The organism is Aureispira sp. CCB-QB1 (genome assembly GCF_000724545.1).
Lineage (GTDB): Bacteria > Bacteroidota > Bacteroidia > Chitinophagales > Saprospiraceae > Aureispira.
Genome location: NZ_JHBV01000005.1, coordinates 1 through 57,671, shown reverse-complemented (window position 1 = coordinate 57,671; position 57,671 = coordinate 1). Strand labels below are relative to the sequence as shown.

Annotated in this window: 44 protein-coding genes (1 of these 44 running past the window's edge); 29 read left to right on the top strand and 15 right to left on the bottom strand. The window is 36.2% G+C overall.

Annotated elements, in window-relative coordinates:
* From CG11_RS01640 to CG11_RS01630, 3 genes are all read right to left on the bottom strand, one after another.
* Nucleotides 1-937: the 5' portion of a hypothetical protein gene (locus tag CG11_RS01640; protein ID WP_052592458.1), read on the bottom strand. 893 nt of this gene lie to the left of the window's left edge; 937 of the gene's 1,830 nt are visible here — the first part of the coding sequence; it begins with the start codon at nt 935-937; its stop codon lies beyond the left edge, outside the window.
* 186 nt (nt 938-1,123) lie between these two features.
* Complete coding sequence (locus tag CG11_RS01635; RefSeq protein WP_052592456.1) at nt 1,124-2,149, bottom strand: OmpA family protein; 1,026 nt, start codon at nt 2,147-2,149, stop codon at nt 1,124-1,126.
* Between the two features lie 78 nt (nt 2,150-2,227).
* Entirely contained in the window at nt 2,228-3,742 is a 1,515-nt protein-coding gene (locus tag CG11_RS01630; RefSeq protein ID WP_052592454.1) for a hypothetical protein, read from the bottom strand.
* A 433-nt stretch (nt 3,743-4,175) separates the two neighbouring features.
* On the opposite strand from CG11_RS01630, the gene CG11_RS01625 reads away from it, so the two are divergent.
* The 5 genes from CG11_RS01625 to CG11_RS01605 all read left to right on the top strand — a co-directional run bounded on the left by CG11_RS01625 (nt 4,176) and on the right by CG11_RS01605 (nt 6,213).
* Nucleotides 4,176-4,526 (top strand): T9SS type A sorting domain-containing protein, encoded by a 351-nt coding sequence (locus CG11_RS01625; protein WP_052592452.1) that lies wholly within the window; start codon nt 4,176-4,178, stop codon nt 4,524-4,526.
* A gap of 72 nt (nt 4,527-4,598) precedes the next feature.
* Entirely contained in the window at nt 4,599-4,949 is a 351-nt protein-coding gene (locus tag CG11_RS01620) for a hypothetical protein (RefSeq protein WP_052592447.1), read from the top strand.
* A gap of 69 nt (nt 4,950-5,018) precedes the next feature.
* Entirely contained in the window at nt 5,019-5,369 is a 351-nt protein-coding gene (locus CG11_RS01615; RefSeq protein ID WP_052592445.1) for a hypothetical protein, read from the top strand.
* A gap of 164 nt (nt 5,370-5,533) precedes the next feature.
* Nucleotides 5,534-5,779: a T9SS type A sorting domain-containing protein gene (locus tag CG11_RS01610; protein WP_197043761.1), complete on the top strand. Its 246-nt coding sequence runs from the start codon at nt 5,534-5,536 to the stop codon at nt 5,777-5,779.
* A gap of 77 nt (nt 5,780-5,856) precedes the next feature.
* The gene (locus tag CG11_RS01605) at nt 5,857-6,213 is read left to right on the top strand and encodes a T9SS type A sorting domain-containing protein (RefSeq protein WP_052592439.1); all 357 of its coding nucleotides are present in this window, start codon (nt 5,857-5,859) and stop codon (nt 6,211-6,213) included.
* 896 nt (nt 6,214-7,109) lie between these two features.
* Here CG11_RS01605 and CG11_RS01600 read toward each other — a convergent pair.
* From CG11_RS01600 to CG11_RS01580, 5 genes are all read right to left on the bottom strand, one after another.
* A complete protein-coding gene (locus tag CG11_RS01600; RefSeq protein ID WP_052592438.1) occupies nt 7,110-7,835 on the bottom strand; it encodes a tRNA1(Val) (adenine(37)-N6)-methyltransferase in 726 nt (241 codons plus the stop codon).
* A gap of 17 nt (nt 7,836-7,852) precedes the next feature.
* Nucleotides 7,853-8,788 (bottom strand): hypothetical protein, encoded by a 936-nt coding sequence (locus CG11_RS01595; protein ID WP_052592436.1) that lies wholly within the window; start codon nt 8,786-8,788, stop codon nt 7,853-7,855.
* 88 nt (nt 8,789-8,876) lie between these two features.
* Nucleotides 8,877-9,113, bottom strand: a complete 237-nt coding sequence (locus CG11_RS01590) for a DUF2158 domain-containing protein (RefSeq protein WP_052592434.1) — start codon at nt 9,111-9,113, stop codon at nt 8,877-8,879.
* 316 nt (nt 9,114-9,429) lie between these two features.
* Entirely contained in the window at nt 9,430-11,043 is a 1,614-nt protein-coding gene (gene pckA / locus CG11_RS01585) for a phosphoenolpyruvate carboxykinase (ATP) (RefSeq protein ID WP_052592432.1), read from the bottom strand.
* Between the two features lie 619 nt (nt 11,044-11,662).
* Nucleotides 11,663-12,889, bottom strand: coding sequence for a pyridoxal phosphate-dependent aminotransferase (locus CG11_RS01580; protein WP_052592429.1), 1,227 nt, complete (start codon nt 12,887-12,889; stop codon nt 11,663-11,665).
* A gap of 687 nt (nt 12,890-13,576) precedes the next feature.
* On the opposite strand from CG11_RS01580, the gene CG11_RS01575 reads away from it, so the two are divergent.
* The 14 genes from CG11_RS01575 to CG11_RS01510 all read left to right on the top strand — a co-directional run bounded on the left by CG11_RS01575 (nt 13,577) and on the right by CG11_RS01510 (nt 30,012).
* A complete protein-coding gene (locus tag CG11_RS01575; protein WP_197043759.1) occupies nt 13,577-15,334 on the top strand; it encodes a PAS domain S-box protein in 1,758 nt (585 codons plus the stop codon).
* A gap of 628 nt (nt 15,335-15,962) precedes the next feature.
* The gene (locus CG11_RS01570; RefSeq protein ID WP_052592425.1) at nt 15,963-18,326 is read left to right on the top strand and encodes a methyl-accepting chemotaxis protein; all 2,364 of its coding nucleotides are present in this window, start codon (nt 15,963-15,965) and stop codon (nt 18,324-18,326) included.
* A 32-nt stretch (nt 18,327-18,358) separates the two neighbouring features.
* Nucleotides 18,359-18,889, top strand: coding sequence for a chemotaxis protein CheW (locus tag CG11_RS01565; RefSeq protein ID WP_052592424.1), 531 nt, complete (start codon nt 18,359-18,361; stop codon nt 18,887-18,889).
* Between the two features lie 130 nt (nt 18,890-19,019).
* The gene (locus CG11_RS01560) at nt 19,020-19,457 is read left to right on the top strand and encodes a hypothetical protein (RefSeq protein WP_052592422.1); all 438 of its coding nucleotides are present in this window, start codon (nt 19,020-19,022) and stop codon (nt 19,455-19,457) included.
* Nucleotides 19,458-19,844: 387 nt separating this feature from the next.
* Entirely contained in the window at nt 19,845-20,213 is a 369-nt protein-coding gene (locus CG11_RS01555; RefSeq protein WP_052592420.1) for a response regulator, read from the top strand.
* 11 nt (nt 20,214-20,224) lie between these two features.
* Nucleotides 20,225-21,268, top strand: a complete 1,044-nt coding sequence (locus CG11_RS01550; protein ID WP_052592418.1) for a chemotaxis response regulator protein-glutamate methylesterase — start codon at nt 20,225-20,227, stop codon at nt 21,266-21,268.
* 91 nt (nt 21,269-21,359) lie between these two features.
* Nucleotides 21,360-23,159, top strand: a complete 1,800-nt coding sequence (locus tag CG11_RS01545) for a chemotaxis protein CheA (protein WP_052592416.1) — start codon at nt 21,360-21,362, stop codon at nt 23,157-23,159.
* Between the two features lie 22 nt (nt 23,160-23,181).
* Nucleotides 23,182-23,790 carry a chemotaxis protein CheC gene (locus tag CG11_RS01540; protein WP_052592414.1) on the top strand — a complete coding sequence of 203 codons (609 nt, stop codon included), beginning with the start codon at nt 23,182-23,184 and terminating at the stop codon, nt 23,788-23,790.
* A 411-nt stretch (nt 23,791-24,201) separates the two neighbouring features.
* Nucleotides 24,202-25,053 carry a protein-glutamate O-methyltransferase CheR gene (locus tag CG11_RS01535; RefSeq protein ID WP_052592412.1) on the top strand — a complete coding sequence of 284 codons (852 nt, stop codon included), beginning with the start codon at nt 24,202-24,204 and terminating at the stop codon, nt 25,051-25,053.
* Nucleotides 25,054-25,063: 10 nt separating this feature from the next.
* A complete protein-coding gene (locus CG11_RS01530; protein WP_052592410.1) occupies nt 25,064-25,396 on the top strand; it encodes an STAS domain-containing protein in 333 nt (110 codons plus the stop codon).
* 53 nt (nt 25,397-25,449) lie between these two features.
* The gene (locus tag CG11_RS01525) at nt 25,450-26,280 is read left to right on the top strand and encodes a PP2C family protein-serine/threonine phosphatase (RefSeq protein ID WP_081909433.1); all 831 of its coding nucleotides are present in this window, start codon (nt 25,450-25,452) and stop codon (nt 26,278-26,280) included.
* 3 nt (nt 26,281-26,283) lie between these two features.
* Nucleotides 26,284-26,709, top strand: coding sequence for an ATP-binding protein (locus tag CG11_RS01520; protein WP_052592406.1), 426 nt, complete (start codon nt 26,284-26,286; stop codon nt 26,707-26,709).
* A gap of 97 nt (nt 26,710-26,806) precedes the next feature.
* Complete coding sequence (locus tag CG11_RS01515) at nt 26,807-29,044, top strand: SulP family inorganic anion transporter (protein ID WP_052592404.1); 2,238 nt, start codon at nt 26,807-26,809, stop codon at nt 29,042-29,044.
* Between the two features lie 161 nt (nt 29,045-29,205).
* On the top strand, nt 29,206-30,012 hold the full coding sequence (locus CG11_RS01510; protein WP_052592402.1) for a chromophore lyase CpcT/CpeT: 807 nt from the start codon (nt 29,206-29,208) through the stop codon (nt 30,010-30,012).
* A 76-nt stretch (nt 30,013-30,088) separates the two neighbouring features.
* On the opposite strand, the gene CG11_RS01505 is transcribed toward CG11_RS01510, so the two are convergent.
* Complete coding sequence (locus tag CG11_RS01505; protein WP_052592399.1) at nt 30,089-30,700, bottom strand: hypothetical protein; 612 nt, start codon at nt 30,698-30,700, stop codon at nt 30,089-30,091.
* 256 nt (nt 30,701-30,956) lie between these two features.
* Nucleotides 30,957-31,439: a hypothetical protein gene (locus tag CG11_RS01500; protein WP_052592398.1), complete on the bottom strand. Its 483-nt coding sequence runs from the start codon at nt 31,437-31,439 to the stop codon at nt 30,957-30,959.
* Between the two features lie 477 nt (nt 31,440-31,916).
* Here CG11_RS01500 and CG11_RS01495 point away from each other — a divergent pair, with 477 nt between their 5' ends.
* Together CG11_RS01495 and CG11_RS01490 are read left to right on the top strand one after the other, a co-directional pair.
* Complete coding sequence (locus CG11_RS01495; protein WP_052592396.1) at nt 31,917-32,870, top strand: nucleoside hydrolase; 954 nt, start codon at nt 31,917-31,919, stop codon at nt 32,868-32,870.
* Between the two features lie 130 nt (nt 32,871-33,000).
* Complete coding sequence (locus tag CG11_RS01490; protein ID WP_052592394.1) at nt 33,001-33,414, top strand: hypothetical protein; 414 nt, start codon at nt 33,001-33,003, stop codon at nt 33,412-33,414.
* 69 nt (nt 33,415-33,483) lie between these two features.
* Here CG11_RS01490 and CG11_RS01485 read toward each other — a convergent pair whose 3' ends face one another.
* The 5 genes from CG11_RS01485 to CG11_RS01465 all read right to left on the bottom strand — a co-directional run bounded on the left by CG11_RS01485 (nt 33,484) and on the right by CG11_RS01465 (nt 38,234).
* Nucleotides 33,484-34,662, bottom strand: a complete 1,179-nt coding sequence (locus CG11_RS01485; RefSeq protein WP_052592392.1) for a VWA domain-containing protein — start codon at nt 34,660-34,662, stop codon at nt 33,484-33,486.
* Nucleotide 34,663: 1 nt separating this feature from the next.
* Nucleotides 34,664-35,488 (bottom strand): MoxR family ATPase, encoded by an 825-nt coding sequence (locus CG11_RS01480; protein ID WP_052592390.1) that lies wholly within the window; start codon nt 35,486-35,488, stop codon nt 34,664-34,666.
* 74 nt (nt 35,489-35,562) lie between these two features.
* Entirely contained in the window at nt 35,563-35,952 is a 390-nt protein-coding gene (locus CG11_RS01475; protein WP_052592388.1) for a DUF1573 domain-containing protein, read from the bottom strand.
* A 66-nt stretch (nt 35,953-36,018) separates the two neighbouring features.
* Nucleotides 36,019-37,056, bottom strand: a complete 1,038-nt coding sequence (locus CG11_RS01470; RefSeq protein ID WP_052592386.1) for a sterol desaturase family protein — start codon at nt 37,054-37,056, stop codon at nt 36,019-36,021.
* A gap of 209 nt (nt 37,057-37,265) precedes the next feature.
* The gene (locus tag CG11_RS01465; RefSeq protein ID WP_052592384.1) at nt 37,266-38,234 is read right to left on the bottom strand and encodes a sulfurtransferase; all 969 of its coding nucleotides are present in this window, start codon (nt 38,232-38,234) and stop codon (nt 37,266-37,268) included.
* A 951-nt stretch (nt 38,235-39,185) separates the two neighbouring features.
* Here CG11_RS01465 and CG11_RS01460 point away from each other — a divergent pair.
* The 8 genes from CG11_RS01460 to CG11_RS01425 all read left to right on the top strand — a co-directional run.
* Nucleotides 39,186-39,854 (top strand): VWA domain-containing protein, encoded by a 669-nt coding sequence (locus tag CG11_RS01460; RefSeq protein ID WP_052592381.1) that lies wholly within the window; start codon nt 39,186-39,188, stop codon nt 39,852-39,854.
* Between the two features lie 154 nt (nt 39,855-40,008).
* Entirely contained in the window at nt 40,009-40,908 is a 900-nt protein-coding gene (locus CG11_RS01455) for a PP2C family serine/threonine-protein phosphatase (RefSeq protein WP_052592379.1), read from the top strand.
* A gap of 43 nt (nt 40,909-40,951) precedes the next feature.
* Nucleotides 40,952-43,198, top strand: a complete 2,247-nt coding sequence (locus tag CG11_RS01450) for a hypothetical protein (RefSeq protein WP_052592377.1) — start codon at nt 40,952-40,954, stop codon at nt 43,196-43,198.
* 390 nt (nt 43,199-43,588) lie between these two features.
* Nucleotides 43,589-49,606 (top strand): PKD domain-containing protein, encoded by a 6,018-nt coding sequence (locus CG11_RS01445; protein ID WP_197043758.1) that lies wholly within the window; start codon nt 43,589-43,591, stop codon nt 49,604-49,606.
* 124 nt (nt 49,607-49,730) lie between these two features.
* On the top strand, nt 49,731-50,129 hold the full coding sequence (locus CG11_RS01440; protein ID WP_052592373.1) for a hypothetical protein: 399 nt from the start codon (nt 49,731-49,733) through the stop codon (nt 50,127-50,129).
* A 157-nt stretch (nt 50,130-50,286) separates the two neighbouring features.
* Nucleotides 50,287-51,303 carry a PorP/SprF family type IX secretion system membrane protein gene (locus tag CG11_RS01435; RefSeq protein ID WP_081909431.1) on the top strand — a complete coding sequence of 339 codons (1,017 nt, stop codon included), beginning with the start codon at nt 50,287-50,289 and terminating at the stop codon, nt 51,301-51,303.
* A 34-nt stretch (nt 51,304-51,337) separates the two neighbouring features.
* Nucleotides 51,338-53,458, top strand: coding sequence for a PD40 domain-containing protein (locus CG11_RS01430; RefSeq protein WP_052592369.1), 2,121 nt, complete (start codon nt 51,338-51,340; stop codon nt 53,456-53,458).
* Between the two features lie 370 nt (nt 53,459-53,828).
* The coding region (locus tag CG11_RS01425; protein ID WP_197043757.1) for a choice-of-anchor J domain-containing protein at nt 53,829-57,671 on the top strand (3,843 nt) is incomplete at its 3' end.

Genomic DNA, 57,671 nt, shown 5'->3' with positions numbered 1-57,671 from the left:
CTAAGTGTTCTTGAGGATACGGACAGTTTTGAAAGGTTTCTTGAAGTGCTTTAAACTGCTGAACGCCGTAAACAGTTGAGTCAGCAAAGAACCAATGTTTAAAAAGCATTAAATCCTCGTATTCCCAACCTACTTTATAGAAATAATCGTCTGCTGTAGAAGGACTCCATTCGTATTGAGGTTTGTGATAATCTAAAATATCGTGAGCAGATAAGGAGTGTTTGTATTCATTATAAGCCTCCCAAGCAGGATCTTGATTTTGAATCCAATAATGTCCCTGTTCGACTACCCAAGCTCCAACAAGCATTAATGTGCAAATAAGTAGGTTGGCGATGCGCTTTTCTTTTTGTTGAAAAATAGCATACAACAATAGGGGAAGGCTTAGAACTACAATCAGTTGAAATGAGTTCCAACGAATCATTTCTACCAATAAGAGCATCCCAAAACTCAAAGAAAACCACAGCTTTTGCCGTTTATCTTTGGGGTTTGAAATGGCTGTAAATAACAAAAATACAGCACCTGTCCCTAAGACTAGGGCAGAAGAGGTGAATTGGAGTTCTTGCAATAAGGCTGTTTCGCCCAGTAAAAAGCAAGCTACAAAAATAGCTACTCTATAATAACTTGGTTTTAGTATTAAGATACTATATAGTATAGCAGACATTCCTAGTAAATGGGCAACAGTTAGGTAGAGACCATACCACGGTAAGCTAGGAAAGTAAATATATAGGTTAGAAAGTAAGTGCCCCAAAAAAATATGAGACCAACGCAGATTAGCCGATGATTCTTGTATAATCCCAGTTCCTGCCAAAACCATTTGCATCTCGACATCATCGGTTGTTCCAAATCGAGTATAGAAAATACTTAGGAAAACGACAAAAAGCACCAAGTTGATGAATAAACTACTTAAGAAAGGCTGTTTTTTTATAAGTTGGCGCATAAAATAGAATGAGACTTGCTATTAATTCCTTGATGTATATTACTTTACTTCGTGGATTTTTTTACTTTTTGCAAAAAACGAAAAAAACTACGAAGTATAATATTAAAGTCAGTAAAGTTACTAGACTACAAATATAGAAATTTATTTGAATAGGACTAATGGCAAGTTCGAATCGTCTAATAGAAACTAATTTTTAGGAGATAGGTCGCACAAAATCTGCACCTCTACTCGTCTATTTTTTGCATTCCCCTTAGGAAATAAAGGTTGAGTGCCTCCTAATGCATGTGTTTTTATTCTGGAAGTAGAAATACTTCGTTGAATAAACCAATCTTTTAATTTATCAACACGCTGTTGAGATAGATCTAGATTTCGTTGAGGAGTACCAAAAATATCTGTATGACCATACAGTTCAATTTGGCTATTGGGATACGCTAGGAGATAGGTGCGCAAGATTGACAACGTTCTTTCAGCTTTGATAATATTTTGAAATTTGATAGAATTGTCTTGGAATACTATCTCACTAAGTTCTAACTTTTTGTTGCACTTTATATCGTTCATTGAAACTAAGGCAGAAGGTAAAACGGGTTGATCTTGAGGAGGATTATCAGAGGTCAACTTAAAGTCATTGCTAACATCAGAAGTTTCCTTTTTTTCCTGCATAGAAGGAGCGGTTTTTTCGGGAGCAACAGGGAAAAGTTGAATATCAAAAAAATTCCAGTGTCCTTTCGAATATTTGCTATTAGGACCTTCTAGTAGATCGACTATTTTTAATTCGTTTGGAAGTCTAGGAAAGTGTACTTGGCAAGTAAATACTTCTTTCGGTCTACCTTCTAAGGGCAACTCAATTTGCACTTTATCTTTAGGAGACTTAATGCGTTCCTTGATTTCTACGCCATTCCGTTTAACCGTACTAATTTCTAACAGGTCAAATATTTGACCACTTTCAGGGTCTTTGAGGCACCATGAATTAACCGTATTAGGAGGCATAAAAATAACAGACTTAGTCCATTCTTTGGTGCCTCTTTCGAAGACAAACTTCAAATCTAATACCGTACGTCTCTCAAAGAAGCTAATTTTTGAGATAAAGTAATTTTTTTGCCATTTGGTATAGGTTGGCTGAGATTCAACACGAATTGGATGATTGGATTTTTGGGGTTGAGCCCAAAGACTACAAGAAAGGCTTAAAAATGTTAGTGATAGAAAAAGCTTCATAAACTGTTTTTTAGTGATTAGTCAACTGTTTATTCACCACAAATAATACACCAATTCAATGAGATTTTTGAGGTATGTTTATGCTGCGCCAAGCCCCAATTCTTGCAAGAGTGTTTCACCAATCGATTTTAACCAAGGCTGATCAATAGTTTCTGTTCCCGCTTTTTCTACTTCTGCAATCCATGCAGTAATTTCTTTTTTTGCAATTTCCTTGTTGAAATTAAATGTGATACGCTTGGTAAGATAAGTATACAGCTTTCTTAAGAATTTGATAAAATTGAAGTTACGAAGTTTTTTCTCGTCCGAATACGTATTTCTTCTTTGTATAAAACGATAGTGTTTTTCTAAATAGCCTAAGATATCACGAATTTCAATTTTATCGTGAACAAATGCTTCAAATAAGGCTTTTATCTCAATATTGTTGCGTTGTACAATAAAGTGCAAACGATGTTCTTTGTTGGGAAGTTCTTGATTTGAAAATGATTTTAGAACCGCTTCCCATTGCTTATGTAAGAAGAAATTATAAGCTTTGGATAGCATAGAAATAAAAGAATCGTATCCTTCATGGATGTATTGGGTATAATCAGAACCAATAGATTCTAACAAACTAGAATCTTTGTAGTAAAAGGCTAAGTAGAGCATATTGATAAAATCTTCAAAATACATCAAGCCATCATCTTGAACCAACCACAAATTGGTAAAGCCCATTTTGTAAACCTTATAGACTTCGTAAACTGTCAGATTTGTTTTTGTTTCTTCGTGTACTCTGTAATAGTCTATAATACCCATCAAGAATGTGAAAATACGTTCTTTGTCTTCTTTTGGCAAATTAAAAGAATACTTATCAATGATCGTCAATACGTGTTCTAGGTCTTCTTTTTGGAAAGGAGCCAAGGCAAACTTGTACACTCGAGCATAGATACTCAATATGTGATTATCATTATTATGATTGTATTGAGTAAGATCGGGTAGTTCTTTTAATTCTTGAAGCAAGAATCGTTCGTGTGCCAATGCAATCCCCCTGTTGGCTTTTTCTATCAGCAATCTTAATTTACTAATCCAATAAGAGGTGTCTAAGTTGTTCTCGCTAAAACTCAAATAAATGGAAGCAGATTCTTTGCTTGTATTGGTGTGTGGATGAGAATATAGGTTTTTGTAGAATTGAGCATATTGATGATAAACTTCAGGAGGAAGAGGTTTGTCTGCATTTTCACTAATTCGTTCTCGAATTTCTTCGTGTAAAATTTTAATATATTCTACTTCTTCTCTGTTACATAACGCTTTTTGCAATAAGAGTTCTTGTACTAGTTCATCTTTTTTTAATTCTGAAGTAATTAAGTGGTTTTTGATGTCAGAAATCAGCTCGCCATACAAAGGAGTCAACTTTTTAGAGCTAGACAACTTCAGCATTTTTACAAGTTTGGTTGAATTGATTTCATCAGTAGATTGAAGGCTCTCCAAGTAGGCAAATAACTTCTCATGTCGCTCTGCACTTTTCGTCGTTTTTCCGCACTTTATTTTCTTAATAAAAGTCCCCCTATCATTGTCTGATAAAGCTTTTATTAAAAAAAAAGCAACTTTTTTCTTTTCCATTTTTGGGGACGTTTTAAAAGGTTAAAAATGGTTATAAAAAATTGATTTGTAATGAGTTGTGTCAATTAAGGGCGAGCCCCAGTTTTTTTAAAAAGGGGGAAATGAGCCATTTTTTGTCCTAGTTATTGGACAAAAGGCACTCTATATTTGTGTCAACAACCAAGCAAATAAGGGGACTTATTTAAAGTTGGTTAATAAGGACAAAAGGTTCTAAAGCATACATAACAAAAGGGACAATATGTTCTAATTCTTCAGGACCAAATCTTGTTAAACTAAGCAGTTTTGAGTCGTCTATTACTCATGCGCTAGCCTTTTATCAAGTGGAAATATATTTCTTATTGATATAATAGCCATAAATCTACGACTATAAATTGTAAAAAGCAAATTAACACTTCATTTTTTTAGATATAAAAATATAAAACTTACAGGGAACATGAATATTTCAAAATTTTTTATCGCCGTACTTACTTCTATTACTTTTTCATTCAACGCAGCTGCTACTTTGCCTACAATTATTGATAACGATATAACCGTAGAAGCCAAGAAAGTAGAAGGCGGTCCAAGAACCGTAATCCAAGCAATGACCGAGGTTGTAGTTTTGCAACCAACAACTAATAACTTATACATCACTATCCTTAACTCAGATGGACAACTTATGGCTAAAGCGACTACTAGTGCACAAGAAGTTACTTTTTCTACAGAAGAGTGGAATGCAGGAACTTACAAGATCGAAACTACTGACGACTCTCAAGAATATCAAGAGTTTTACATAAACGTTGAGTAATCAAATATATACACAACACCAATCAATCAATCAATCAATTTTTAATAAACACACAACTAAATACAGACAGACATGAACTTATTCAAAATATATATCGCGCTACTTTTTACTATTTCTTTCTCTTTTAATGCCAATTCAACGACAAATGTTTTCCCTGATTATACGATGGCAAAAGTAGAAGGTGGACCAAGAACCGTAATTCAAGCAATGACTGGAGCAGAAGAAAATGTTACAGTATTGCAGCCAACAGCAACCAATTTATACGTCACTATCAAAGACTCAAATGGAGATACAGCGATAGAAGCAGAAACGCAAGAAGAAAATACAATGATTTCGATACAAAGCTTAGAGCCAGGTGACTATGTAGTAGAGACAGTAGACGACTATGGTGACTATCAAGAGTTTTCGATTGCTGTAGAATAATCGCTTTGTACCAACTAGAACCACTGCACAAATCAATCATTTATTAACAACAACAAATACCTATATCATATGAAGACGCTAATGTTTCTTATCGCCATATTCGTTTGTACTACTTTTTCTTTGAATGCATCTAGTACAACAACAATAGAACCTGTAGTTAACCTTTTGGTTGTTACCCCCAAAGTAGATGGAGGTCCAAGAACTGTAATTCAAGCAATGACTGATATTACGGTAACACAACCAACAAGTACCAATCTATATATTACCATCAAAAACTCTAGTGGCGATGCCGTCATAGAAGCAGAGACTCAAAGTGAACAGACTGTGATTTCAATAGAGGAATTAGAATCTGGCAGCTATACTGTAGAGACAGTAGATGATTATAATGATTATCAAGAATTCTCTATAACAATTAATTAATAGCTAAACTCTGAAACCCACCCCATACCCCTATTTACTTCACAGACTGACAGATTATTATTATGAATATGCCAAAGTTTTTTATCACGATATTAATTTTTATTACATTTACATTAGGCGTCGTTGCTGAAGCTTCGAAGACAACAACAACTTTCTTAGTCGAAGTGGCTAAGGTAGAGGGTGGACCGAGAACTGTAATTCAAGCAATGACAGATATTGTCGTTCATCAGCCAACAGCTACTAACTTATATATAACTATAGTAGATTCAAACGGAAATGTTGTTATAAAAACTGCAACCCAAGAAAAAAAGACCGTAATCTCGGCAGCGGGACTTAGTAAAGGAACGTATATAGTAGAGACTGTGGATGACCATGGAGATTATCAAGAGTTCCCCATAACTATTGATTGATAAAACTTACCCTGTGACTTGTTTATTATATTAGAACCCCCCAATCTATTTTCTAAATAATAAAGAACAATTGAAACATGAATTTATCAAATTTTTTTGTTGCTACATCAGCAGCTGTTATGCTGCTGCTAAATATTACGGGAATTGTTGATGTGCGCCACGCATCTATTAAGGTTCCTAATACGGTTGTAATTCCAAAAGTAGATGGAGGACCAAGAACTGTAATTCAAGCAATGACCGAAATTGTGGTCAACCAACCAACAGCTACTAATTTGTCTATTAAAGTGATAGATTCGACGGGTGTTGTTGTAATAGAAGAGACAACACAAAGTTTACAAACTAGAATCTCAACGACTGGATTAAAACCAGGAACATATACTGTAGAGACAATTGATGACTATGACGACCTTCAAGTGTTTACCATAGTTATATAAAGATAAGTGCCTGATTTAAACAATAAATATCTTTAAGAGTTCAGGCATTGACTTAAGTAAGTTGTTCTCAGTAAGTAACAACAAACTCATGTATTAATTTTATACTAGTGTGTTACTTATTATTGCTTACTTATCTAAAAATGAAGTGTTAAGGCAAGGGAGATAGTAACTAGATGAAGCTATATTCTTTGCCTTTTTTGTTAATTATGAATACAATGAGGAGTGAGTAAGTGGAGCAAGAAAAATAGATTTTTTAGAGGAAGAGCTTTGGGGAAGATAAAGACTGTACAATCAAAATTAAATCGCTAAGAATCCAACTGAGTTTTTGGAATTTCTTCAAATTCGTTTTGCTTAAAAGTGCCAAAATGCTTTGGTTAGACTTTCAAATAAAGCGTAATCGAGACTTTTTATTGTAAAATGTTATTTTAAAATAGAGGCAAATTCTAAGATTCGCTATTATGAATGTCTCTTTTTTGTCTTTTGAGAAAAAAAAGTAAGTTTTTTTTGAGAAAAAAAATGGGTATTTTTTGGGGAAATTTTATTTCATGTAAAGTGTTGTTTTGTAATTGGTTATGGAGGTTTTTGTGTTTAAAAATGGCGAAAAAAACGGGAAAAGTTTACACTTCTGTTTTGGCATACTATAAAAATGTGGTCTATATTTGTATTAACAACTAAAGCAAATAAGGGGATTTGATAAAGTTGTATAATAAGATACAAACTATCCATACAGTTTAAGGGACGAAACTAGGATAGAAAAAATCTTGTTAAGCTAGCAGTTGGAAACTATCGTCTAGGTTTTTACTGCTAGCCTTTTTTCTTTTTATATATAATAATAGAATGTAACTATAAAGTTATAATATTATTATAAATAATAATAAAATAATGCAGCTTTTTTGTTAAAAAGCTAACAGAAAATCTTTGTGCAATTGTCTAAAGGCTGTTGTATAATGATGATTACCTTTCTCTGCTGTTCGGATAATTAAAGACTTCTTCTCTGTAAGAGTATCGTAAAGAACAAGTTCGAGCAAGAGACGATTACTCATTTTTCCTTCTCTAGGGATGACTTCAGTACATCTCTTTATGTAAAATTTTTTTTGCAGTGCTAACTGCATAAATTCCTTTCCTTCGTCAATAGGCAAAATAACAGAAAAATTTCCCTTAGGATGTAAAAGGGAAAAAACACTGTCTAACAAAGTATCGAATGTTAGAGTATCTGTACTTCTTGCTTGTCGTCTAGCGGCATCTTTGATCAAAGCACCCGATTCTATTTTAAAATAAGGTGGATTAGATATAATGCTCTCAAAAAGTGGTATCAAAGGTTTTTGACTATAATCCTGTATAGATTGATGTAAAATCCTAAGTCGATTTTTCCAAGGACTATTTTCAATATTAGAACTAGCTTGTTCAAATGCAGCTCGATCTATTTCTAAAGCATGAATAAGAGCTTTTGCATTTCTTTGTGCCGACATCAGCGCTAGTACACCCGTTCCTGTTCCTATGTCTAAAATAGAAGATGCTTGAAGCATATCCGCCCAAGCACCTAATAGTACGCCATCTGTGCCAATTTTCATAGCACACTTATCTTGTTGTACAGTAAATTGTTTAAATCGAAATGTTGACATCTATTATTCCTTACTCCTTAAAAACCCAAATCTAAATCATCATCATCATCCAAATCAAGATCTAAGCTGTCATCGTCGTCTAAATCCAAGTCATCGTCTAAGTCAAGATCTAAGCTGTCGTCATCGTCTAAATCTAAGTCATCGTCTAAGTCAAGATTTAGACTGTCATCTTCCTCTTCTGAATCACTTTCGTCTAAGTCTAAGTTATCGTTCTCATCCAAATCCAAATCTAAGTCGTCCCCTAGGTCAAAGTCTAAGTCGTCACTAGCAGGAGCTTCCGCTGCTTTCTCTTCCTCGGTATCGTCCTCTAAATCCAGATCTAAATCATCGTCTAAATCCAAATCATCTAAGTCTAAGTCATCTAAATCATCTCCAAAGTTGATATTCAAATCGTCAAAATCGTCTCCATCATCATCTAGATCCAAATCATCTAAATCCAGATCATCGTCTAGATCTAAGTCTAAGTCTAAATCATCGTCCTCATCCAAATCAAGGTCTAAATCATCCAAGTCCAAGTCATCCAAATCTAGATCGTCATCTAAGTCCAAGTCTAAATCCAAATCATCATCATCTAGATCAAGGTCTAAATCAAGATCCAGATCTAAGTCATCGTCTAAATCAAGATCATCTAAATCCAAATCCAAATCGTCTAAGTCAAGGTCTAAATCATCAATATCTAGATCTAAATCGCCTAAGTCCTCGTCATCAGCACCGATGCCAGCTGCACCAGCGGCTTTGTATACCAAGACATCCAATTCGTTTGCTTTAAAGACGCCATAATGCAGGATACTACCTTCAAACCACATACAAGTCGGGTCGCCCATTCCAAAACCTTTGGTTTGCATACGACGATCAATAGATTCAAAAGCTGCATTTTCCTCATCTCCAATTAACCGCATAACGGTCATTTCTACTTTAGACACCTTATGTCGGACTAAATCTCCAATTTCCATATTTTAATTGAGTTATTCTTTTGTTGATTAGAGTAGGTTATCCAATTATATTGAATGAACCATCATTAGGTAAGTAATTTAGATATTCTTAGCTCACTGGTCGACCATCTAAGTAAACGACCGTAGCAGCTTTAAAAGATTCTTTTTTTGTTCGAATATTTTCTTCATTAATTACTTGTTGCCATTCACAAGCAATATCACCAGGTCCAAAACCTTTCATGAGTGCAAGTTTTTCACGAGAGCCTTCATTTTCTTGGTAAACATAAGTGATAACCATGTCGGGACCACCTGATTTTAGACGAACTACTTCTCCTATTTCTGGCATAATATAAAACTGTATTAAAGTGAATATATTGTTGGGGTATCAACTCCCAACTTATTTTAGAACCAAATTTTTTGGAACCCTACAATATATAAAAATATGTTGTAGATGTATAGCTTCTCTAAGAGATTTTTAGTGAACTATTTTTGTGAGTAATGAGGTTTCTCTAGCTTTGTAATAATTCCTTGGTAGAGAAGTATAGATGATCAAAAGATGAAAGCCACCCCTAACGACTAGAGATGGCTTTCATGATATAGACATTACTTATAAAAAAGGCACCACACATCAAAAAAGGAGCACCTTATAATAATAAGCTTGTTTATTGAACGCTTGCTGTATTTTTAGGTGCAGCAGCCATGATTTCTTCATTAGCTTGTGCTTTGTATTGCTCAAAGTTTTGAACAAAACCAAGTGCTAATTCTTGAGCTTTAGCGTCATAAGCTTCTTTATCTTCCCATGTGTTTCTTGGATTAAGTACTTCATCAGGAACATTAGGACAAGTCATTGGCATGCTCAACCCAAATACAGGCAATGTAGAAAATTCAACATTATCTAAATCTCCATTTAGTGCTGCTGCGATCATAGCACGAGTATACTTTAGTTGCATACGGCTACCAACGCCATAAGAACCACCAGACCATCCCGTGTTAACTAGCCACACATTAACATTGTGTTCTTTCATTTTCTTACCTAACATTTCAGCGTATTGTGTAGGGTGTAACGGTAAGAATGGAGCTCCAAAACAAGCAGAGAATACGGTCACAGGTTCTGTAATTCCAGCTTCTGTTCCTGCAACTTTAGCTGTGTAACCAGAGATAAAGTGGTACATAGCTTGACCAGGAGTTAATTTAGAAAGCGGAGGCAATACACCGAAGGCATCGCAAGTCAAAAAGAAAATATTTTTAGGAATACCTCCACGAGATGGCTCTAAAGCATTATCGATGTGATAAATAGGGTAGGATACACGCGTATTTTGTGTAATCTCCGTATTTTCATAATCTGGTGTTCTTGTTCCTTCGTGGAATTTGATGTTTTCCAAGATTGCACCAAATTTGATAGCATTGAAAATTTCAGGCTCTTTTTCTGCTGAAAGATCTATTGTTTTGGCATAACAACCACCCTCGAAGTTGAAGACACCTGTATCCGACCAACCATGTTCATCATCGCCAATAAGATTGCGTTTAGGATCAGCAGATAGCGTTGTTTTCCCTGTACCAGACAACCCAAAGAAAACTGCTGTATCTCCATTTTCTCCTACATTAGAAGAACAGTGCATTGATAATACATTTCTGTTGTGAGGTAGAACATAATTCAAAACAGAGAAAATACCTTTCTTGATTTCTCCTGTATAACCAGTTCCCCCAATCAAAATTACCTTGCGTGAGAAATTAACAATTGCAAAGTTGTGTTGGCGAGTGCCATCTTCCTCAGCAACAGCCATAAATTCAGGAGCACACAAAATTGTCCATTCTGGAGCTGCATTTTTAATTTCCTCTTCTGTTGGACGCATAAACATGTTGCAAGCAAACATGGCAGACCATGGTTTTTGAGCAACCAAACGAAGCGTCAAGCGATAGTTTTCATCTGCACAAACGTAAGCATCACGTACATAAACCTCTTTGTTTTCTAAGTAAGCGGTTACTTTATTATATAAAGCATCGAATTTATCAGAATCGAAAGGCATGTTGATATCATTCCAATCAACTGTATTTTCGGTGACAGCGTCTTTTACAATGAAGCGATCTTTGGGTGAACGCCCAGTAAACTCTCCTGTTTTGATCACAAGTGCACCAGAATCGGCCAAGACACCTTCCCCCATAGCGATGGTGCGTTCTACTAGATTAGGAACAGGTAAGTTCCAGTAAGCGGTTACATTCTTCAGACCAAGCGTAGTTAAATCTGCGTTGGGATTTTTAAGACCTACGTTCTTCATTAGTCGTGTTTTTTTTTGTGATAGACCTTGTAGTTATTATGATTAAGATAATAAAAACCTCTTTTGAAATCGGTAGTTTATTTTCTTAAGCATAATTTCGTAAAGCTACAAAGTAATCTAAATTTAAAAATAAAGTTTTTCTTTTTTCTGAAGCTTTTAAGAGCATGGTCTGTTGTTTCTAAATAGCATCCTCTTAAAAAAAACTTCTCTGTATATTAATTATGCTCAATGATTAATACACAAAATTTTAGTTAGGTGTTCTTTATAAAATAATACGCTGATTTTAAGTGCTATTTGTATTTTTAAAGCGGCTTAAAAGCAGCATTATCTGTAAATTTACAAAAGTTTAAAGACTAGAAGTGAATTAATACCTAAAAAACTTCACTATCTTAACGAATGAATCTCTTAAATGAAGTATATGAGTAGCCAAACATTTTAATTTTTATTAAAAAAGCCAAGCATAAAATCAAGGCATTCCCAAAAGTTGCTTGTTGTTGCTACTGCACCAATAAACGATAGTACTGCATGTTGTTTGACGTTATACGAATACGTTATTATCGTTTTAGAAACAAAAAAGCAGCACACGTGGCTACGTATCCTGCTCTTGTAAAAATCATTTTTAGTTGACGTCCAATTCGATTTTATTGGTCTCCAAACGTCCTGGATATACCTTCAAAGCTGCTTCCAAACAATCCATTGCCGTGTTCAAATCGTCAGAATTTAATACATAAGCGATGCGAGCTTCTTGTACACCCAATCCATCTGTATTGTAAAACCCTGCTCCAGGAGCCATCATAATTGTTTTGCCATTGTGTTCAAACTCTTCTAAAAGCCATTGGCAGAATTTATCACAATTATCGACAGGGAATTTAACAAAAGCATAAAACGCACCTTTAGGATTAGGACAAACAACACCCTCCATTGCTTGTAAGCGATTGATGACGGTTTGTCGACGGTGGTCGTATTCTTTGGTTAGGTCTCCAAAATAACTTTGAGGGGTATCTATCAAGCCTTCTGCTAGAATTTGAGCCAAAGTAGAAGGGCTCAAGCGCGCTTGCGCTAATTTCATAGCTTCTACCATAAACGACTCATTTTTTGAAAGAACAACACCCATTCGAGCACCACAAGCACTATAACGTTTCGATATTGAGTCGATAACAATAGCATGGTTTTCCATGTTTTCTAATGCCAAAATAGAAGTATGCTTTTGTCCTTCGTAGCAAAAATCGCGATACACTTCATCTGCAATCAAAAACAAATCGTGTTTTTTTACGATGGTTCTTAGTTTTTCCAATTCTTCAACAGAATACAAATAACCTGTAGGATTGCTAGGGTTACAAATTAAAATGGCTTTGGTTTTTGGACTAATTTTCTTTTCAAAATCCTCCATTGCTGGCAATGCAAAACCATCCTTGATGTGTGCGGTAATTGGAACAATAGTGATATCTAAACTTTTTGCAAAACCATTGTAATTCGCATAAAAAGGTTCAGGAACAATAACTTCGTCTCCTGCATCTGCACAAGCAAGCATAGCAAATAACAATGCTTCAGACCCACCGTTGGTTACAATCATTTGTTCTGTATCAACAGCAACTCCGTATCGACTATAAAACTCAACAAGCTTTTCTCTATAAGAGATAAGACCAGCTGAATGTGAATAGGCAATGACTCCCAAGTCAGCTTCTTGTAGAGCATTCACGCCCGTTTGAGGAGTTATAATATCTGGTTGACCAATGTTAAGATGAAATACCTCTACGCCTCTTTTTTTTGCCGCTTCGGCATATGGAACCAATCGGCGAATAGGAGAAGAAGGAGTATTCGCTACTCTGTTTGATGTTGTTGGCATAATCCAAAAAACTTTTTTATGTAGAATAGTTTATTTTCTAATTAAAATACAAATGTACAAAAGGGTTTTTATTATTGTGAATTAAAAAAGAGAATTATCAATAAAACTGTACGTTTCACTTTAAGAGGTGTCTAAAATAACCGCTAAAGTACTCTCAGTAATGCCTTGTTCTAAATGCTTAACTCGTTTGTGTTCATATACTATGGTGGAACTCATTTGCAATACTTTTGAATAATCTATTAGGGAGAATAGGCAGATTATAATTAATAAAGACCTAAAAAAGAATACTTTGAAAAAAAGTTGACTTTTTGATATTGAAGCAAAGAGCTATTATTTTTTGCCAACAAATATATTTTAAAACTTGCTTTGAGTTGATTTTTAAAAGTTTATTTTATTATTGGAAATGCTAGTTGAAATTTATTATATTTATAATAAATCTATATTATTAAAAGCGCATGCAGACGACTATCTCTAAATGCTTTGTTCTTGAAGATTATTTTTTATTTTGAGTTTTTGTGATTTTTGGTCACTACTTTTTTATGGGTAGTTTGTCTTGTTGTGGCAATGGTGATTGTTCTGAGATTAATTTTGGTTGGATAAACTACGGTATAGATATTATGTATTCGGTAACCCCTTTAGAAATTAGAAGGAAGTTGTTTCTTTAGGTTTGTATGAGAAATGTATGTTATGATAGAATTGAACTCTATTCTAAAGTCTTTAGATGATATCGTGTTTTTGATCGATTCAAAATTAATATTTAAAAAATATTGGGTTGCAGATGAGCGTTCGCTGTGGATTCCTCCAGATGAATTTTTAGGTAGAGCAATTGATGAGATTTTTCCAGATGGTCTAAAAATAGATGTTGTTGCTAAAATAAAAGCTGTTTTTGAAACCAAAGAAAACAATCAAATTATATACAGTTCGCCAGACCAAAACAGCAAGCGATGGTATCGAGTTCGCCTGAATCTAATAGATGATAAAGACAAATATGGGGGACAATATATGCTTTTGATTGTAGGAGACTGTACGCAAGAGGTAGAGCTAAAGTCTCAAAAGCGTGTTTTTGAAGGAATTGTTTCTCAGAACTGGGATTCCATCAAGTTTTTAGATTTGGATGGTGTCATACAATATATCAATCCAGCAACCAATCGTTTGTATGGTTATGATGAAAATGAATTGATTGGTCGACATGTTTCTATTTTGAACAATCAAGAAATACACCAAACCGATGCAATTAGCAAAATTGTGCAAGCAACAGGTTTTTGGTCGGGCGAATTGGTCAAAGTCAAAAAAGACAAAAGCTTGTTTAATGCTTTCTTGTCTGTACAGTTGATTCGGGATAGTATGGGGGTTCCAACTGGATATGTATCACATAGTAAGGACATTTCAAAGGAAAAAGAAACCAAAGAAAAGCTAAAGCAAATTATTGGTGAGAAAGAGGTATTGCTCAAAGATTTGAGTGTCTTTGAAAACATTGTTTCTCAAAATTGGGATGCCATTACATTTGCTAATTTAGAAGGAATTGTACAGTATATAAACCCTGCTGCCAATCGATTGTATGGTTATGAAGGAGATGAATTGATTGGGAAAAGTGTGGATGTATTTAATAGCCAAGAAAGCCATACAACAGGAGCCGTTATTCAAGCCATTCTTGATACAGGAATGTGGGCAGGAGAAATTCGTCAATTGCGGAAAGATGGAACTACCTTTGAAGCCTTTTTGTCTGTACAGTTAATTAAGGATAATGCAGGAACACCAATTGGTTATGCTTCACACAGCAAGGATATTACCAATGAAAAAGAAACAGCTCAAAAACTTAAAACAATTATCAAGGAACGTGAGACGCTTCTAAAAGAAATTCATCACAGAGTTAAGAACAACTTACAAGTTATTACGAGTCTTCTGAGTTTGCAAGCCAATACCATCAATGAAGAGGCAACCAAAGTGCTTTTTCAGCAGAGTCAATATCGGATCAATACGATGGCTATGATTCATGAAACCTTGTATCAGTCTGAAGATTTTCTTACCATAGGTTATGCTCAATACATGGAAGCTTTGATGCACTATTTGATTTTGTCAATGAAAGGTGCGAATCATAGTATTGAGTGGATTATAGAAGCCAACAACATAAAGCTAAATATTGATACAGCTATACCTCTTGGGTTGTTGATTAATGAAATTATTACCAATGCACTCAAGTATGGTTTAAAAGGAGATCAAAAAGGGGCTATTTATATTCGTCTAGAAGCCTTAGAGCGCCCCAATTATGTGCTGTATATAGGCGATAATGGAAAGGGGTTTTCTAGAGATGTAAATTTCAAAACAACCAACTCTTTAGGGCTTAAATTAATCCATAATTTAGCCAAACAACTTAGAGGCGAAATTAAACGAAATTTGACTCAAAAAGGGACACATTATGAAATGAATTTTCAAGAAATTAACTAGGGTTATTACTTAATAGTTAGACCATTAGGTTAACATGGTTTTTAGATTTTTTTTGGCTTATTGTTGGTCAAATTATTGATAAAAAACCTTCATAATAGGGGCGTGATGCAGCAAAAATTAAGATTTAAAATTGCTTTTTTTATTTTAAAAAAAAGGTATTTATTTTACTTGTGTACCCCCAAACTTAGAAAACCTTTTTGAAAGCTAAGAACAAGTTTGGGTATCCCCACTTAAATTTATAGGGATAAGTTGTAGAATGCGATATTTTTTATTTATATTTAAAATGAATGAGCTTGTATATGTAGTTATTATTTGATAAACATATATTTTATATATTTAGTCCTACTTAAATTAATAACTAAAACATTTTTATTGTACAAAATACAAGGCAATTATATTCCCACTTAATTAAATGTAGAGCACTAGTCAATTAAAGACTTTTTATAATTCATTGTGATATTATAAAGTCTTTCTTTGTGTATTTAAATAATATATTATATATTTGTATGTAATAGTGCGACTGGTATAGTCTATTCTAAAAGAACGGGGGTTCTCTTTTACATGGTGAAACTTAGGACATTTCATCATATTGAATAGATTTACCAGTTGCTTTTCTTCTATCATAACTATGGAAAACACACTATTAGAGGAAATTGGAGGAAAATCGGTATTAGTAGAGGTTGTTGATCGTTGGTATGAACGTATCCTAAACGACACCGAATTACTTCCGTTTTTTGAGGCAATAAATATTGATTGGCTAAAAGAAAAAATTGTCAATTTTTTAGAAGTTTTGTTGGTAGAAGAGACTTATAAAATGGGGGAGCAAATCCAGCGAGCCCATGCTCACCTAGAAATTCAAGTTTCTCACTTTAACGCTTTTATAGGTCATTTGGATATGGCACTGGATGCATCTAATATAGATAGTAATCTAGTTGAAAATATTATAGATTTGGTATTAGAAGCCAAAGAGGATGTCCTATCTTCACATAAAATAGATAACATTAATCAAGTCGATGAAAATCAAATCCAAAATATGATGTCTGGAAACGAAAATAATTACACAACTTTACTACAACAAACGATTGATAGTTCTTTTGGGAGAGTCGAGTTTGACAGAGATGGAACAATATTAGATGTCAATACTAATTTTGCCTCTATAATGAGGTATGATGATCCTAGCGAGATAGTAGGTAGACATCATTCAGTTTTTGTTGAAACAGAATATAAATCGTCTGATGAATACGAACAGTTTTGGATAGATTTGGCAAATGGAATTGCACAACACGGTGTTTTTCAGCGAAAAACAAAAGATGGTGATGTTGTTTGGGTGCAAGCTTCTTATACGCCATTATTAAGTAGAGATGGTTCTGTTATTCGGATTATCAAAATTGCAACCGATATCACAGAGGAACGTGAAGAAGCCTTAAAAGCTGCGAATCTAAAAACAGCTATAGATGGTTCTTTTGCTCGAATTGAATTTGATCCTTATGGAAAAATATTAGATATCAATGCTAATTTCTTACATCTCTTTGGGTATGATGATAGTGATAATTTGATAGGAGAGCATCATCAAGTGTTTTTGGAACAGCGCTATGCTGATTCTGAAAATTACAAGCGCTTTTGGGAAGAATTAAGAGCAGGGGAAAGTCAAAGTGCTGATTTTAAGAGGTTTAAAAAGAGTGGAGAACCCTTGTGGATTCAAGCAATCTATGCTCCTGTTAAAGGTAAAAGAGGGGAGGTTGAAAAAGTAGTTAAAATAGCTACCGATATAACTCCTCAGAAGCAATTTTTGCATGAAATTAATAAGGTTATTGTATCGGCGGGAGAAGAAGGAAAATTAGATGCTCGACTGGATGCAAGTAAAGCAACTGGCGATTGGAAAGAACTGGCAAGTTCTGTTAACTTATTGTTAGAGTCGGTGGCTATGCCTATTATGGAAATTGGCGATATTGTAGGGGCGCTTGCCAAAGGAGATTTGACAGAACGTTTCGATTCTTTTATAGAAGGTGATATCAAAAATTTAGGAGATGAACTAAACGTTGCGATTGATAGTATCAATGTTTTGATGGGGCAAATTTCTCAAATAGGAAACCTAGTAGCTGCTTCAGCTGAGGAAATGTTAGTGAAAGGGGAGGAAATGAAGAATACGACTCAAGAAGTAGCTTCCGCCACTCAACAAATGGCAGAAGGAGCCCAACAGCAGGCACAACAAACAGACGAAGCAAGCAAAATGATGGACAATGTGCTAAAATCTGTTGATACTATGGCTAAGAAAGCTGGATTAATTAACCAATCTGCTTTAGAAGGACAGAAAAACTCTTCGGAAGGTTTGTCTACGATTAAGCTAGTGGCTAATAGTATGAACGAAATTCAAGACTCTGCGGTCAGTACGTCTGATTCTATCGAAATATTGTCTGAACGTTCAGAAGAAATCGCTAGTGCTTTGAGTGTTATCACCGATATTGCTGCTCAAACGAACTTATTGGCATTAAATGCAGCCATCGAAGCGGCTCGTGCTGGTGATGCTGGACGTGGTTTTGCCGTGGTAGCGGAAGAAATTAGAAAATTGGCAGAAGGTTCGAAAAAATCAGCTGTGGATATTGAAAAAGTGATTCGCGAAATTCAAAAAGATATTAGTGTTGCTTCGAAAGCAATCGATAGCATGGAGCTAAATGTAAAGAGTGGAATGCAAGCTTCGAAAGAAGCCCAATCAGTATTTGAAAGTATAGAAAAAGCAAGTCACGAAACATTGGACTTGTCCAAAGAAATTGTGGAAGCTACCGAAGGTCAAAAAGATTCTATTCATGCTACCGCTAAAAATATAGAAAAAATTGTTGTTGTAGCAGAAGAAACAGCTTCTGGAACAGAGCAAGTTGCTAGCTCTAGTAAAGTACTAAGTCAAGGTATGAATGAAGTAACTGCTACTAGCGAAGACTTAGCTAATGTAGCAAATCAACTTCAAGAAAGCATTTCTAAGTTTAAATTGCAATAATCTTTTTTCCTCTTGGATTAAAAATAGAATAGATGTCTGACAAAACAGAATATACTATAGATGATGTGAAGCGGGAGGCAGAAAATCATCAAAAAGCCAAAGAACAGTCGGAGTTAATGCAGTTGATTATTTTTAAATTGGCTGGAGAAGAATATGGGCTTCCGATAGACCAAATTAAAGAGGTGGTTTTGACTCCTCGTGTGGCTAAAATGCCTCAAACACCTCCTTATATCAAGGGCGTTGCCAATATTCGTGGCAATATCATCGCCATTATGGATTTGGAACAAAAATTTGGCTTGGGAGATGGCTTGGAGGCTAAGGAAGCTCAAAATTATACGTTGGTCGTCGAGAACGAGGCTTTCAAAGTGGGAATTCTAGTCAAGGAAGTGCCCAATACGTTGACGATTGAAGTTGATGATATTGATAAAGCTTCTACTTTGATTCAGTATTCTTCTTTAGATGCAAGTTGTTTGGTTGGTGTTGTTAATGTAGGAGATCGAATGATTATTTTGATTGATATGGTTAAGTTGATTGAGGCAGAAGGTGTTAAAACTTCTTATTAATACGTATAAAAATTAAATTGCTAATGATATTATAATGATAGTAGTTAGCTGCGCTGCTACTGCGTGAGTGCAGCTAACTATTGATAATAAGCTCTGTTACCTAATTTTTTTACTCCAAATATGTCCTAAAATGATAGAATACAAAACAAGAGCCATGACGTTTATTTTGAGAGAAGATGATATTGTAGAGTTGGTAAATAATCAGGATTGGAAAGAGTCAGATACGCTAGAAATAGCAGTAGAAAACATGATGATGGTAAAAAAGGCTATTGATGGAAAGTCTCGAGGTTTTTTGGTGAATGTGCCCAATAGATATGTATCGAAAGAGCTACTCCATTATTATCAAAATGTAGAGGTTGGAGATGTTGCAAGAGCATTGATACTGAATTCATTTGCTGCAAAAATAGTAGGCAATTTATACTTTAAATTATCAGGAGGGAAGCCTAATGAAACAGGACGAATAGTTCCCACAAAACTCTTTAATAATAGAAAGCAAGCCATAGAGTGGTTATTAGATGAAATAGAAAAATGTGGAGAAGGGCTTATTCAACAAAATGAAAAACAATAGAGCTAAGTAAGTGGGCAGAAAAAATATAGCTAAAAAATAGGCTTATTTTTAGTGCTAATCGAAGAGGAACAGTGCAGCTTTACCTGCGGTGCTACTTCGTGGTAGCGGGCTAAAGCAAGATGTTTCGATGAAGAGTAGCGCAAAAAGAAGGTTGTTTTTTATATAGTTTTTTCTGAACGATTACTTAGTTGTTATTATCATAGTTTGTTGGTTAGCAAAGCTGTGTTGCTGTTTGTGCCACAAGTGATTAGAAGAAAATAGTAAACTTTTAATAAAAAAAACATAAAAAATCATCTTATATTGATAATTGAAATCATGCTATTTGCAATAAAATCATGTTGAATTGAGAATGTATAATTTGATTATTGAAAAATAATAAAAAACAAAATGGGTAAACGAGTTTTAATTGTAGACGACTCCCTGTATATGCGGACGATGATTAATTCTGCTTTGACAGCAGCTGGGTACGAAGTTGTGGGACAGGCTGCCAATGGAGAATCGGCAATTGATATGGCTTTGGATTTACTTCCAGATTTAATCACTTTGGATAATATCTTGCCAGATATGATTGGTACAGATATTTTGAGAGTATTAAAAGAAGATGAAAATATTCCATCTAAAGTCATTATGATTAGTGCTGTGGGGCAAGATTCTGTAATACAAGAGGGGATGAGTTTGGGGGCTGCTGCTTATATCGTTAAGCCTTTTACGACAGAGAGTTTGCTAGAGGTTATTGATAAAGAAATGCAAGAATAAATTCAAGCATCGTGAACGAGAAAAAACAGATTAGGGTGCTGGTGGCAGATGATTCTGCTCTAATGCGTATCCTAATCAACGATATTATTAATACTGATCCTGACATTCATGTTATTGGACAAGCTAATAACGGCAAAACAGCTTATTTGTTGACGCAAAAATTAAAGCCTGATGTGGTTTTAATGGACGTCAATATGGGAGAGTACGATGGTATTTATGGTGTTGTTGAAATTATGGAGCATTGTCCTACACCTATTATTATTTTATCTTCTATTGGTAATGTTGATATGAATCCTATTCTGCAAGGTCTAGAATTAGGAGCTATTGATTACCTAAATAAACCCGCTAAGAATCGGGTTAATATGGATGAAGTAAAACAGGATTTAATAGAGAAAATAAAGGTGGCGAGTACGGTTGATTTGGAAGAGGTGCGGGACGAGCCTACACCAGTAAACATTCACGAGCATTCGTTCGATAGCAAAGCTTCTTATGACTGTATTGTTTTAGGCGCTTCGACTGGAGGACCTCGATCTTTAGAAAAAATACTGACGCAACTGCCTAAGAATTTGACAATTCCAGTTGTTATTGCACAGCATATGCCTGCTAATTTTGTTCCAGCATTTGCAGATCGTTTGAATCAATTGACGCCTTTAAATGTTCGAGTGGCAGAGCAAAAAGAAGTGTTGGAGGCTGGAAATGTTTATCTGGCACCAGGAGATGTAAATTTGACCGTAGAACGAAGAGGAAAAAAGTACGTTTTTGGAAAAACAGAGCAAGAATTTTTGGCTTATAACAATCCGTCTGTTGATGGTTTGATGCTTTCTGTAGCAAAAGCTTATCAAGAAAGAGCAATAGGGGTAGTATTGACAGGGATGGGAAAAGATGGCGCGATTGGCTTGAAAGCAATGAAAGATGCTGGAAGTTATACAATTGCGCAGAGTGAGGCATCATGTATTGTTTATGGAATGCCCAAAGCTGCGGTTCAAAATCAAGCTGTAAAGCAAGTGGTGCACTTGGATGAAATTGCTGCCTTTTTGGTCAGTTGCTTGGCATAAAATAATAACATATCGTTTCGAAAGAATCGTGTTGCTCTCAAAGAGAGACTTTTAGTGTATCAAAAAACAAAAGATTAGTTAATTATTAACAATGGCAAAAGAAGAGGAATATAAGGAAATGTTTCTGGCAGAAGCCGAGGAGAGTTATGAAGAACTCAATCGACTATTTACGGAATTGGAAAAAAATAACCAAAACCGATCTGCTATTGACGCCATTTTTAGAATAACACATACGCTCAAAGGCAATGCCATGGGGATGGGGTTTGATGCGATTGCTGAGTTGAGCCATGTAATGGAGGATATTTTTAATGAGGTGAAGTTGGGACGCATGAGCTTAGATTCTATGTTGTTTCAATCTTTGTTTAGAGCCAACGATGTCTTGGGTGAATTAATTCAAGCTGTAAAAACAGGTGCTACTGTTCGTTATAAAGGAATTCGTACCAAATTACAGGTTGCCCTGCGAAAGGCAAAGGCGTATTACGAGACTCAAAATGAATCCACAACCGTTCAAACGACAGAAAATAAAGAAGAGAGTAATACAGAAGAGCAGACAAATACAGAGAATAGTACGGCAGTAATAGGAGCAACAGAAGAGGGAGAAGGTGATGATGAGGATGAATCCGATGAGTTGGAACAGACAGGACATAAAATCATTCTATCGGATATGGTCCAGGTGCCTGTTCGAAAATTGGATGAGTTGCTAAATATTGTCGGGGAGTTGATTATTGAGAAGGATACTTTAATTGCTCAACGGCTGGAGGAAAAAGGGATCAATAGTGATTTGGCACGCTTACACCGCTTGACATCTGATTTGCAATATAGTGTCATGGATGTTCGCTTGGTGCAAGTTGGGTTCTTGTTTAATAAGTTTCATCGAGTATTGAGGGATGCAGCGGTTATTGAAAACAAAAAAGCAGATTTGGTGCTGGAAGGAACAGAGAGTGAGATTGACCGTAATGTGTTAAAAACAATGAGCGATTCCTTGGTGCATTTGGTTCGAAATTCTGTTGGACATGGTATAGAACCACCAGAGGAGCGACTCAAATTGGGAAAGCCTGAACGAGGTGTGGTGACATTGAGGGCTAGAAATGAAAAGGATACAGTTTATATTGAAATTAGTGACGATGGATACGGGATTAATGTAGATAAAATTAAACAGAAGGCGATAAAAAAAGGCTTGATTCCAAAAGAATACGCTCCAATTATTTCCAAAGAGGAAATTTTACTGTGCTTATTTGAGCCTGGGTTTTCAAATGCCGAAGTAGTTACGGAGATCTCTGGACGTGGGGTAGGATTGGATGTGGTTAGAATGGCAGTAGAATCTATAGGTGGAAAAATTTCGATTGAAACGGAATTGGGCAAAGGGACTACGTTTATACTAGGTTTGCCTTCTTCTATGGCTGTAAAGGCAGCGTTGTTGTTTCAGTTGAACCAACAAGAATTTGCGATTGCTTTGGCTTATACAGAAGCAGTTATTTCGATGCCTAAAAACGAAATACATAAGATTAATACAGGTTTGATTTCTACTTATTTGGGCAAGACAATATCGATTGTCTTTTTGCAAGATTTGTTTGAAATGGAAACCATGAAGGAAATAGAAGAGAAAGGAAGTTTGTACAAACGCTTTGATGAAATAGAGGGAAATCCAAACTTGGATATCGTCATTGTTAGCTACAATCATCGAATGGTTGGGCTAGTGGTAGATAAGTTGATGCAACAGAAAGAAATTGTAGAGAAAAAATTGCCTCCACCTATTGACAAAGTTGCTCTATTTAGTGGAGTGACAATACTAGGAACAGGGAGAATGTGTTTGGTACTAGATATTGTTAGTATTCTTTCACATTTATTTAGAGAAAAACGAATTGGTACCAACATCGCAGCATTAGGATAAAAAGACAAGACAACAAAATAATATGGAAGTTTTTAACAACGCAGAAATGCAAACTGCTGAAGCTATTATTAACCAAGGATTGAGTAGTGCCGCAGAGACACTTTCTTTCTTTATGAAAGAACCCATCGTCGTTGAGCAGATTGGAGTGAACAACTTAGGAATTGCAGATAAAACGCCTTTAAAATTAAGGTGTACTGGAAATGCTTATTTGTTGACAACAGAGGTGGTTGGAGAATTAGAGGGATTTTGTTGTTTGGTATTTACAGAAGAGGAAGCAGAGATGTTACAAAAGGCTGCTTTGCCTCCTGAAGTAATTAAAGATCCCGTGCTATTTGAATCTATGAAAGATGCTATCTTGTTAGAGGTTGATAATATCATTGCAGCAGCGGTTATTACTCAGTTTGCTAATTTACTGAAACGAAAAATGCACGGTTCGGTACCTCAATTGAGTCATATTGATCCAAGTACTTTTGAAGTATTTATACAGAGACGCTTGAACAACCAATCTCATGTGATCAATTTTAAAACCAATTTTTCGGCTAAAGGTAAGTCGTTTAGTCCTATGTTTTTATGGTTTATGAATGAGCCTTTTATCAATGATATCAAACAACTTAGTGCTCAAGGACAATAGATTTATTTCGGGAGTGCTTTACTTTTAGTTAGCTGCGTGGTTTCAAGGGAGTAATGAATTACAATAGTTCGTTGAAACCACGCAGTAGCAGCGCAGCTAACTAAAAGCGCAGCGCTCACGAAGTAAACTTTATTAGTTTACTTCGTGAGTGCTGCGCAGTTGATAATCAACAAGTTGTGGATTTGTTGCGTTTTGTGTTAAAGTTTTGATTATTAAGCTAATATAAATGTACTTTTTTATCTTTTTTTGGTGAAAAAGTAAACAACTAAGCGATAGCCGAGTAGGCTTGTGCTAGTAGCACAAAAGCCCAAGGTCACGACCGCAGGGAGCTACCACGAAGTAGCACCGTAGGTAATCAACGAACTACTAGAATTAAATACAATAGAATTATAAGAGAATTGCAGATTTGATATGGCAGAACACCCTAAACGACTACAGATAACCGATGAGGAATTAAATGCTTTTACAACAGCAGTAAAAACTCGTTTTGGATTAGATTTTACGAGTTACGAGCAAAAGTCACTAAAAAGAGGACTTGTTCGATTAATTGCTAAAAAAGACTTAGATTCTATGTTGGGTTTATGGGGGCAAATGCTAAGAGACAAGTCCTTAATAGTAAGTTATATAGATGAGTTGCTGGTTAATTTGACAGAGTTTTTTAGAAACTACGATTTGTGGCAAAAATTGAAAACAGATGTCCTCAAAAAAATTGGCTATCAAGATGAACTAACTATCTGGCATGCGGGTTGTTCGACAGGAGAGGAGATTTATACTATGGCGATTGTTTTAAAAGAGCACTTTATGTTGCACAAGTCAAAAGTACTGGCAACAGATTTGAGTGCTAAAGCACTTGCCCAAGCAATAGAAGGCAGCTATAGCAATATCATTTGGAACAAATGTGCCAAATCTTATGCTTTATACAATCCAAAAGGGGATGTAGAACGTTATTTTTCTAAAGAGGAGCGTAGTTTTCGAGTTGTGAATCAACTAAAAAAACATATTAGATTTCAGCGGCATAACCTAGTACAGGACGAAATGCAAGAAACTTTTAAAATTATTTTTTGTAGAAATGTAATGCTATATTTTGATAGTGTTTTAAAAATGAAGGTGTTAAAGCTTTTTTATGATGCATTAGATGATGATGGGTTTTTTATAATAGGTTATTATGACATGCTTCCATATCAATCTAAAGAAATGTTTACCTTATATTGTGCAGCAACTAGAATTTATAGGAAGAATTTGAATTATAAAAATAATACTTAATACTTAAGAAATGGATATTGTAAGTACAACGAAAGACGATATGTTGATTTTAGATTTTATCGGTCAACTAGATACAGGAACAGCCCCCAAAGCAGAGATAGAAGTAAACAAGTATTTGGAAAATAATCAAAAAATTATTTTTAATCTTGAACAAACGGCTTTTGTGAGTAGTGCAGGCTTGCGTGTTTTTTTGGGTACAGCCAAAAAGTTAAAAGCATCGGGTGGGTTGTTTAGAATTTGTAATGCGAATAACGTTGTCCAAGAAATTTTGGACATTTCAGGGTTTAGTCAAATTTTGGATGTAAAGAAAACGTTGGACGAAGCCGTGACTAATTTTAACTAAAACGGTGTTTTGGTAAATCATTATAACAATCAAGTCCTGACAATATAAATTGAATGATGGGAAAAGAAGCAAATAAATCTGATGAGGTAAACAATATCTTGGCTCAAAAAGAGCAGGAAATTGTGCTACTGAAGGAAGAAAAGGTTCGAATGGAAGCGGAACTAAATCTAGCCAAAGACATTCAACTGAATATGGTGCCAATGAGCCACCCTGATTTTGGAGGACGAAAAGATTTTGAACTGTATGCAAAACTAATCTCGGCAAGAGAGGTTGGGGGCGATTTTTATGACTATTATTTGTTAGATGATACTCACTTAGGAATTGTAGTAGGAGATGTGTCAGGAAAAGGAGTAGCTGCTGGGTTTATGATGGCTGTTGGCAAGGCTTTGTTAAAGTCTAGAGCAGCAACAGATTTTTCTACTGCAAGTATTATGAGTCATGTGAACCAAGAAATGGCGACCAATAACCCTAATTACATGTTTACGACTGTTTTTATGGGAATTATTGACTTAGCAAAAAAAGAAATGGTGTATACAAATGCAGGGCACAACCCTACTTTTATTCGCCAAAAAGAAGGCAACTTGATAAAGTTGTCCACCTTGCATGGTCCTGTAGTGGCTGCAATGGAAGATATAACGTATGGAGAATCAACCATCTCCTTGTCGGTGGGAGATGTGATTTTTGCGTATACCGATGGAATTACCGAAGCACATAACAGTGCTTTAGAATTGTTTTCAGAAACTCGGCTGTGCCAATCCTTAGAGCGACCTTTCAAAAATGTAAAGGATACAGTAGAGCGATTGGTCATGGATATATTACTATTCGAACGAGGAGAAGAACAATTTGACGATATAACCGCTTTGTGTGTTGAAATAAAAGAATAAACAATGGGGGAGATACATTCAAAAAAAATTATTATTAAAAACACCATAGAGGAAGTGCAACGTGCAATTAGTGCGTTTGAAACTTTTGCGATACAGTATGATATTCCTGAAACAATTATGATAAAGGTAAATATTGTGTTAGACGAACTGTTATCCAATATAGTTAAGTACAGCTTTCCCGATGATGACGAACACGAGATTGATATTTCAATAGAGCTGTTCACAACTGGAAAATTAATTATTCAATTGACCGATGCAGGAATACCTTTTAATCCTTTTGATACACCTGAACCAGATCTATCTATCCCCCTAGAAGATCGTGAAGTAGGTGGCTTGGGTATTCTTTTGGTGAAGAAATTGATGGATGAATACAGTTATAAGAGACAGGTGAATTTAAACATCACCTCAATGATTAAAAACAATTGTTAGAAAATAAATAAGGATGCTCAACAATAGAAAAAGTTCCCGTTCTATTGGTTGTAGTGTACAAAAGACTAGGCTATTTAAATAGCAAAGGATAAAATAAATGACAAAGAAGTTAGGAACAATACAACAATATTTTAAAGAAGATGTCACTGCGGCCTTTGGTTTAGCATTGGTCGTTCTACCTATTGCGCTCGGCATTGCTGTCGCATCTGGAGTGCCACCAATGGCAGGCGTTCTATCTGCTGTTGTAGGGGGCATTGTTGCAACTTTCTTCCGTGGGAGCCATATTACAATTAATGGACCTTCGGCGGGATTAATTGCAGTGATGTTGTCTGGCGGAATAGCACTAGGCGATGGGGAATCTTTGATTGGATTTCAATCTCTATTAGGGGCAACTATTGTTGCAGGTATAGGGCAATTGTTGTTCGGAATGTTTCGATTAGGTGAACGAGGAGATATTATTCCAACCGCAGCAATTAACGGAATGCTGGCGGCTGTAGGATTTACAATTATTGTTACTCAGGTTCATTTGGTATTTGGTGTCTCGCTAGAAAGTGAGAGTGCTTATGAGAGCTTTTCTATGATCAAAGAGAGTTTTTGGAAGTTGAACCCAATTATCTTAATCATTAGCCTTGTTGCAGCCATTACACTATTTGTGCACAAGCAGATGAGTATAAAAATGATGCAAAGGGTACCAACACCGATTTGGATCGTTTTATTTACAATTCCAATTGTTTACTATTTTAACTTTTTTGAGACGCATTATGTACCGTTTTTTAACACGGCTTACCCTGTAGGGCCAACGTATTTGGTCGATATTCCATTAGATATAAAACAGTACCTCGTCTTTCCTAGTTTTGCAAAAATTGACCAATGGGAGTTTTGGTCGGTTGCTTTGAGTATTTTAGCTGTTTCAGCTATTGAAACTTTGGCAAGTGCTAGAGCAGTCGATAAATTAGATCCTTTGGAACGCAACACGAATTTGAATAAAGAGTTGATTGCAACAGGATTAAGTTCTATTGCTGCTGGATGTATCGGTGGTTTGCCCGTTATTACGGCAATTCCTGTTTATAATGGAGCAAAGACAAAATGGTCCAATCTTTACTATGGAATTATACTAGCACTGTTTGTTCTAATTTGTGCTCCAATTATTCGTTGGATTCCTTTAGCAGCATTGGCGGTATTATTGATTTATACAGGATACAAATTGGCAACACCCAAACTTTGGGTGGATACTTATAGAAAAGGAGACGATCAATTTTTGATTTTCTTTACTACTTTTTTTGCCACCTTAGTCTATGGATTATTGGCAGGTTTGTTTATCGGAATTGTGACAACAGTATTTAATCACTATGCCAAGTCAAACTTAAAACTTAAGAAATTTATAGATTACCTAACGCAACCTTCTATTCAAACAACACGTACTGAAAATACACACGAACTTTATGTTAAACTAGAGGGAATTGTGAATTTTGTCAATATTCCCAAATTGAAAAAAGTATTGAAGGTCAGTGCCAAAACGGAAAAGCATATCATTGTAGATATGTCTCATGCTCGTCTGATAGATTATACTGTGTTAGAGTATTTGCACGATGATGCCCCCCGCTATGATTTGCCTGATAATATTAATTTCGAATTGGTTGGTCTAGGAGCACACGATGCTTATTCCCGTCATCCTAATGCAACTAGAATACTACCTAGTGATAAAAAACCACAGTTAAACCAACGTCAAATAGCCTTAAAGACATTGTCAGAAGAAAATAATGGAGAATTTTGGCCTGAGGTTCGTTGGGATTTTCAACAATTAAAAGACTTTGAATTTTTTAAAAGCAGAACTATAGAATATACCTTTAATACAGCGAAAGGAAACTATAAGATGTTTTTTGAATGGCAGACTTGTGATATTACCTTTGAGGAAGGAGGCGTTTTCTCTAACCAAGAACGTTATACAAGTGTGTCTATTTTACACCTCCCATTTAATGCTCCCAAGTTTGTATTGCAACGAGAAGCACTTTTAGATAAAATTGGCGTGAAATTAGCCTTAAGAGAAGAAGATATTAATATGGAAGAGTATCCTGATTTCTCAGAAAAGTTTTTGCTAGAAGGTGCAGACCCCGCAGCCATACGCAAATTTTTTAACCAACCATTGGTTGAATATTTGAATAGCAACCCATATTATCATATGGAATGCAATGGTACTATGTTGTTGATTTTTAAGGAAATGCGTTTTGCTACTCCTTCAGCAATGACTCGGATGCATACATTTAGTAACGAATTGGCAGAGATATTGCTAGAAAGTTGGAAAGCACAGCCATTAGATTTAGAAGCAATGCTGTAATCCATTGCTGAGTCTTTTGAGTGCTTGGGACTTGAGCAAGACAAAATACCTACTTTTTCTTAGTAGGATGATTTTTGAGCTGCTTGAGTAGTAATATCTTGAACAATAACATCTCTTGCCCCTGAGAGAGATATATTTATTTATGAATAAAAAATAGCATTATGAATCATTATCGACTAAGTCAAAAAAACAGTTTTTCTAATCGTTATCAATTAGGGAAAGTACAATTTTGGGTTTTGGGTTTAGTTGCGCTCTTTTGCTTAGGAGCAACAACAACTTCTTATGGGCAAAAAAGAAAACGAAACAAAAAGCATATTTTGCCTTATTTAAAAGACATTAAATCCGCCGAAGAAATTTCGGAAATTTATAACAAATTTGATCGTTTAAAATACCAAGTTATTGGACATTTTAGCAATAGAGACCAAGTAGCAGCAGGTACAACAACAGAACCGCAACAAGAGTTTATTGTGATGCCTATTCTGAAAGATCGACCAGGAGAATTTTGGGTATATTTGGAGTTTTTCTCTCCAAAATTAATAGATGCTCCAATGGATCAACGGGTAGAGCAGTATGTTCAAGTAACACGAGATTCCTTTAGAATGGAGGTATACTATCTCAAAAACCCTAAGAAATATGTCAATGCATGGAAACACGCCAAGTTCCCTGACTTGAATATCAAAAAAGATTTGGTTAGAGGAGATGGCTGTGATTTGATTATTGCACACCAAGAAGACAAGCCTGGTACATTTAAGACCGTACCACCAAAAGAAATTAATTGTGAGATGTTGACAGCTGAAGGTCCTGCACGTTATGTTGATCTAGAATTTGAATTAAGCGATTCTAAATACCTCATGTGGTTCCACTTCTATAACTCTAGCAAAGAGCATTTGAAAAAAAGCGCTAAAAATGGCTTAGAATTTAAACGTTTGAAAGAAGATGAAATGGGGCATCTGTTAACAGAAAACTAAGAGTTTATCTTTGCCTAAAATGCTCCATCAATATTACTTTGATGGAGCATTTTTAATTGGGGTAGGTAAAGGAAGTTTATAATAGTCTAGCTAAATACTTTCCTATTTTTTTGCCAGCTTCTTTGTAAGCCTGACCCACTCTAATTTTAGAGAAAATTTCATCATAACTATAAATAAACCGAGGGCTTTGTGCTGCTACTTTTAAGACAGCAACTTCCTTATTAGTAGCCGTTTCAACAATTTTAATGGTAGTATGAATTTGTGCTCTTTTTCTTATAATTAGAGCATTAAATCCTAAATCTACATAATCGGTATTAACGACCATGGTGTACTTTGTCTCATCGGTATTGTCCAAGAATTGAAGTTGAGTTTTTGCGGTACGTTTGGTAAGCCAATGCAAAAATTCTGGTTGAAAGTGACAGAACCTGTCATTAATCCATGCTTTGTGCCAAATTTTTCCCCTGCCCAATTTCATATTGTCGTATCGATTTACTTTTTGTAATACGTAGTTCTCTTCAGAGCCAAATTTTCCAACAGACATATTGTTATACGTAAAACGAACACCAATGGTGCTTTGGTCACTCAATAAAGCTTTTAGATCTCCCTTTTTTACATAGACTTGCGCTTTGACATTGTGAAAAGAAAATAAACTTATAGATAGGAGCATTAAAAATATTGCGTTTTTCATTTTTTGTAGTTTAAATTTTTTGGTGATAGAAACTATTGGTTGTCAAAAAAATTAATAGTTTGCTAGTTTGTACAATGCGCATTTTAAAACAAGCTCTTGGTAATTTGATTTAGAAAACGGGATGATTTTAAAATAGGATGGGAAAGAAATTGTTAAGAAAAATCTAAATAAAAAACCTCATCAACTTTATAGCTGATGAGGCAAGTATCTATATCTGTTTGTAATTAGAGCCTAAATTTTAAACAGGCTCTTAAACTTACTCCACAGGTTTTTCTTCTGTTTTAGGAGCTTCTTCTTCCTCTTCATCATCTGAAGAAAAAATGCCATAGGCAATAAGTCCTCCAATTACAACGATAAAAAGTAATTTACCTCCGATAGAGTGCCAAAAAGATAGGGATGGCGATTCTGGTAAGGTAATATCAGCCTCCTTTGCAAGAACGTCCAATTCTTCTTTTGTCATCATCACATAACTATCGTCCTCACCTGTATAGCCACACCAACGAATGTCATAATTCCAAACAGGAATAAAGAGAATAGTCACTTGTTTGTAAATACAACCTGCATCAACATAAGTACCATCGTCCATCTGAAATTGTTCTGTGTCAGGAAAGTCTTGGACTTTAGCCATTGCTTCTCCTCCAAAGCTAAAGAATCCACCCCCTCTACGGGCTTCTGCGGATTGAGAGTTTAAAAGAGAAAATGCTAAAATTAGTAAAGTGATTGAAAATAGTTTAGACATAATTAAAGTGTTTAGAGTTTAAAAAGTGAATTAATTAGGTAAACATTAAACTGATACGATTTACTTCGTGAGCTCGGTTCGCTGCTACTGTGTGGTTTCAACAGAATAATGTTAAATGGTTGTACTATTTATCGTAATGATTGGCACAAAAAAGTATGGAATTATACGGATTGTTGATTTGATATAGTTTAAAAATAGGGTGTTGTATTATAGCACTTAGCTGCGCTACTACTTCGTGGTTTGTTGATAATCAAGTTGATATAATTTTTTTTACGAAGTAATGGTATTAAGAGGTTAGGTTTTATTATATTTTTAATAAACTATAAACCACAACAATATACTCTTTATAAAAGAAAATGTTTCAAATAGTCTGAATAGTTCTGATTTTTTTTGATTTTAGAGGCGAAATAAGACCAATCTGCTTGCAATTCATTGAGTTGAGGTCAAAAAATGCTAAAACGTTAAGAAAAAAACTAGATGAAGGAACTTGTATTGATGGATCATGATGGTGGTATAGATGATTTATTGTCTGTCTTACTCTTACTAACAATGCCTAATATTGAACTAATTGGGATTACTGTAACTCCAGCAGATTGCTTTTTGGAGCCGGCCATAGAGTCTACCTACAAGTTGTTGCAAATGACTCAAAAAGAACACATCCCTATTGGTAGAGGAACGTTTAATGGAGTCAATGCTTTTCCTAGTGAATGGAGGGCTAGACCAGAGATTGTTAATTCATTGCCTATGCTAATCAATTTACCTCCCTCACCAGATCCTTATAGTTTACCAACGGCAGTTGATTTGATGATTGCGAGTTTAGAGGCAGCAGAAGCACCTGTTAAAATTATTATGACAGGTCCTTGTTCCAATCTTGTTTTGGCAATAGCGCAAAAACCTAGCATAGCAACAAAAATTAAAGAAGTTATTTGGATGGGGGGAGCGTTTAGAACGTCTGGAAATGTTCAAACCTACCAACACAATGGCACTGCCGAGTGGAATGTTTATTGGGATCCCATTCACGCACAAAAGCTTTTTGAATTAGAATTACCATTGATTTTAATTCCGCTGGATGTTACCAATCATGTTCCTGTTGACAAGGCTTTTTTATCCAAGTTGGCGAAACAAGCTAAGTATGAACTTTCCAACTTGGCGGCACAATTTTGGGCCTTGACAGTCGATAATATCCCAAGTTATCACTATATTTATTATATGTGGGATATTCTAGCAACAAGTTATGTTGCCTTAGAGCATTATTTTGTAGTAGAAGACGTTCAAGCAGAAGTTGTGGTTCGCCCTCCTAATGCAGGGCAGACATTGTTGAGCAATTCTCCCAATAGTAGACGAGTGAAAATTGCTGTAGATGTTGATAAAGAAGTGTTTTATAAATACCTTTTTACTCAATTTAAAGCAGACTTCTTGGCAACTCCCTAAACTAGATTTTAGTGTTTTTTAGTCCAAAGGCAGGAACAAAGTGATGGGGTAACGATGAATTATAAGAGATAGAAAAGCACTTAGTAAAGTAATCTGAGTACTCAGACATCAAGAAATTAAAAAAATAAAGATGAATCCTAAAATAAAAAAAGGTAGTGCCGACACAGCCAAAGTCATCTACAATTGGAATGGGAAAAAGCTAATTATTGGAAACGCTCCGTATGGAGAAGTAGCGTATAATTTTGACGGTGCTGCCATTCGAGAAGGGAATTCGCAGTTCAATAAAGTATTGTACAATTGGGATGGAACAAATCTGCGTGTTGGCAACCAGAAATCGGGCGATATTATTTACAACTTTCACAACAATAAATTAGTAGAAGGTAGTTCGCCCTCTAATAATGTCATTTGCAACTGGCCCAATGGTTTGTTGAGGATGGGCGAGGAAGTAGAAGGCGATATTTTGTACAATTGGGATGGCGATATTCCTGCCCCTATTTTGATGATTGTTTTGATGGAGGAAGGTATTATTGATCGCCATTTATAAGTGATCAATACTTGTCTTTAGCTTCCTCAAAAAATAGTAGTACAACGCATTGACACAACGTAGCAATTTTTAATCTTTTAGAGCATCCACAGCTTCTCCAATCCCACGAATGGTCAGAGGAAACATTTTTTGCTCAGTGAATTCTTGAAGCATTTGAATAGAGCGAGTCCATTGCCATTCGTTTTGAGGCAACGGATTTAACCAGACCAAGTTTTTGAATTTTTGTTTAAAACGATCGAGCCATACAATTCCTGCTTCTTCATTATAATGTTCTACACTGCCATGCTTCATCATAATTTCATAAGGAGACATAGCCGCATCACCTACAAAAATGACTTTGTAGTCACTATTATATTTGTTGAGAACATCATAGGTAGAAATGTATTCTCCCCAACGCCGAGTACTATCTTTCCATAGCATTTCGTAAACACAATTATGAAAATAATAGAATTCTAGATTTTTGAATTCATATTTAGCCGCCGAAAAAAGCTGCGAACAAAGTTCAATATGGTCATCCATAGAGCCTCCAATATCTAGCAACAGCAAAACTTTAACCGTATTTTTCTTTTTGGGCAACATTTTTAGCTCCAGCATTCCCGCATTTTCAGAAGTTTTTTTGATGGTTTGTTGCAGGTCTAATTCTTCCTCTGTTCCCTCACGGGTAATTTTGCGCAAGCGTTTTAATGCCAGTTTCATATTTCGAGTCTCTAACTCTACATCGTCTTTGAGATTTTCAAAATTGCGTTTGTCCCAAACTTTGACCGCACGACGATGCCTAGATTCGTGTTGACCAATACGAATGCCTTCTGGGTTATAACCATAAGCCCCAAAAGGAGAAGTACCACCAGTACCTATCCATTTGTTTCCTCCTTGGTGTCGTTCGTTTTGTTCTTTGAAAAGCTCTTGGATGCGCTCAAGCAATTTTTGGAGTCCACCCATGGTTTTGATTTTGTCCATTTCTTCTTGGGAGAACAATCGTTCTCCGTTTTGCGTAAGCCAGTTTTCAGGGATTTCGAATAACGCTTCATCTGTAATTGTTTCAATACCTTTAAAATATAATCCAAATAGTCGATCAAAATCGTCTAAATGCTTTTCATTTTTAACAAGAGAAATGCGGCACAAGTAATAAAACTCGTCAACACTTTTTTTTATAACACCTTTATTGAGGGCTTCTAATAAGGACAAGTACTCCACCAAACTAACAGGAATGCCTTGATGTTTTAGGAGTAAGAAAAAATCTAAAAACATCTTAATTTTTTTGCAAATGTTTTAACAATGCCAAGTCTTGTTCATTTTTAATGATAGCCCCAACCAATGGAATACGACCTTGTTGTTGTGCTTCTTTTAAACCATCTGCATTAATGTTGCCAACCATTAACAACTTAATCCAATCCAATAACTCACTCGTAGACGGTTTCTTTTTTAAACCTCGGATGTTTCGGATGGCATAGAATTGCTCCATTGCTTCGTGAACCAAACGCTGTTCCAAATTGGGATAGTGTACCTCAATGATTTGACTCAAAGTAGCTCGATCAGGAAAGGAGATATAATGGAAAAAACAACGTCTTAAAAAAGCATCTGGCAGTTCTTTTTCGTTATTTGATGAGATAATAACAATTGGGCGATGCTTGGCTTTAATGGTCTTGTTGAGTTCATAGCAGAAGAACTCCATTTTATCCAACTCTAGTAGTAAGTCGTTGGGGAACTCAATATCCGCCTTGTCGATTTCGTCAATTAATAAAACAACTCGCTCGTCTGCTTCAAAAGCCTCCCATAGTTTTCCTTTGATAATGTAGTTGGAAATGTCATGTACTTTTTCGTCTCCCAATTGAGAATCCCTCAACCTAGACACGGCATCATAGTCGTACAAACCTTGTTGTGCTTTGGTAGTCGATTTGATGTGCCAAGTAAAGAGTTGTTTATTCAATCCTTTAGCAATTTCGTGTGCCAATAATGTTTTTCCTGTTCCTGGTTCTCCTTTAATTAATAACGGTTTCTCCATAGCAATGGAAGCATTAACGGCTAATTGCAAATCTTTGGAGGCTATATAATGGTCAGTTCCTGTAAATTTCATGTGAATGGATGACTAGTTGTTAAATAGAAAACACGAAGATAGTATTTTAGTTTTAAAAGGAGTCTTGATAAGGACTAATCTTGTTCTACATTACCTTCCATTTGTATCCATAATTGAGGGTAGTTTTTAGCATTACTATGAATCATGACACTAGAATTAAATTCGCTATCATCAATAGGACGCCACTTGAGGCAGATTTTAGTTTGTTCATTAGGTTTGAGTATCTTTTTTTTGATTTTAATTGTCGTACAATGGCAGCCCTCTTCCAATTTAGAAATTACCAAATCTTGATCGCCTGTGTTTATTAAAATCAAGGTTCTTTTAGTGATTTTTTTCGCTTTGAGAATACCAAAGTCTAGCAGGGTGTATCCCTCGTCATTAATAGCCATTTCAGCCAACTCTATATTTTGAGCAAGCGTGTACTGGAAGGAAAAGAGCAAAGAACAAAGTAAAAGTAATTTCATTGATTCAATAATTCGTTGAAGCGATGTAGTAGCAATTATGATTGATCGGCTAAAAATAATCAAGATTTAGGAATTTGTTTGAGTGGTCTTGTGCGTAGGCAAGCAACCATGTACTAATTGTTCGTCAAAACGTTCTGGAAATTCCTCTACACCTGGAAAACCTAAGCGAATGTCACGACCTGAATAGGGGATATGATTGGTGCCAAAGATATAATCCCAACAACTCAATGTCAATCCAAAATTGACCCCATAGGGCTTGTCTGCTGGCAAGTCGTAAGCGTGGTGCCAAATGTGCATTTCGGGACTGTTAAAAATATATTTGATAACAGGACTAAGGATAAATCCGAGACCTGCCGAAATACCTACAATTAGAAGAATGCCCAAGCCTGTTGCTTCAAAAGCAAAAAAAGCAGCAAAGAGTCCTATAAGGGTGCCAAAACCAATGCCTTTGACCCATTCAGGAAACTTAGCATTAGCGTGGTTGTAATGTCCTACAATGAGTGTGAAAATATGAATGATAAAAAAATCATTTAAGCCAATACCTATCAAAGCTAAGGGAAGATATTCTAGTGTTTTGTAAACAACATTTTCCATCCAGTGATAGCGCAAGTGGGCGGCAAAACCCATTTGTTCCACTGAATGATGAACTTTGTGAAACTCCCATAAAAAAGAACTTCTATGCAAAAGTCGATGGACCCACCATTGAACAAAATCACGGACAAAAAAGCCTAAGACCAAATGAGCCCAAATAGGCATGGCTTGGACTTCTATTGCTACTAAATTATTAATACCAATAGCTGCCAATGCATCGGTAAATAAATTAACGACAACATCAGATGCTGCATGAAAAATAATTAAAGAAAAAATAAAGAAGTTGAAAAACATATAGAAGGCATCTAACCAAAAATCCTTTCTGAATTTAGGCTGATTTTTGCGCCAAGGTGTCAGCAATTCTAACCCAAAAAAAACGAGCGATATTAGGATTAAAAGATAAAAGTAGTTTTGCCACAAAGGTTTATAGTCATAACTTAGTGTTATTTCACTGACTAAAAAATGGTAGTAACTAGCATAGGCTTCTTTAAGTATTTGTAAATAGTCACTCATGGTATTGGTGTTAATATGATCAAACACATCATTAGACAAAAAATGATGCTTAAAAGTAACGAAAATAAGTTAAAGAATTTGTCATTTTTCAATCATAGTAAGTAAGAGGTCAGAAAAAATAAGAACAAACAATAGGATTATTTTTTTGAACGATTACTTACTTCTTCTAATTGAAATTAATAAGGCTCTACTATCGACATATAAAAAACTCATACCTCTTTTGCGATCGGTAATGTTTGGTCATAACTCCATTCTATCCAAGAGCCATCATAGTTAGCAACATTAGGAAAGCCTAACAGTTTGTATAATACAAAAGTAGTATGTGCCGATCGAACACCAGATTGGCAGTAAACGATAATTTTTTTATGCTTTGAGATATGTTTAAACAGTTTTGCTAAGTCTTTGTTGCTTTTAAAGCAATATTTGTTTTCGTAAGCAATCGTATGGGTATAATTGAGGTGTATGGCTTGAGGAATATGCCCTGCTCGAAAAGCATTTTTCTTTATTATTTTGCCAATAAATTCTTCTGTAGTACGACAGTCAAGGATGAGCGTATTGGTATCCGTTAAAGCATGAAGAAGATCTTGCTTAGTTGCTTTTAAGTGGGGTTGTTCGCTAGACGAAAAATGGAATACCTGAGGAATAGGAGAGGTTGAAGCTTGGGAGACAAACATTTTGGAAGCATTTTGAATGCCTCCATTTAACAAATAACTATTGAGGTGTCCATAAGTGGTCAATATCCACCACAAACGAGCAGCATCTACATTGCCATTATCATCATAAAGAACGATTTTACTATCTGCTGTCGCTCCCAATGTTCCCATAAGTGCCTCTACATCTTCTTTTTCTAGCATCATTCCTTTGTACGGGTAATGAACACTTTCAATATCGGGTCTCCAGAGTTGCACGGCACCTTTAATGTGTCCTTTTTGATATAAACTATCTGGTCGTACATCTATAATAACAACAGATGTCGTTGTATCTTTTTGCCATGTAGCAAGTTGTTGATAGTTGATGATATTTTGATTTAGGGAATAAGTTGTTTCTACTACTGTTGTACTATCTGTGATAGGGATGGGCAGCTCTGTTGCTGTCTTTTTTTCGGTAGGAGAAGTACAAGAGAACAGAACAGCAATCCATGCCACCACCAAACAACATTTATAATTAAATTTGGTCATTGGTATTAATTTTAGTAGTTCGTTGATTAGTTCGCTACGCTCATGAGGGCGCAAGCTTAGTTTTTTACTTTTTTAGCTCGCTGCGCTCGTGAGATCGCAAGCTTAGTTACCAAAAAGATAAAAAAGCACATTTATATTAGTTTAGCTTCGCTGCTACTTCGTGGTACTTCATGAGTGCTGCGCAGTTGATAATCAAAATTTTAACATAAAACGCAATAAAGGTGCAACTTGCTGATTATCAATCTAATAAAGTTTAGCTGCGCTGCTACTGCGTGGTTTCAACGAACTATTGTAATTTGTGTGTGATCAAAATTTGTACTTCGTGAAATAAATTAGTATGCTTTTCACGAAGCATTGCAAAATATTACTTCATCAGAAAACTAACTAACAAGGAAATGCATAGAGGGGCAAGACCTTGAAGCTAGAGCAGGTAATATTAATTCATTAGACAATCAACTCTGTATGAGTTCACTTGAATCGGGGGAGCATGGATCGAGAAGTTGAGCCGTTATTAAAATCTTTTTAATAACATCATTCTCCGTTGATTTTTCAATGGAGTATTAACATTATCAAGATAGGATAATATATTTGGATAAAATACAATAAGAATAACTTTAAGTATATCGTAACATATTTTTTATAATCATTCGAAATAGCCTAATTTGTGAATTTCAAATAAACGAAAGGATGATTTTCAAAAAGCTCTGGGAAGAATGTGTTAAAGCGGCATATATTCGTATTAAAATTTAAACAAGAAGCCGCTCCTATTTTGATTCCTTATTGAATATTGTATATTTGTTAAGAGCCAAAATTTTTGTTGGTTTTAAGGAACTTTTTAGATAGTATTGCTATTGTATATGATAATAATACTATTAAGTGAAAGTTTTGAAAAAAATCCAATCAGTTTCTAATCAGAAGTTGATCCAATCTATACAAGAAAATTAAATAAGAATGAGTTACTTTCAAGGAGAAACCCCTGACAATTACGAGCAAAAATGTCTGTGTACTTTAGTTCTAGATACTTCTGGATCTATGAGTGGTGCAGCGATTCGAGAGCTAAATCGAGGCTTACAAGAATTTTATGCAGCGATAGAAGAAGATCTGATTGCCGCCAATCGTTTAGAGGTTGGAATTATTACATTTGGTAGTAGTATTAAAACAATCCAAGATCCTGCGTTGATTGATAATTTTGATATGCCAACGCTAACAGTAGCAGGGACTACTCGTTTGGTAGATGCTGTTCGGGAAGCGATGCGTAAAACAGAACAACGCAAGCAGTGGTATAAAGAAACAGGGCAGCCATATTATCGACCGATTATTGTTTTGATTACGGATGGCGAACCAGACAGAGATCAGGATGTAAAAGGTTTGTCTAGTGAAATTCAAAGTGCTGTAGATTCCAAAAAGTTTACTTTTTGGGGACTAGGGGTAAAAGGATTTAATCAACATGTATTGAATGAGATTTGTCCGAATTCTGCCCCAGCAATTCCATTAGCTGGATATAAATTTGCAGAATTCTTCAAGTGGTTGAGTAATAGTATTGGAATTATTACCAAATCTAAAGAAGGAGATAGCATTGAGTTGCCACCAGTAAGTGACTGGGCTCAAATGAAATTCTAGGGAACGCCTAAAAAAATAGAAACAATTGGATAGTGAAGCCCTGTCGCATCATTATCCTTTTGGTTTTTGCATTAGTTTGTTCTTGATAAGTAGTTAGCAACGCTGCCAACTACTACTTGATACTGATTGAAAACAAACTGTTAACAACAAAAAAATGTCTAGCAATAATAAGAATACAAATTGGGTTGTCGCTTATGCTTCTGTAATTGGAAATGGGCATGTTTTGATGAATTTGCCTTGTCAAGACAGTTGTGCCCATCAACGAATCAACGAAACGTGGGGAGTAGCTGTCGTTGCAGATGGTGCAGGATCTGCTAAGCATTCAGATATAGGATCGGATTTTGTAGCCCGAAATATGGCGCATTGTCTGGAAGAAATTGTTCAAAGAAATGGTTGGGATAGCGCAGAGAAAATGCCTTCTGAAGAAGTTTGGAGAGTAGAAGCATTAAAAGGATTGCAAATCGTTCGGCAACGTTTGGAACAATTTGCTACTGCCAAGGCTTATAAAATACCAGATTTGGCATGTACTGTATTGGCTGTTTTGTATGCTCCTTTTGGCATTTTAACCACGCATATTGGAGATGGTCGAGCTGCTTATTCGGTCGAGCCAGGCAAATGGGAAGCATTGATAGAGCCGTTTAGGGGAAGCGAGGTGAATGAGACTGTTTTTATCACCTCTAATATCTGGACAACAGACGGTGTGGATTTATACATCGAAACGGGAGTTATTAAGAACGATATTCGAGCCTTTGCGTTGTTGAGCGATGGTTGTGAAAATGGCTCTTTTGAAGTCAATGTTTGGGACGAAGAAAAACAGAAGTACCACGACCCCAACCGTCCATACAATAAGTTTTTTGAACCGAACTTAAATGGAATGTTACAGCTTAAAAAAGAGCGAAAATCACAGGAAGAAATTAATGCTATTTGGGGGGGCTTTCTAAAAGATGGCAGCAAGCAATTTAAGCACGAAACAGATGATAAAACAATGATTTTAGGTGTTTATGCGCCTATAGTCGAAAAAAACATTCAACCCAAAAAAGAAGAAAATCTCTAGCATTGAGTGACTAATTTCCCATTAAAACTTATCAACTCCTAACGTGCCAAAACAACTGTACATAAAATCCATCAATCAAGCGGTTATCATAGAAGATAATCCATTTGCTTCAGGAGGAGAGGGAGAGTTGTTTAAAATCTTGCAACCGTTGGAGTTGAGCAATTGTGTAGCCAAAGTTTTTCATTTGAATAAACGAGATGCACAAAAAGAAGCGAAAATTGAGTACTTATTAGAGAACCCTCCCTTTTTTGAAGGTGCTTTAAACGAACAGCCGATTGTTTGGGTCAAGCACATGTTGTATGATGCCCAAGGCGATTTTGCAGGGTTTGTTATGCCGAAGGCAACAGGAGAGAAGTTGGAAATTTTGACATCTCCTAAATTACCCAAACATTTAGGGAAAGAATGGAAACGCTTTAAGTTAGGAGGTGATGAAGCCTTACGTTTGCGCTTAAAAGTTTGTTATAATTTGGCGGTAGCGTTAAGGATGGTGCATGCAACGGGAAAATATGTTTTGGTAGATTTAAAGCCAGACAATATTTTGATTAAAAGCAACGGAGTTGTTTCTATTGTAGACACTGACTCTATAGAAGTAGTGGAAAATGGTATGACTCTTTTCCCTGCTACTGTTGCGACCCCAGAATACACCCCTAATGAATATTACACAGGAACAAAGCCAGGAAAAGTTTTGATAGATCCTTCTTGGGATAATTTTAGTTTGGCTGTAATTTATTACCGCTTGTTGTTTGGGGTGCATCCTTATGCGGCAACCTCCAAAGCTCCTTATGATAATGTAAATGCTTTGGGGGATAAAATTAAGCATGGGTTGTTTGTGCATGATCCTAAATTGTCACAACAATTTACCGTTGTGCCGCCGCCTCATCGGCGATTTGCCAAGATTGATCGGGATTTAAGAAAACTATTTATGGGCGCTTTTGTCAGTGGTTATGAAAATCCCAAATTGCGACCAACTGCCGAGGAATGGGGGCAAACTTTAGCCAATAATCCTTTGTTACTTACCAATCGACCACTACCTTCTAAAACATTGGAATTAAATAAAATCAATGAAAATAATTGGTTCGTAATGGCTTTAGAAAAGGCTCTAAAGGAGCAAAATTTATTAGCTCCATCCCAAAAGCAATCCACAGTTGCAGCACCTCAAATGACCTATTCTTTTGAAGCCGTTTGGAAAGAGGCGATGGAGAATTATAAGAAGGTAGGTCGAGTAATTGGACAGGTTTTTAAATATACCTTTCAGGTTTTGGCAGTAGTATTTGCTTTGTTTCTGATTGTTACCGTCTTAACAGGTGGCCCTTTGAGTGATATTGGATATGCAATTATGTCGGTTGGTAGTATTTTTGGCTTTATTTTAGGGCTAATTTTGGATATAGGCGGGTCGGGCTTGTTATTTTTGTTGTTGTTACTTCCATTTTTAGTAGCCAGTTTTCCAAAATTTTCGTCTGTTTTAAAAGATAGAACACAACAAACTCGAAAAAATCTAATTGGCAAGTTATCGTTTACAGAGGGGCAAAAACAGAGAAGCTTAGAAGAATTGCAATATACGTTGTACAATCAGCGTTCAAAAATTAAGCAACGTTTAAGAGAAATTCGCAACGAATTAATTGTTTGGTCGAAGGTTAAAGTAGACAAAGAAAAAGACTTTTTTCGAAAAAACACGGCAACTATTCTTGCTTCTAATCGGGATATTTCTTCTCAACTGAACGAAGAAAAAAAGGCTATTCAAGCACAAGACAAAAAAGCCAAATTATTGATGGAGGAAGAAGCTGCTGCCTTGAAACAGGCTCGACTAGATTATACCAAAATCTTAGAAAACCATCCTGTTTATGCTACATTGCAAGGCAAATCAGCTGCTCAAAAAATAGCTTTCCTAAACCAGCAATTAAATGCTCAACAACTCCTCAATGGTCCCAATCAACTGAATGCCCCTAAGCATTCCCTCGACATCCCTACAACGATTCAAGAGTTGAAGGCATTAGAGATAGAATTGAATGAAAAATTGAAAGAGATCAAAACAACCTTTGATAAGAAACACGCTGATTTATTGGGCAATGCGAACGAATACAAAATTCGAATAGAGGACTTGGTAAAAGAGTCGGTTGATACCATGCGTGAACGAACTAAGATAGATGCTAACTTAATGGATACTAGCTTTAGAAAACTCCTCAAAAGTATTCAAAAACTAGAAATTGAAATTCAGGATAAAGAAGATGAGTTGACGGAAATTAACCAAGAGATTAAAGTCTTAAAACAGGAACTTAAAACATATAAATGATATACCCATTTTGTAGGGGTTATATGGAACACACTAACTACATCTAATCATTTCCCTCATATACGCTACCTTTTCATCATGTAATCCTCTAAAAAAAGGGGGGGGCTCGTTGAAAATTATTAAAAAATCAACGGAGTATTAACAATTTTAACACAAAACCAAAGACTTGTATATTGTCATTTATTGATAAATTGTAATTCAAGATATAGGGAACTTTCTAAAAAAATGCTATCTTAAAGTTTACTTCAAAGTGTGCTTAGTGTTGTCTTTTAAAGATAAAACGGATAGATACACACAATCCAAATTTTCCCTTTGTTGTTGATGAATAGAAAATACTTCCATATCGTTTTTGTCTATTTATTTCTTTTGAATTGCTTATCGTCTAAAGTTTTGGCAACACATATGGTCGGTGGAGAAATAAATTATCGTTGCCTAGGAAATGATCAATATGAAATTATGGTTACCGTATTTCGAGATTGTGATACAGGGGTTCCATGGTTTGATAATCCTGCTTCGATAGGTGTATTTGACATCAACGACTCTTTAATTTATGATTTACGATTACAGTTAAGAAACAATGATACTTTGGATTTGAATTTAACAGATCCCTGTTTGGTAGCCCCACCCAATGTTTGCATTCACACGACAACATATTTAGACACGATTACCCTACCTTTTCGAGTTGGTGGTTATCAAATTGTTTACCAGCGTTGTTGCCGAAATCAAGATATTGTCAATATTGTAGCACCAACGTCGACAGGAGCCACCTATTCCTCTTATGTATCAGAAGAAGCCTTGTTAACGTGTAATAGTAGCGCTCGATTCATAGAATGGCCTCCAGTGTATATTTGTGCAGGAGTACCAATTGTGTATAACCATTCTGCTTTTGATCCCGATGGAGATTCTATTGTCTATGAACTGTGTACCCCTTTTACAGGAGCTACGCCAAGTCAGTCAATGCCACAGCCTCCCAATAATCCACCGTATAATCCAGTTATTTGGCAGCCTCCTTACAGTGTCAACAATATGTTGGGAGGACCAGATTCTTTAAAAATAGACCCTTCGACAGGATTATTGACTGGAACACCAGATGTATTAGGCGTTTTTGTGGTTGGTGTTTGTGCCAGCGAATATAGAAATGGTGTTTTAATATCTACTACTCGGCGTGACTTTCAATATGTCGTAGGTGTATGTGGACGTTTGGTATCCTCAGCATTTTTTGCACCAGATATTCAATGTGATAATTCTTTGGTTGTTAATTTTCAAAACAACAGTGCTTCTTTAGGGACAGGCTTTGTTTGGTCGTTTGGGGACAACAATGCAACTTCTACTTTTTCTAATCCCGCTTATATTTATCCAGATACTGGACGATATACGGTTACTTTGATTGCTGATCCTGGAACTTTGTGTGCCGATACCTCTACCCAAGAAATTTATTTGCAATACGAATCTATTGATGCTGATTTTGATATAACAACAGCTAATTGTACAGATTCCTTCTTTTTGGATATTACTGATCTAACAATTGATAGCATCAGCAGTATTGTGAAATGGGATTGGGATTTTGGAAATGGCGATACCGACACTATTCCTTATCCTTCGACCGTTTATGATACGTCAGGGACCTATATTATTAACTTGAATGTTTTGGCTGCCAATGGCTGTACAGCGAGCTATGCAGATACCATAACGCTTGATTTGCCAGTTGTTTTTAGTGCCGATACGGTAGGAATTTGTGATGGGAACAGTTCTGTTGTTTTAAATCCAGGGGGCAACCCCAATCACGTCTATCAATGGTCACCAGCAGCAGGCTTGAGTAGTACAACCGTAGCGAGTCCTATTGCTAGTCCATCGGGACCAACGACTTATTTTGTTACCGTTACAGTACCCAATGGCATAGATACTTGTGTCTTGGAACGTAGCATTACGGTTGTCTTACCTCCTCGGATTACACTAGATGTGATTCGAGATACGATTACCTGCCAAGATTCTATTTCAATTGTGGCAGTTAGTAATAATGCTCAAATAATTGAATGGACGACAGACCCTGCATTTAATACGATTTTATTTACAGGAGATAGTATTCGAATTCCTGTTACAACGGTGACACGGATTTTAGTACGTGCCACTGATTTTGCAGGCTGTTCTATTATTGATACGGTTGATATTATCAAAAGGAATACCCCGATTACAGTAGATTGGGCATATAGTTTGTTAACTTGCGATTCTGCTTTTACCGTACAATTTGTTGATCAAACAACAGATTTGTCAGGAGGGAGTCTTGCCAGTTGGTCGTGGGATTTTGGAGATTCTAATGGGAGTGCCCAGCAAAACCCTGTACATAACTATCAACAGTCAGGAAGTTATATTGTTGCATTAGATGTTGTGACAATAGATGGTTGTATTGGACGTTTTGAGGATGTTGTTAATGTAACAATTCCTCAGTTAACCAATGGCGATACGGTTGGGATTTGTCAAGGCAATAGTTCTGTGCAACTGAACCCCAATGGAGATGCTAGTTTGCAGTATCTATGGTCACCAGCGGCAACACTGAGTAGTGCCACAGCTGTTAGTCCTGTTGCAACACCCGTTATCCCAACAACTTATACCGTAACTATTACAGCGATAAATGGCAGCGATACCTGTGTCAATATAGAACAAGTACATGTTAACTTTCCGCCCCCTGTAACCGTAACCGTTCCACCGTTGACCGTATATTGTGGAAATACAGTTGATTTAGTAGCTTCTAGTCCTACAGCAATTTTTTATGAATGGGCAGGTGACCCTAGTTTTGGTACAATTATAGGCACAGGAAATCCTTATACGGCAACACCAACGACATTTCCTTATGCAGGATATTACGTTCGAGCAACAGATCCTTATGGATGCACGGCAACAGCATTTGCTCTAGTAGAACAAAATCAAGTTCCTGTCAATGTGAATTTTGCTTATCAATCCTTGGGCTGTTCAGATACCATTGCCTTGCAATTTACAGACCTGACAGCAGACACAATCGTGAGTCCGATTGTGAGTTGGTTATGGACAACTTCAGATGGTCAGAGCTCTACGCAACAACATCCAACATTTGTCTTTACACAAAGTCAATTGACAACTGTTCGTCTTGAGGTTACCTTAGCAAATGGTTGTAGTGGAAGCTTGGAAGATACATTGACCTTAAATATTGCTTCTTTGACAACCGACTCTACGGTCGTTTTGTGCAATGGCGATTCTACCTTAGTTCTTAATCCGGGAGGCAATCCTAACTTAGATTACCAATGGTCGCCTGCGGCATTCTTGTCCAGTACGAGCGACGCTTCGCCAATAGCAAGTGTTCCTAGTACCCCTTTTACCTATACGGTAAGTGTCACAGGCTATAGTTCAATAGATACCTGTTTTGCAATTCATGATGTGACCGTCATTCAAGCGCCACCAATTAACATAACGGTTCCAAAAGATACCGTAGTTTGTGGAAGTGTGTTTAATGTGATGGCGACAATTGATAATGCTACTCAGGTAGATTGGTCTTTTTCGCCTACCTTTAATCCGATAGCACTTTCAAACACCACCAATTTTTTTGTGGGCTTGCCCAATCCACCATTTAACTTATTGATCTATGTTCGAGCTACGGATCAATATGGGTGCACTGTAGAAGATACCGCTAAAATATATCGGCGAAACATACCAATTCCAACAAGTTTTATAACACAAATAAATGATTGTGACGATACCTTAGACGTTTCGTTTATTAATACAACTACTTTTCCTGCAGGAACTCAATTGCAAGGTTATGTTTGGAATTTTGGAAATGGATCAACAGCCTATACAACGAATGGCTTGGCTCAGTATCCTTCTAGTGGAACGCACATTGTTCGCTTAACGGCAACAGCAACCAACGGTTGTACAGGAACGTTTGTTGATACCTTAAATTATAATTTGCCTATTATCAACTCCAGCGATAGTATTGGTTTGTGTAATGTAGATTCCGTACAGTTGAACATTGGAGGAAATCCGAATTTGATTTATCAATGGGCTCCCGCAACAAGTTTGAATAATCCTACCATACCGAGTCCGATTGCTCGCCCCACAACGACAACTGCCTATACAGTAACGGTAACAGGAATTAACGATTTAGATACTTGTGTGTTGACTCATACTGTTGTTGTTGGTGTCGATAGTTTTATTTTTGATGTAATGGGAGATACTGTTTTGTGTTTGAATCAGGTGGAATTGAGTGTCAATGCTCCTAGTGCTACTGTTGTTGAATGGGCGTTGGATCGAAATTTTAATGCAATTATAGGAGCAGGAGCGACATTGGTGACAAATATAAATGATGCTAGGTGGTTCTATGTGCGAGGAGAAAATGGTTTTGGTTGTGAGGCGTTCGACTCTGTCTTTGTTAATTATAGAGGAAACGATATTCCCATTGACTTTAGCATGACGCCTGTAAATTGTGGCGATTCATTGGTCGTTCAATTTCAAGACATATCTGGAGACACACTTATTACTAATTGGAATTGGAATTTAGGGAATGGGCAAACATCTACGGTGCAAAATCCTATCGCAACTTATTTTATAGATTCTACTTATAACATTGATTTACAAATTCAAATAATAGGAAACTGTACAGGACGAATAAGCAAACAATTGACCGCACAAATTCCTGTTTTAGATGTTCCTAATAATAGTGTGGCGACATGTGGGAATGATTCTATTGTGCTGAATATTCAAACAAAACCTAATTTGACCTATGTTTGGTCGCCAAGTGCAGGACTGTCCGATTCTACAGTTGCTAATCCTACGGTTTTGCCAACAACAAATACGACTTATACTGTTCGAGTGTATGGGTACTCCAATTTTGGTGGGGTATTGGATACTTGTTGGCAAGAAGATTCTATTTTTGTAGCACTTCAACCTGCCCCTACCGTTCAAATTCAGGGTGATACCATATCTTGTGATACTAGTATTAATTTAGTAGCAAGCAGTTCTCAAATGATAAATTATGCTTGGTCAACAAGTAGAAATTTTCAGACTATTGTAGACAACGATGCTTTATTGACCGCAAGTTTGGTTGATGTATACAATAGTTTTTATGTGCAAGTACAGGATAGTTTTGGGTGCCGTGGTGTAGATTCTATTGTTGTTAGTCGTAGGGCGGTTGCTTTAGATTTGGATTCGATATATGCCAATTGTGGTGCAGATTCTCTTGCTTTGCAAGTGTTGAGTCATAATTTGGGGGATACATTAACCTATATTTGGACACCCAACAATATAATTCTTGCGGGACAAGGAACGGATAGTGTGCTTGTTGAAAGCAATACCGCAACTAGTTTGAAGGTGGTAGGGACGAATCAGTTCGGTTGTATAGATTCTGCGGAAACAACAATTCATATCGTATCTCCTTTGGGATTAAGTGTGCCTTTGGACACAATCTTATGCCAACCCAATATTACCTTAACTGCCAATGCTAGCCGAACGGCACAATATACTTGGGCTGATGATGCTACTTTTAACAACATTCTATCGCAAAATCCAAATTTGCAGACCAACGTTGTGAACAATCAACACGTTTACTATGTACAGGTAGAAGATACATTAGGATGTGTGCGTATGGATTCTGTACAAGTAGAATATTATCCTGTGGAGGTATTGTTGGATTCCGCAGCATTAATTTGTGAAACGGTACCAGTACAGCTTACAGTGATCAATTTAAATTTAAATGATAGTTTGACCTATCAATGGACACCTACTGGCACGATTGTTTCGGGACAAGGAACAGATAGTATTTGGGTGGCTCCAACTAGTACGACCAGTTATTTTGTTGCCGCTCAAAATCAGTACGGCTGTATTACTACTGCTCAAACTATAGTTAATGTTGCATCAAGCAACCCTGCACTTTCTATTATTGCAAATCAGGACACCATACCCTCAGGAAGCGCAGTGCAGTTACTAGCAACACAACAAGCAGGATATACGTATAGTTGGAATAGCCATCCTACGTTGAGTGGAGATACTATTTTTAATCCAATTGCAACACCAGAAGAAACAACAACGTATTATTTGACGGTAACAGATGCTTTAGGATGTCGGACAAAAGATTCTATAATTATCCATGTTGCTTTGCCAATTTGTGAGGAACCTAATATATTTGTTCCAAATGCTTTTTCACCAGATGGCGATGGTTATAATGATGTTATTTATGTCGAAGGAAATATAATTACGGAGATACGTTTTATGATATATAATCGTTGGGGGGAACAAGTTTTTGAGTCCACGGATAAAAATAGGGGGTGGAATGGCAAGTTTAAAGGAAAAGATTGTCCGCCAGATGTATACGGGTATTATATGCGGTGTCGATGTTTGGATGGTAATGAATTGATAAAAAAAGGAAATATAACTTTATTGAGATAATATATTTGTTTGCTGAAAAATCGTATTAGATTAATAATCAGCTCTATAAAACTTCAACATAAATTATTAGCAAAAAGTAACCATTTAATTTTATAAAACAAAATAAGCCTGAATCAGTTTTAACATGAGAAGAAACGTAAGTCATTTATTTTTAGTTGTTGTATTACTTACATTAACCAATGTCTTAAAGGCACAATGTACAGAAGAGGCAATCAATATGCCTACTAATTGGGAATCTAATGCTGGATTGGAAGAACCTAAAACATTGGTCTTAGAAACGACAGGAATTAAAGAGTTAAAATTATTACTATACACCCGTCGAGGAACAAAAATTTTTGAATCTAGTTCTTCTGTCTTGGGAGCTTCTAACGAAACAATAAAAATGTTAGATACAGGTTGGGATGGAACTAAACTGGGAAAAACCTTAAGAGCAGGTTTGTATGTTTATACCATAGAAGCGCAATGTGTAGATAAAAGCATAATTCACAAAACAGGTCAAATTGTTCTGACTGTAAAGTCATAAGAATGAATTTGTTGAGTGTAAACAGAACATTCGATGAAAAGAAAGGCTGAAAGAGGCTCTTTAGTTCGTCTGAATAATAACAGTCAATACTACAGTTGGTGCGATAGGAAAAGTGTATCTATATCTATTTGTTGAAACTGTTGATAAAAACTATAACATGATGAAGCACATTTATTTATTTATTTTGGCAATTCTCATCGGTCCATCTTTATCTGCACAAGATATTCATTGGTCTCAATTTGAGTATGCCCCGTTGAATCTTAATGCCGCACACACGGGTTTGTTTAATGGAGATTATCGTTTAGTGGGAAATTACAGAAGCCAATGGTTTGATGTGCCTGTAAGTTACCGAACAGTTTCTTTAACCTTTGATGCACATTTGTTGCCTTATCAATTGGAGAATGATGTATGGGGAGTTGGACTCACTTTTAACCACGATCAAGCAGGGGATGGACAATTGAGTTTGTTAAATGTCATGCTGTCAACCGCTTATACCAAACGAATTACAAAGCATTTTTTCATTGGTGCAGGGGTACAGTTAGGGTACAACAACCGTCGTTATAATCTACAAAAGCTAACATTCAACGATCAATTTAACGGCGATGTTTACGATCCTAATTTGGTTTCGTATGATCAAACTAAATTTGCAGGAAAAACAAACATCAACTATTTTGATATTAATGCGGGGTTAAACTTTCGATATCAATCTAGTAACCGAATGTGGGTAAACTTAGGTGGAGGCGTTTTTCACTTGACTCGACCCAATATGTCTTTCCTCGGAGTAGATGGCATTTTATTGCCAATTCGTTGGAATGTTATGGCTAATGCTTCCATTCAGGTATCTCAGCGTATTGATATTATGCCAAGTGTTATTTTTCAACGCCAACTTAATTATCAAGAAATTGTATATGGAGCAAGTTTGCGTTATCACTTTAATGTAAATCCTGGACGAGAAACGTCAGGTGAAATAGGTATCATGCACCGTTGGGACGATGCGATCATTGCGCGAATTGGGTTTGCTTACCAGCAATGGCATGTCGGGCTAAGTTATGATATCAATGTATCAGGATTTGAAGCTGCTACTAGAAATAACGGTGGCTATGAATTATCTGTTGTATATATTTGGAGTAAAGTACCTTCATTGGGATCAGTCAAAACCTGTCCAATTTTTTAGAAAAATTAAACTCAGAACGTTAAGAGAATTTTACATGGAAAATCGCTCAAATTTATTCGCATCCCTATCTTGTTTGACAGTTGTATGTTTATTACTATTACCCTTTGTTTCTCTACAAGCACAAAATCTAAAAGCGTATGAGAAAGCCGCAGATGATGCTTTTGCTAAGAAAGAATATTATAATGCAATGCATTATTATGATATTGTTTTGAGATCAAAAAAAACACCAGGTGTTTATTACAAATATGCAGAGGCTTGTCGATTGTCTTATGCCTATGATGTGGCAGAAGAAGCCTACAAAAAGGTAATTGATAGCAAGGATAAAAGCCGTTATCCAATGGTAGAGTATTACTATGGGGTAACACTCAAGCACAATGCAAAATACTCTGAGGCAAAACGGGCTTTTAAATACTTTTTAGATCGTTATAAAAAAGATAACTTTTATAAAGCTAAAGCAGAACAGGAAATGAAATCTTGTGACTTTGCCAAAAAGCTTGTTCAACAACCAATTCCTGAAAGTGAGTTGGAGTTTACGCATCTTAGTGAGCATGTTAATACCAAGTATTCTGATTTTGGAGCACACGAAATAGATAGCGTGTTGTATTATTCTTCGTTGCGATTTGATCGAAAAAGAGAAAAAGGTGAGAAGAAAGACAAGGATTTGAATAAGCCTCTCATTTCTAAAATACTGACTACACCTGATCACACAAAAGAGAAAGGAAAAGAACAAAAAGATTTAAACTTGCCTTCAGAACATTCTGCTAATTCAGCTTTGAGTCACGATGGCAACTACCTTTATTTTACGAGATGCTCTGGCAAACGTTCTGATAGTTTGCGTTGTGAAATTTATAGAAGTGAAAAATTAGCAGATGGAAAATGGTCTGCACCAGAACGGCTACCGAATCCAATTAATTCAAACAGTTCAACAACAACACATCCTAATTTGGCTTGGGATCAAACGACGCAATCCGAATGGCTGTATTTTTCTTCTGATAGAGCTGGTGGGCAAGGAGGAATGGATATTTGGCGGGTTGAGTTAAAAGATGATTTATCGAGTTCTGAACCTTATAATTTAGGTGCTGTGGTTAACTCTATAGATGCAGAAGTAACACCTTATTTTAGTACCAAAGAAAATCGCCTTTATTTTGCTTCTCGTTGGCATTTAGGTTTGGGTGGTTATGATATTTTTTCTAGTGATTATAACTCTAATAATGAGTGGTCAGTTCCTGTTAATCTTGGAATTCCTTATAATTCGGCAGCAAACGATTTGTACTATGTTCGCAATGCCAATGATACAACAGGATACATTGCCAGTAATCGAGATGGCTCACGCTCCTTAACAAAAGAAGCTTGTTGTAATGATATTTATCACTATGCTTATTTAAAAGCTTCTCCACCAGATACGATTCCTGATATTGTTAAAGTGGATACTCCAAAAGTAGATACACCAGATGTTGTGATTGTACCGCCTCCAGTAGATACACCAGATGTAGTCACTGTGCCTGTTGATACGCCTGATATTGTAGAAGTACCCGTTGAAGTTCCTCCTGTGTCAGAACCTACACCAGATGTGGTACAAGAATTGGATGACTTATTACCTCTGAGTTTGTATTTTCACAATGACGAACCAGACTCTAATGTTACAGTAAAATTTACCAATACTCCTTATGAAGAGAGTTATGCTTATTATACTAGTTTGATAGAGGAGTATAAAAGAGAGTATAGCCAGCAATTTGGTCCAGAGCGTGCCGCAGCGGAACAAGGAGTTGTACAGCAATTTTTTGATGATAAGGTTCGAGGCGAGTATAATCGTACGCAAGAATTCTTTGACCGCTTGTTAGAGGTGTTAGAAAAAGGAGCGAAGTTAAAGCTTTATATAAGGGGGTATACAAGCCCTAAAGCAGAAAAAAAATACAATATAGCATTGGCAAACCGTCGTGTTTCTAGTTTGCGAAATTTTATGATGGGTTATAAAAATGGTGCTTTTAAAAAATATGTTAACCAAAAGGATCTTATTATAAAAGAAGCTATGTTAGGAGAATCACTTGTACCTAAAGGAGTTAGTGATGATCATAAAGATCCTGCCAATTCTATTTATAGTGTAGCAGCGTCTCAAGAACGAAAAGCAGAAATCTCGGTATTGGTTCGGCAGTAAAAATTATTGTTAGATAATTGTAAAAAAATAACAGTCCATTGCAACTTCTTGCAATGGACTGTTGTCGTGTTAGTGTATAGGGGATTTAGAATTTTATTTTGTAAAGCCTCTAAATCGTATTCGTTTTTTTGAGAATATGGGAGTTAAACAACAAATTATTATGAGTTTTGTATGAATATATGAAATAGTATTCATGTAAAGTTAGCTTTAATTTGGTCAGAAAATAAAAAACGGCTACTTTTACAAAGTCACCAAAATCAATAAAAAAACTCAGATTTTAAATCTGAAATTTTAATCATTTTAATCATATTTTATTACAGCAAATTTTTACCCCTTCAGTCTATAAACGACTGTATCAAAACGTTTAATCATGAAATACATTTTCAGTTTACTTTTGTTGTTGAGTTTTTCTTATGCAGCATCAAGTCAGTGTACTTATGTGATTGATTTGCAAGATTCTTTTGGTGATGGGTGGAATGGTGCAAGCTTAGATGTGGACATTAATGGTACCTTCTTTGCTAATTACACCTTGCCCAACGGTTCTTCAAGTCAAGTCACTTTTAATGCTAACAATTTAGATGTGGTCACTTTCACCTACAATTCGGGGACGTTTGATGGTGAGGTTACCTATCAAATTTCGAGTAGTGGTGCACAATTGTTTGCAGATGGCCCCAACCCATTTGTAGGTCTTGCTTTCACACATCAGTGTGGTGGTTGCGACCCTGCTGGAAACCTGACAACGACCAATATCACAGCGACAACCGTAGATGTTGGATGGACACCCGCAGGAGGAAATCCTACCAATTGGATTATTGAGTATGGCTTGACTGGCTTCTCGCCAGGTACAGGAACCTCGATTACTACTGCAACCAATCCGTTGCCTTTAACAGGTCTTACACCAGGTTCTACTTATGATTTTTATGTATCTAGTATCTGTAGTTCAGGAGATACAAGTTTACAGACAGGACCTGCAACTTTTTCTACATTATGTTTGCCTGTTACTGTTTTTCCATTCTGGGAAGGATTTAATTCTAATTCACCAACACAAAATTGTTGGACAGTAATTGATAACAATGGAGATGGTGATGAATGGGATATGGATTACACCTTTAATCCTTTTGAGGGAGATGAGTGTGCTATAATCAGAACAGATTTTAATAATGGTAATAATGATGATTATTTAATATCTCCACAAATTACTTTGACAGGTGGAGAAAGGTTAAGATTTAAACATCGTTGTAACTCTACTTTCGAACCGAATGATTTTAGAGTTTTAGTATCAACAACTGGAATTGCACCAGCTGATTTTACCAATGTTATTTTAGTAGATACTTCCTCTGCTACTGCTTACGAAGAAGTTGTGCTTGATTTATCGGCATTTACTGGAAATGCTTTTATTGCATTCCATATTCCTAACGGAGGTTTGGATGGCTGGATTTTGTACATTGACGATGTTATGATCGAACATCCTACCATTAATGATGCTGGTGTGAGCGCATTGGTTCAACCTATTATTCCTCATTCAGGAGGTTTTACGCCTGTAGAAGTAGAGGTAACAAACTTTGGTCTTGATCCTTTGAATTCCTTTACCGTAGAGTGGGAAATAGCAGGTGTTGCACAGCCTTCTGTAGCTTACACAGGAGCTTCTATTGCACCAGGAGACAATGCTAATGTATTATTGGCAAATTTAAACTTGCCTTCTTCTGCATTAGATTTGAAGTTTTGGACAACCATGCCGAATGGTCAGATTGATGAGGCGTTTACAAATGATACCTTAGATCTTGATCTTTGCCCTGGATTATCGGGAACATATTCTGTTGGACATCCAACATCTGATTTTCCTACTATAACAGATGCTATGAGTGCATTGATGAATTGTGGAGTAGGAGGTCCTGTTACTATGGAATTCCAACCAGGAACGTATACTGGTCCATGGACTATTAATAAAATTCCAGGAACAAGTGCCGCCAACACGGTAACGTTTGATGGATTAGATGCTTCTAGTGCTATCTTGACACACGATGGATTAGGGTTTAATAGAGCAGCAACTCTTCTTTTGGATGGAGCAGAGTATTTCACAATGAAAAACTTTACTATTGAGAATACTGGTGCCAATGCTGCATACGGTGTTTTGTTGACCAACAATGCTCAATACAATACAATAGAAGAAAATAATATCTATGTATCTACAAATGCTGGGTTGACAAATGTAGTGGCTGTTTTGGCTTCTGCTAGTTACTCTAGTAGTACAGGTGTCTCAACAGAAGGAAATAATGCTAACTGGAATACCATCCAAAATAATGATATTGCTGGAGGGGTTGCAGGAATTATCCTAGAAGGAGGAGAGCGTGATTCGCTGAACATCGGAAATAAAATTATTGGAAATAGAATTCACGATGCGGAAGATTATGGAATTTATGTAGATGAGCAAGATAGTCTTGTTGTGAATGGAAACAAAGTATACGATATCACAGGTAGTGGTAGCGATGCAATGATGTTGTTTGATATTTCTAATTATGAGGTGATGGGAAATGAAGTAACCTCTAATGATTATGGTATTGCTATTTTTGGTGGTTTTAACGATCCTTGTAGAAATGGAGTTATTGTCAACAATATGGTAGAGTCAAATGACGAGGCACTTTACCTTAGAGATGCTCGATTGATACAAGTTTATCACAATAATTTGTCTGGTAATCGTACGTTCTTTTTGGATAATCATATCAATATTGATATACGTAATAATATCATGGTTACTTCTTCAGGAGAGTGTTTCTTTACATTTGACCCTGTAAGTTTAGCAGCAATGGACCATAATATGTATTATATCAGTGGTTCTGGAAATGCTGTTCGATTTGGTACCAATACCTATACTACCTTAGCAGATTGGCAAGCGGCACCATTGGGGTATGATGCTAATAGTGTTTCAGGAAACCCTGGTTTTGTAAATGGATTACACGTAACGAGTGCTTTGCCTGTTGATGCAGCCGACCCTGCATTGTCTTTCCCTGTTACTGTAGATTTTGATGGTGAAATGCGCCCAATGGGACCAACACCAGATATCGGAGCAGATGAGCATATTGTTATTGCTAATGATGCTATGGCGGTAGGTTTATTAGAACCTAAAGGCTGTGGTAGCTTGAGTGCAGATGTTATCATTCAAATTGCAAATTTAGGTTCTAACGACCTTGTTAGTACACCAATTACTGTAAATGTATCAGGAGCAGCAACGGCAACTTTTAGTTTTACACAACCACTAATTGTATCAGGAACGACAGCTCAAATAAATGTAGGAGCATTAAATACTAACGCAGGAGGTACATTTAACTTTGAAATTATTGTATCCTCTTCTGTAGATAGCAACCCAACAAACGATACATTGCTAGTTTCAACAACTATTTTACCAAGTAATCAAGTTGCCTTGACAATGACTGGAGACAATATCGTTTGTGAGAATAGAAGAGGTGTTGTTGCAGCAACAGCAAGTTATGCACCAGCTACTATTTTATGGTACGATGCTCCAACAGGTGGTAACCTAGTTCATATTGGACCAACCTTTACAACAGCACCATTGGATTCAGCAGTGATGTATTATGCAGCAATACAAGGGTGTAATTCTCCAAGAGCAATGACAACAATTGATGTTGATACGAACGGAATTAACATTGATTTGGGAGCAGATCAAACTATTTGTGGAGGCTCTGCGGCTACCATTACACCAACAATCACGGTTTCAACAGCTACTTCTCTGATTTGGTCAGATGGTTCACAGTCAGCATTTTTGAATCCTACTGTGGCAGGACAATATTGGGCAACTGTAGTGAATGCGAATGGTTGTACAGATACCGATACAATTGATTTAACAGTATCTCCAATTCCAACTATCGCAGAGACAATAACGAATGTATCTTGTGGTGGTGCGGCAGATGGTGCGATTAATTTAGCCGTATCTGGTGGAACAGGTCCTTATACTTACGAGTGGAGTAATACGACAACTGCAGCTAATTTAACGGGTGTTTCTGGAGGAACTTACAATGTAACAGTTACGGATAATGGAACGGCTTCTAACTGTGCTTACGTGACGAGCTTCCAAATAACAGAGCCAGCAGCTTTATCTGTAAATGTGAATACAACGGGTGTGGCTTGTAATGGAAATGACGGTACTGTAGATATTACTGTACAAGGAGGAACACCAAACTATAGTTACAATTGGTCT

Excerpts from the sequence above, each read along its gene's own strand:
- CG11_RS01605 (WP_052592439.1), top strand. The coding sequence starts at position 5,857 with ATGAATTTATCAAATTTTTTTGTTGCTACATCAGCAGCTGTTATGCTG.
- CG11_RS01455 (WP_052592379.1), top strand. The coding sequence starts at position 40,009 with ATGTCTAGCAATAATAAGAATACAAATTGGGTTGTCGCTTATGCTTCT.
- CG11_RS01630 (WP_052592454.1), bottom strand. The coding sequence starts at position 3,742 with ATGGAAAAGAAAAAAGTTGCTTTTTTTTTAATAAAAGCTTTATCAGAC.
- CG11_RS01575 (WP_197043759.1), top strand. The coding sequence starts at position 13,577 with ATGATAGAATTGAACTCTATTCTAAAGTCTTTAGATGATATCGTGTTT.
- CG11_RS01635 (WP_052592456.1), bottom strand. The coding sequence starts at position 2,149 with ATGAAGCTTTTTCTATCACTAACATTTTTAAGCCTTTCTTGTAGTCTT.
- CG11_RS01480 (WP_052592390.1), bottom strand. The coding sequence starts at position 35,488 with ATGAAATTTACAGGAACTGACCATTATATAGCCTCCAAAGATTTGCAA.
- CG11_RS01540 (WP_052592414.1), top strand. The coding sequence starts at position 23,182 with ATGGAAGTTTTTAACAACGCAGAAATGCAAACTGCTGAAGCTATTATT.
- CG11_RS01430 (WP_052592369.1), top strand. The coding sequence starts at position 51,338 with ATGGAAAATCGCTCAAATTTATTCGCATCCCTATCTTGTTTGACAGTT.
- CG11_RS01495 (WP_052592396.1), top strand. The coding sequence starts at position 31,917 with ATGAAGGAACTTGTATTGATGGATCATGATGGTGGTATAGATGATTTA.
- CG11_RS01615 (WP_052592445.1), top strand. The coding sequence starts at position 5,019 with ATGAAGACGCTAATGTTTCTTATCGCCATATTCGTTTGTACTACTTTT.
- CG11_RS01435 (WP_081909431.1), top strand. The coding sequence starts at position 50,287 with ATGATGAAGCACATTTATTTATTTATTTTGGCAATTCTCATCGGTCCA.
- CG11_RS01570 (WP_052592425.1), top strand. The coding sequence starts at position 15,963 with ATGGAAAACACACTATTAGAGGAAATTGGAGGAAAATCGGTATTAGTA.
- CG11_RS01440 (WP_052592373.1), top strand. The coding sequence starts at position 49,731 with ATGAGAAGAAACGTAAGTCATTTATTTTTAGTTGTTGTATTACTTACA.
- CG11_RS01520 (WP_052592406.1), top strand. The coding sequence starts at position 26,284 with ATGGGGGAGATACATTCAAAAAAAATTATTATTAAAAACACCATAGAG.
- CG11_RS01525 (WP_081909433.1), top strand. The coding sequence starts at position 25,450 with ATGATGGGAAAAGAAGCAAATAAATCTGATGAGGTAAACAATATCTTG.
- CG11_RS01460 (WP_052592381.1), top strand. The coding sequence starts at position 39,186 with ATGAGTTACTTTCAAGGAGAAACCCCTGACAATTACGAGCAAAAATGT.
- CG11_RS01625 (WP_052592452.1), top strand. The coding sequence starts at position 4,176 with ATGAATATTTCAAAATTTTTTATCGCCGTACTTACTTCTATTACTTTT.
- CG11_RS01500 (WP_052592398.1), bottom strand. The coding sequence starts at position 31,439 with ATGTCTAAACTATTTTCAATCACTTTACTAATTTTAGCATTTTCTCTT.
- CG11_RS01475 (WP_052592388.1), bottom strand. The coding sequence starts at position 35,952 with ATGAAATTACTTTTACTTTGTTCTTTGCTCTTTTCCTTCCAGTACACG.
- CG11_RS01505 (WP_052592399.1), bottom strand. The coding sequence starts at position 30,700 with ATGAAAAACGCAATATTTTTAATGCTCCTATCTATAAGTTTATTTTCT.
- CG11_RS01565 (WP_052592424.1), top strand. The coding sequence starts at position 18,359 with ATGTCTGACAAAACAGAATATACTATAGATGATGTGAAGCGGGAGGCA.
- CG11_RS01530 (WP_052592410.1), top strand. The coding sequence starts at position 25,064 with ATGGATATTGTAAGTACAACGAAAGACGATATGTTGATTTTAGATTTT.
- CG11_RS01620 (WP_052592447.1), top strand. The coding sequence starts at position 4,599 with ATGAACTTATTCAAAATATATATCGCGCTACTTTTTACTATTTCTTTC.
- CG11_RS01580 (WP_052592429.1), bottom strand. The coding sequence starts at position 12,889 with ATGCCAACAACATCAAACAGAGTAGCGAATACTCCTTCTTCTCCTATT.
- CG11_RS01535 (WP_052592412.1), top strand. The coding sequence starts at position 24,202 with ATGGCAGAACACCCTAAACGACTACAGATAACCGATGAGGAATTAAAT.
- CG11_RS01560 (WP_052592422.1), top strand. The coding sequence starts at position 19,020 with ATGATAGAATACAAAACAAGAGCCATGACGTTTATTTTGAGAGAAGAT.
- CG11_RS01470 (WP_052592386.1), bottom strand. The coding sequence starts at position 37,056 with ATGAGTGACTATTTACAAATACTTAAAGAAGCCTATGCTAGTTACTAC.
- CG11_RS01595 (WP_052592436.1), bottom strand. The coding sequence starts at position 8,788 with ATGGAAATTGGAGATTTAGTCCGACATAAGGTGTCTAAAGTAGAAATG.
- CG11_RS01485 (WP_052592392.1), bottom strand. The coding sequence starts at position 34,662 with ATGTTTTTAGATTTTTTCTTACTCCTAAAACATCAAGGCATTCCTGTT.
- CG11_RS01590 (WP_052592434.1), bottom strand. The coding sequence starts at position 9,113 with ATGCCAGAAATAGGAGAAGTAGTTCGTCTAAAATCAGGTGGTCCCGAC.
- CG11_RS01545 (WP_052592416.1), top strand. The coding sequence starts at position 21,360 with ATGGCAAAAGAAGAGGAATATAAGGAAATGTTTCTGGCAGAAGCCGAG.
- CG11_RS01555 (WP_052592420.1), top strand. The coding sequence starts at position 19,845 with ATGGGTAAACGAGTTTTAATTGTAGACGACTCCCTGTATATGCGGACG.
- pckA (WP_052592432.1), bottom strand. The coding sequence starts at position 11,043 with ATGAAGAACGTAGGTCTTAAAAATCCCAACGCAGATTTAACTACGCTT.
- CG11_RS01510 (WP_052592402.1), top strand. The coding sequence starts at position 29,206 with ATGAATCATTATCGACTAAGTCAAAAAAACAGTTTTTCTAATCGTTAT.
- CG11_RS01465 (WP_052592384.1), bottom strand. The coding sequence starts at position 38,234 with ATGACCAAATTTAATTATAAATGTTGTTTGGTGGTGGCATGGATTGCT.
- CG11_RS01600 (WP_052592438.1), bottom strand. The coding sequence starts at position 7,835 with ATGTCAACATTTCGATTTAAACAATTTACTGTACAACAAGATAAGTGT.
- CG11_RS01515 (WP_052592404.1), top strand. The coding sequence starts at position 26,807 with ATGACAAAGAAGTTAGGAACAATACAACAATATTTTAAAGAAGATGTC.
- CG11_RS01490 (WP_052592394.1), top strand. The coding sequence starts at position 33,001 with ATGAATCCTAAAATAAAAAAAGGTAGTGCCGACACAGCCAAAGTCATC.